The organism is Pseudomonas paracarnis (assembly GCF_904063055.1).
Taxonomy (GTDB): Bacteria; Pseudomonadota; Gammaproteobacteria; order Pseudomonadales; family Pseudomonadaceae; genus Aquipseudomonas; species Aquipseudomonas paracarnis.
This window is the reverse complement of sequence record NZ_CAJFCN010000011.1, coordinates 1-57,435: the sequence shown is the minus strand read 5'-3', so window position 1 is coordinate 57,435 and position 57,435 is coordinate 1. Positions and strand designations below refer to the sequence as shown.

Here is a 57,435-nt window from a genome sequence, read left to right as displayed (position 1 = left end):
CGCGCGGGCTGGTTTGGCTCGGCCAATGGCGGCACCTTGTACCTGGATGAAATTGGTGACTTGCCGCTGCCGATCCAGGTGAAATTGCTCGCGGCCCTGGAAAACCACGAAGTCACCCGCGTCGGTGCCCACCAGCCCAGCCCGGTGGATGTGCGCCTGGTGGCCGCGACCAGCATCGACCTGGCCCAGGCCGTGGCCGTGGGCAAGTTTCATGAGCGTCTGTTCCATTATTTGAGTGAGGGCCGGTTGGACCTGCCGGCGTTGCGCGAGCGGGTGGGGGATATCTTGTCTCTGGCCGAATATTTCCTCGGCATCTACAGCCAGCGCCTGGACCTTCCGGTGCCACTGATCAGCGACGCCGCCCAGCAGGTGCTGGAACACCACACGTGGCCGGGCAATACGCGAGAATTGGAAAACGTTATTCACTTTGCCTTGCTGGTGAGCAGCGGCGATGAAATCTTGCCCGAACATTTGAACCTACCGACGGCAGGCTCACCGCTGGAGCAAGTACGACGAATTTTGGCCAGCGCCAGCCCGGCCGAGACGGAATCGGTGCGTAAATTCCTGTATGAACAAAATGGAATATCAACGTGAATAAAAGATATTGTTCGGGAATAAAAAATCTAGGTATTGTCCCTTCCACGCCGCGATAGCACTTCGCTGGCACCTCACATAAAAACGGTCGTTAGAAGGACATTGCATGAAAAAGGTTCTGTTGTTTACCGCTCTGGCGGCTGCCCTGACTGCTGGCTTTGCCCAGGCCAACGAGAAACTGGTGGTGGCCGCTACGCCGATCCCGCACGCCGAAATCCTCGAGCTGATCAAGCCGACCCTGGCCAAGGAAGGTGTGGACCTGCAGATCAAAGTCTTTACCGACTACGTACAGCCGAACGTGCAGGTCGCTGAGAAACGCCTGGACGCTAACTATTTCCAGACCCTGCCGTACCTGGAAAACTTCAACAAGGGCAAGGGCACCAACCTGATTACCGTGGTGGGCGTGCACGTTGAACCCTTCGGCGGCTATTCGAAAAAGATCAAGAAAATCGAAGATCTGAAAGACGGCGCCACCGTGGCTATCCCGAACGAAGGCTCCAACAGCGGCCGCGCTTTGTTGTTGCTGCAAAAGGCTGGTGTGATCACCCTCAAAGACCCGACAAACGCCCTGGCCACGCCGAAAGACATCGCCAGCAACCCGAAGAACCTGAAGTTCAAAGAGCTGGAATCGGCCCTGCTGCCACGGGTGCTGGACCAGGTTGACCTCGACCTGATCAACACCAACTACGCCCTGGAAGCTGGCCTGAACCCGGCCAAAGACGCGCTGATCATCGAAGACGCCAAGTCGCCGTACGTGAACTTCCTGGTGGCGCGCCCGGACAACAAGGACAGCGATGCTATCCAGAAGTTGGCCAAGGCCCTGACCAGCCCGGAAGTCAAAGCTTTCATCGAGAAGAAGTACAACGGCGCGGTGGTGCCAGCGTTCTGATGTAAGCCAAAACCCCCTTCAAGGTTTCAACGCCGACGGCTACTCCAGCGTCGGCGTTTTTTTATCTGAAATACAGTCAAAACTGTGGGAGCTGGCTTGCTCGTTCCCACGCTCCGCGTGGGAACGTCTCCTGTGACGCTCTGCGTCACGACTTTAGAGCGGACGCAGAGCGTCCTGGGCTGCATTCCCACGCAGAGCGTGGGAACGATCGACAGCTCCCACAGAGGTTAGGTTTTTGGGTGATATCAATATGCTATTTCGGTATTTAAACTTTGATTTTTATACCTTTAAAGTTCGCGCTAGCTGACGTTATCCACGTCGGCACGGACTGCGCTCGCGGCATTACCCATGCGGCGATATGGACTGCACATGACCTTCGATTTCGCTTTTATCCTCAGCACCCTGCCGGCGTTTCTCAAGGCCGTGGGTGTGACGCTGCAAGTCGGCCTGATCGCCATTGCCACGTCCTTGCTGGTGGCGCTGATCAACGCTGCGCTGCTGGTGTTTCGTACGCCTTACCTGTCGCGCCTGGTGGCGCTCTATGTGGAGCTGGCGCGTAACACGCCGCTGTTGATCCAACTGTTCTTCGTCTACTTCGCGCTGCCGGCCCTGGGTTTCAATATTTCCGGGTTCTGGGCGGCGATCATCACCATGACCTTTCTGGGCGGCGCCTACCTCACCGAGGTGCTGCGCGCCGGCGTGGAAGCGGTGCCGCAAGCGCAAATCGAGTCGGGCAAGTCCATTGGCCTGTCCGACTGGCAACTGTTGCGCCATGTGATCCTGCCCCAGGCCGGCATCCTCAGCCTGCCGGCGCTGTTCGCCAACTTCATTTTTCTGCTCAAGGAAACCACCGTGGTGTCGGCGGTGGCGGTGCCGGAGATTCTCTATACCACCAAGAGCTATATCGCCCTCTACTATAAAACCTACGAAATGCTCGCCGTGCTGACGCTGATTTGCGTGCTGTTGTTCTTGCCGTTGTCGCTGTTGCTCAGCCGCCTGGAAAGGAGGCTCCAGCATGGCCAGTTCGGGTCTTGAGTTGCTCTGGGTGTCGTTGCCGCAACTGGGCAAGGGCGCTGCGCAAACCCTGTCAATTTCGTTTTTGAGCATCGGCTTCAGTACGGTTGGCGGCGTGCTCTACGGCGTGCTGCGCACTTTGAATAACAAGGCGATCAACGGCGTGTTGCGGGTCTACCTGGAACTGTTCCGCGCCATTCCGGTGCTGGTGTGGTTGTACCTGCTGTTTTTTGGCGTGCCGATCTTCTTCGGCCTGAGCATCCCGAGTTTCTGGTGCGCGGTGCTGGTGCTGTCGTTGTGGGGCGCCAGTGAGGTGGGCGAAGTGGTGCGTGGCGCGCTGCATTCGCTGCCCCGTGGCCAACGCGAAGCAGGCTTGTCGATTGGCCTGTCCGACCCGCAGTTGTACGGCTACGTACTGCTGCCCCAGGCCCTCAGGCGCATGACGCCGCCGACCATCAACGTGTACACGCGCATCATCAAGACCAGCTCCCTGGCGGTGCTGATCGGCGTGGTGGATGTGATCAAGGTCGGCCAGCAAATCATCGAGCGCACCTACGAGTCGGTATTGATCTACGGTGCGCTGTTCCTGTTTTTCTTCTTTATCTGCTACCCGTTGTCGGCCGCCTCCAAGCTGCTGGAACGGCGCTGGGCCCAAGCATGAGCGCATTGATCGAGTTCCAGGGTTTCAACAAATTCTTCGGCGAGGCGCAGGTGCTCAAGGGCATCGGCCTGAGCGTGCAGCGCGGCGAAGTGGTGGTGATCTTAGGCCCCAGCGGCTGTGGCAAAAGCACCTTGTTGCGCTGCCTCAATGGGCTGGAAGTCGCGCACAGCGGCAGCCTGCGCTTTGCCGGCAAAGAGCTGCTGGATAAAACCACCGACTGGCGCCAGGTACGCCAGGACATTGGCATGGTGTTCCAGAGCTACCACCTGTTCCCGCACATGAGCGTGCTCGACAACATCCTGCTCGGCCCGCTGAAAGTGCAAAAGCGCGACCCGCGTGAAGCCCGTGAGCAGGCGGAAAAATTGCTGGAGCGCGTGGGCCTTGCCGACAAGCGCGACGCCTTCCCACGCCAGCTTTCCGGTGGCCAGCAACAACGCATCGCCATCGTCCGCTCGTTGTGCATGAACCCTCAGGTCATGCTGTTTGACGAAGTCACCGCGGCCCTCGACCCGGAGATGGTCAAGGAAGTGCTGGAAGTGATCCAGGACTTGGCCCGCGATGGCATGACCCTGCTGATCGTCACCCACGAAATGGCCTTCGCCCGCGCCGTCGCCGACCGCGTGGTGTTCATGGAGGCCGGTCGCATCCTCGAACACAACACCCCCGAGGCATTCTTTACGAACCCGCAGACCGCACGCGCGCAGCAGTTCCTGGAGAAGTTCTCCTTTGTTTCAACACTGCCCAAAAAGATCAAGGAACTGGAGCTGATATGAAAAAGTTACTGCTGCCACTGTTTGCCGTCGCCTTGCTGGCCGGCTGCGATAAAAAGGCCGAAGAGCCGGTAAAACCTGCGGCTGTGAGCTACATCGACAAAATCAAAGCGCGGGACAAGCTGATTGTCGGCGTGTTTACCGATAAACCGCCATTCGGCTTTGTGGACGAAGCGGGTCGTTATGTCGGCTTCGATACCGACATCGGCCGGCAATTCGCCAAGGACCTGCTGGGCGATGAAAACAAGGTGGAGTTTGTCGCCGTGGAACCGGCCAGCCGCATTCCCTTCCTGCAAAGCGACAAGGTCGACCTGATTCTCGCCAACATGACCGTGACGCCTGAACGCAAGGAAGCAGTGGACTTCACCAACCCCAACCTGAAAGTGGCGGTGCAGGCTCTGGTGCCGAATGACAGCGCCGTCAAAAGCCTGGATGACCTGGCAACCCGCACGACCATCGTCACCACCGGCACCACGGCGGATATCTGGCTGACCAAGAACCATCCGGACTGGAAGCTGCTCAAGTTCGAGAAGAACTCCGAGTCGCTGCAGGCGCTGTCGGCTGGCCGTGGGGATGCCTATGCGCAAGACAACCTGGTGCTGTTCAGTTGGGCCAAGCAGAACCCTGGCTACCGCGTGCTGGAAGATAAGCTCGGTGATGAAGCACCCATTGCCCCGGCGGTGAAGAAGGGCAATATCGAGCTGCGTGACTGGGTGAACGCTGAGCTTGCGAAGCTGGGCGAGGAGAAATTCCTGCTCAAGCTTTATGACCAATATGTGCGTAAAGAGCTGAGCGATGACACCAAGCCTGAGAGTGTGATTGTTGAGGGCGGTAAGTGGCAGGGCTGAGATAGCTATCGCAGGCAAGCCAGCTCCCACCTTTGAATGTATTCACACATCAAAATGTGGGAGGGGGCTTGCCCCCGATGAGGCCAGTGCAGTCACCGCCTACTCCGGCCAGTGCCAGGCCGGCGCATCCAGCATCCCTTGCCCCACAATCCGTGTTTCCCCCAACACCTTCTCCAACACAATCGAGTTACACCCCTCATCCTGCTGCAACGCCGCAATCAAGCGGCTGGCATGGCTCACCACCCATACCTGGCACTGCTTCGACGCCTGGATAATCAAGCGGGCCAGTGCCGGCAACAGGTCCGGATGCAAGCTGGTCTCCGGCTCGTTCAGCACCATCATGGTCGGTGGCCGAGGGGTCAGCAGCGCGGCGATCAGCAGCAGGTAGCGCAGGGTGCCGTCCGACAGCTCCGCCGCCGACAACGGTCGCAGCAAGCCTTCCTGATAGAACTCGATGGCAAAGCGTCCGCCCTGCAACGGTTCAATGTGCAGACGCGCGCCCGGGAATGCATCGCTCACGGCGCGTTGCAGCGCCTCGGGATCGCCAATCTCGCGGATGGTCTGCAACGCGGCCGCCAGATCGCGGCCGTCGTGGTGCAACACCGGCGTGCGCGTGCCCAATTGTGGCTGGCGCACTGGCGCGTCCACGTCGCTGCGAAAGTGATCGTAAAAGCGCCAGCCACGAATGCTTTCACGCAACAGCAGCACTTCCGGCGAGCCACGCAGGCTGCCGACCTGATCGAACAGGCTGTGGTAGTTCGGTGTGTGATGCGCCAGCACATCCCACGCACGGCCTTCGCGGGCACGCACCATCGGCCCTGAGCGCTGCACCAGCAGGCTGGCCGGACGGTAGACGTGGCCGGCCCAGATGCACTCCTTTTTTACTTCGGGGTCCAGTTTGAAGGCCGAGAGGGTTTTTTCGGGTAAGCCCAAAGAGATCGCGTAGCTGAAATCCTCTGCGGCAAACCCCAGGCGCAGGCGTTTGACGCCCTGGCGCACAGTAGATTCGACCGGTACTTCGCCATTGCGCATGCGCCGGCTGATGGTTTCCGGCCCGGCCCAGAAGGTCGAATCCAGCCCGCCTTCGCGGGCCAGCGCATTGATCACCCCGCCCTGGGCGGTTTCGGCCAATAGGCGCAGGGCGCGATACAGGTTGGATTTGCCGCTGCCATTGGGCCCGGTCACCAGGTTCAGCCGGTCCAGGGGCACCACCAATTTGTTGATCGAGCGGTAATTGGCCACCGCGAGGGTTTTAAGCATGTGTAATTAGTCAGCATGGGAACCATTGGAGTATGGGATCCTCCATGCAGATAAGGAACCCTGATCTAAGCTCACAGTCGCATACACACTTGAACGTCGGCATCACGCAAAAGGAGCCTGCATGGGCGGTCGCACCTCGACATTTATTTTCAGCCTTGGCCTCCTGGCGCTGCTCAGCGGCTGTGGCCAGGGCAAAGCCGAGCCCAAGCAGCATTCGCGGGTGTTCGTGCAAACCGTGCAGTCAGCGGATTTTGCCGCGGCGGTCACGCTGACCGGCGATATCCAGGCGCGCGTGCAAACCGATCTGTCCTTTCGCGTGGGTGGCAAGATCATCCAGCGCATGGTCGACGTAGGCGACCGCGTCACGGCCAGGCAAGTCTTGGCCAAGCTCGACCCTAAGGACCTGCAAACCAACGTCGATTCGGCCCAGGCCCAGGTTGTGGCCGAGCAGGCGCGGGTCAAGCAGACCGCCGCCGCCTTCGTGCGCCAGGAAAAACTCTTGCCCAAAGGCTATACCAGCCGCAGCGAATACGACGCCGCCCAGGCCGCGCTGCGCAGCAGTCAAAGTGCCCTGGCCGCTGCCCAGGCGCAGTTGGCCAATGCACGCGAACAGTTGGGCTACACCGCGTTGATCGCCGATGCCCCGGGGATCATCACGGCGCGCCAGGCCGAAGTCGGCCAAGTGGTACAAGCCACCGTGCCGATCTTCAGCCTCGCCCGCGATGGCGAGCGTGACGCCGTGTTCAACGTGTATGAGTCCCTGCTGGTGGAGCCGCCCCCCGACGCGCCGATTACGGTGAGCCTGCTGGACAACCCGAGCATCAAGGCCGTGGGCAAAGTCCGCGAAGTCACGCCCGCCGTGGCCGCCAATACCGGCACCGTTCAAGTGAAGATCGCCCTGCAAAGCCTGCCCAAGGGTATGGAGCTGGGGTCGGTGGTGAGTGCCACCGCCAATGGCCCGGCCAAGGCGAGCATCGAGCTGCCTTGGTCAGCGCTGACCAAAGACCTCAACGAGCCAGCCGTGTGGCTGGTGGACGGCGAAGGCAAGGCGCAGTTGCACAAGGTCACCGTGGCGCGCTACCTCACCGGTAAAGTGATCATCGGCGAGGGCCTCAAAGGCGGTGAAAAAGTCGTGATAGCCGGTGGGCAATTGCTGCACCCCGGCATGGTCGTCGAGATCGCCCAACCCGGAGCGCAGCCATGAAGCAATTGACGCTGATTGTCGCCGCCAGCCTGTTGCTGATGGCCTGCTCCAAGGAAGAGGCGCCGCCCGAACCCATACGCCCGGTGCTGTCCATGGAAGTGAAGGCTGAAGACCAGGAAAACCTCGGTCGTTTCGCCGGCACCATCCAGGCCCGCTATGAAAGCAACCTGGGTTTCCGTGTGCCTGGCCGCATCGCCCGCCGCGCCGTGGATGTCGGCGCCGAGGTGGAGAAGGGCGCCTTGCTCGCCGTGCTTGACCCCACCGACCAGCAGAACCAATTACGCGCTGCCCAGGGCGACCTGGCGCGCGTACAGGCGCAGTTCATCAACGCCCAGGCCAACGCTCGGCGGCAACAGGAGCTGTTCAACCGTGGCGTCGGCGCCCAGGCTCAGTTGGATGTGGCCCAGACCGACCTCAAAACCACCCAGGCGACCCTTGACCAGGCCCGTGCCTCGGTCAACCAGGCCAAGGACCAACTCAACTACGCCGAACTGCGCACCGACCATGCCGGCATCGTCACTGCCTGGAACGCTGAGGCTGGCCAAGTGGTCAGCGCCGGCCAGCAGGTGGTGACCCTGGCCCGTCCGGACATCAAGGAAGCGGTGATCGACCTGCCCGCCGGCCTAGCTGAACGCTTGCCTGCCGATGTGGTGTTCCTGGTCGCCGGGCAACTGGACCCCAGCGTGCACACCACCGCCGTGGTGCGTGAGATCGAGCCTCAGGCCCAAAGCGCCACGCGCACCCGTCGCGCACGCCTGAGCCTGGCCGAAACCCCGCCCGCGTTCCGCCTGGGCACGGCAATCAGCGTGACGTTGAGCACCGCCATCGCCCCGCGTATCGAACTGCCCCTGAGCGCCTTGCAGGAAGTGGACGGCAAGACCCGTATCTGGCTGCTCGACACCCAGAGCCAGACCGTGCAACCCCGCGAGGTCACGGTTATCAGCCGTGATGCCCGCAGCGCCTTGCTCAATGGCAGCGTCAAACCCGGCGAGCGCATTGTCACCGCCGGCGTGAACAGCCTGAAACCTGGGCAAAAAGTCAAAATCGACGAGGACAGCCCGCGATGAAAGGGAGCTTCAACTTATCCGACTGGGCCCTCAAGCATCAGTCCTTCGTCTGGTACCTGATGTTCGTCGCGCTGCTGATGGGCGTGTTCTCGTACATGAACCTGGGCCGTGAAGAAGACCCGTCGTTCACCATCAAGACCATGGTGATCCAGACCCGCTGGCCGGGCGCGACCCAGGAAGAAACCCTCAAGCAGGTCACCGACCGTATCGAGAAAAAACTCGAGGAACTCGACTCTCTCGACTATGTGAAAAGCTACACCCGGCCCGGCGAGTCCACGGTGTTCGTGTTCCTCAAGGACACCACCAGTGCCAAGGCCATCCCTGAGATCTGGTACCAGGTCCGCAAAAAGATCGATGACATTCGTGGGACCTTCCCCCAGGGCTTGCAGGGGCCATCGTTCAACGATGAGTTCGGTGACGTGTTCGGCTCGGTGTATGCCTTTACCGGCGATGGCCTGTCGATGCGCCAGTTGCGTGACTACGTGGAACAGGTGCGCGCCGAAATCCGCTCGGTGCCAGGGCTGGGCAAGGTCGAGATGATCGGCCAGCAGGACGAAGTGATTTACCTGAATTTCTCCACGCGCAAACTCGCGGCCCTGGGGATTGATCAGCGCCAGGTCGTGCAAAGCCTGCAATCGCAAAACGCCGTGACCCCCGCCGGGGTGATCGAGGCCGGGCCGGAACGCATCTCCGTGCGCACCTCCGGGCAGTTCGCCTCGGAGAAAGACCTGGCCAACGTCAACCTGCGCCTCAATGACCGTTTCTACCGGCTGGCGGATATTGCCGACATCAGCCGTGGTTATGTGGACCCGGCGCGGCCGATGTTTCGCTTCAACGGCAAACCGGCGATTGGCTTGGCCATCGCCATGCAGAAGGGCGGCAATATCCAGTCGTTCGGTAAGGCCCTGCACGGGCGCATGGACGAGCTGACCGCCGACCTGCCGGTGGGCGTCGGCGTGCACAAGGTGTCCGACCAGGCCGAAGTGGTGGAAGAGGCGGTCGGCGGGTTTACCAGCGCGTTGTTTGAGGCGGTGATCATCGTGCTGGTGGTGAGCTTTATCAGCCTCGGCATGCGCGCCGGGTTGGTGGTGGCGTGCTCGATTCCGTTGGTGCTGGCGCTGGTATTCGTGTTCATGGAATACAGCGGCATCACCATGCAGCGCGTGTCGCTGGGCGCGTTGATCATCGCCCTCGGCCTGCTGGTGGATGACGCGATGATCACGGTGGAGATGATGATCACGCGCCTGGAAAAAGGCGAAACCAAGGAACAGGCGGCGACTTACGCCTATACCTCCACGGCGTTCCCGATGCTCACCGGCACGCTGGTGACCGTGGCCGGCTTCGTGCCGATTGGCCTCAACGCCAGTTCGGCGGGCGAGTACACCTTTACCCTGTTCGCGGTGATTGCCGTGGCGATGCTGGTGTCGTGGGTGGTGGCGGTGCTGTTTGCGCCGGTGATCGGCGTGCATATCCTCAGCGCCAATGTGAAACCGCACAACGCTGAGCCAGGGCGCATTGGCCGTGCCTTCAATGGCGGCATGCTGTGGGCCATGCGCAACCGCTGGTGGGCGATTGGCATCACCGTGGCGCTGTTCGTGGCCTCGGTATTTTCCATGCAATTTGTGCAGAACCAGTTCTTCCCGTCGTCGGACCGTCCGGAAATTCTCGTCGACCTGAACCTGCCGCAAAACGCCTCGATCAACGAGACGCGCAAGGCGGTAGACCGCCTCGAAGCGATCATCAAGGACGACCCGGATATCGCCCGTTGGAGCACCTACATCGGCCAGGGCGCGATTCGTTTCTACCTGCCGCTGGACCAGCAGTTGGAAAACCCCTACTACGCGCAGCTGGTGATTGTGAGCAAGGGCCTGGAAGAGCGTGGCGCCCTGATCGCTCGATTGCAGAAACGCTTGCGCGATGATTTTGTCGGTATCGGCAGCTACGTGCAGCCGCTGGAAATGGGCCCGCCGGTCGGGCGGCCGATCCAGTACCGCGTCTCTGGTAAAGACACCGATCAGGTGCGCAAGCACGCCATTGAACTGGCGACCTTGCTGGATCAGAACACCCACCTGGGCGAGATCATCTACGACTGGAACGAGCCGGGCAAAGTGCTGCGCGTCGACATCGCCCAGGACAAGGCGCGGCAACTGGGGCTTTCGTCGGAAGACGTGGCGCAGTTGATGAACAGCGTGGTCAGCGGCGCGGCGGTGACCCAGGTGCACGACGATATCTACCTGATCAACGTGGTCGGCCGCGCCGAGGACGCCGAGCGCGGTACGCCGGAAACCTTGCAGAACCTGCAGATCGTTACGCCCAATGGCACCTCGATTCCATTGCTGGCCTTTGCCACGGTGCGTTACGAACTGGAGCAGCCGCTGGTGTGGCGTCGTGACCGCAAGCCGACGATTACCATCAAGGCCGCGGTGCGCGATGAGATGCAGCCGACCGACCTGGTCAAGCAGTTGGCGCCGACCATCGAGAAATTCAACGAAGGCTTGCCGGTGGGCTACAAAGTCGCCACCGGCGGTACCGTGGAAGAAAGTGGCAAGGCCCAGGGCCCGATTGCCAGCGTGGTGCCGTTGATGTTGTTCCTGATGGCCACGTTCCTGATGATTCAGTTGCACAGCGTGCAGAAGATGTTCCTGGTGGCCAGCGTTGCGCCACTGGGGCTGATCGGCGTGGTGCTGGCGTTGATCCCCACGGGCACGCCCATGGGCTTTGTGGCGATCCTGGGGATCCTGGCGCTGATCGGCATCATCATCCGCAACTCGGTGATTCTGGTCACACAGATCCACGAGTACGAAGAGGCCGGCTACACGCCGTGGGACGCGGTGGTGGAAGCGACCGAACACCGGCGTCGGCCGATTCTGCTGACGGCCGCCGCCGCGAGCCTGGGCATGATCCCGATTGCGCGGGAAGTGTTCTGGGGGCCGATGGCCTACGCGATGATTGGCGGGATCATCATTGCGACGTTGCTGACGTTGCTGTTTCTGCCGGCGCTGTATGTGGCCTGGTACAAGATCCGCGAGCCGAAACACGAACGTCAGCCACAACAGGATTAACACTGAGAGAGGGGGCTGCCAGTTAAGCGCAGACCCCCTGTGGGGGCGGGCTTGCCCGCGAAGGCGGTGTATCAGTCGCTGCATCTGTGACTCAACTGTCGCTTTCGCAGGCAAGCCAGCTCCCACATTTGGATCTTCATTCTGGTTGAGACTGTGTGAAGTTTCTGAAAAATCCCCATGTCGTCCTGGCTCGCTACTGCATGTTGTACCCTCTGGTCCTCATTCCAAACCCAGGTCGATCCTCATGCAGTGCCTGCGTTTCACCTTGCTGTTTTGCACGTTGCTCCTTGCACCGTCTGCCTTCGCCGCCACCGTACTGGAAAATGCCTTGTGGCGCGTCGAACTCGACCCCGCCACCCTGGCGCTGCGCGTGACACCCGCAGGCCAGGCTTCAGTGCAGGCATCCAGTGGTGTGGCCTCGCATGCCGTCAGCCAATTGCAGAACACGCCTGATCAAGCCACTTGGCAATGGGACAACGGCGCCTATCGCCTGACCGCCCGCCTGCAACAGCGCGACCTGGCCTTGACCATCAACGCCCGCGAGCCCGGTGAGCTGGCCCTGCTGCGTCAGCCTGCCGAGGCCATGGGGCGCGGGTTGATCTGGCCCTTGGCCGAGGGGCATTACGTGCCTGCCGGCAATGCCATCTGGAAGACGTTTCTGCTGGAGCGGGGCGAGTTCAATACCACCCAGGACCTGAGCCTGCCGCTGTGGGGCGTGGATCACGGTGGCTTCACCTTGAGCTGGCTGTTGACCAACCCCTACAACAACCGCCTGCAATGGCAAGCCGACGGCAACGGCCTGGCGCTCTGCGCGGCCCATGAATTCACCTCGCTGGCGCCTGATGCGCCGATGACGCTGCGGCTGTACCTGGGCGATGCCGACCCATTGGCTGGTGCCAAGCGCTACCGCCAGTGGCTGGTGGAGCAGGGCCGCTATGAGCCGTTGGCGGACAAACTGCGGCAAACACCCGAAGCCCAGAAACTGCTGGGCGCCAGCCATGTGTACCTCTGGGACAACGGCCTGCTGGCTTTGGGCGATGTGCGTGATTGGCCAAGACTGATCCAACGGCTGCGCAGCCATGAACTCAAGAGCCTGATGGACAAAGAGAGCGCACAGCTGCTGGCGCAGTCCGCTGCACTGAATCGCTATGAACAAACCGTGCTCCTGCGCGGCCTCAACGCGGCGATCAACACCAAGGCCCGGCAGGCCTGGCAAGTGCAAGAGCCAGACATGACCCGCCTTGCCGCCCGTTATGGTGAGCTGCGCAGTGAACTGGCCGTGGACTTTGCGGGAGCCTTGAGTGACAGCCCGCAGACCTGGGGCAGTAGCACCATTCAAACCCTGCGCGACGCCGGGCTGCAGCGTCTGCTGCTGACCTTGGGCGAAGGTTGGGAGGGTGGCCTCTGGCATCCCGAAGCGATTCGCGCGGGGGTGGAAGCCGGTTTTCTGATGGCGCCTTACGACTCCTACGAAACGGCCCTGTCCGCCACGGAAAACCCCGATTGGACCACTGCCCACCTGGGCGCCAAGGCCTACCGCGACTGCGCGATCGTGTTGAAAGACGGCAAGCTGAAAACCGGTTTCCAGAAATCCGGCCACTACACGGATCCACGTTGTGTGCGGCCGCTGCTGGAGGCACGGGTGAAGGCAGTACACGCCAAGGCTGGCTTCAATGCCTGGTTTCTCGATGCCTACGCCACCAGCATGTTGTTCGACAGCTATCGCAGCAACGCCAGCATGACTCAGGCACAAAACGCCGAAGGCAATATCGATGCTTCCCGCTGGATCAACACCGTGCCGAAGCTGGTCACAGGCTCCGAAGACGGCAACGCGATCACTGCCCAAGGCATCCTGTTTGCCCACGGCATGCAGACCCCGGTGATCGGCTGGGGTGACCGCGAGATGACCCAGGACCCGCAGTCGCCGTACTTCGTAGGCAACTGGTATCCCACGGAGCAACCGGCGGTGTTCTTCAAATCGGTGCCGTTGAAGGAGCCGTTTCGCACGCTGTATTTCGAACCGACGATGCGCGTGCCGTTGTATCAGGCGGTGTTCCACGGCTCGGTGATCACCACCCATCATTGGCTGTTCGACAGCCTCAAACTGAGCAATGTGCAGGGCGACAATGAGCTGACCCAACTGCTCTACAACGTGCCGCCGCTGTACCACCTCAGTGCGGCGACGCTCAAGGCGCGGCTGCCGATTATTCAGCGCCAGGACCGCTTTTTCCGGCCGTTGCACCAGCGCCTGGCAACCCAGGAAATGACGGATTTCCGCTGGCTGACGGTGGACAAGCAGCTGCAGCAAACCACCTTCGCAGACGGGACGCGGTTGGTGGCGAATTTCTCGGCGGTGGATAAACAGGGGTATGCCGGGCGCAGTGTGACGGTGCTTGTGGAGGGGGAGGAGCCGGTGGTGTATCAGGTGAAATAACGCTGCCCGTTACGGCGCCATCGCGGGCAAGCCCGGCTCCCACAAGGGAATGCATTCCAAAGGTGGGAGCCGGTGGTGTATCAGGTGAAATAACGCTGCCCGTTACGGCGCCATCGCGGGCAAGCCCGGCTCCCACAAGGGAATGCATTCCAAAGGTGGGAGCCGGTGGTGTATCAGGTGAAATAACGCTGCCCGTTACGGCGCCATCGCGGGCAAGCCCGGCTCCCACAAGGGAATGCATTCCAAAGGTGGGAGCCGGTGGTGTATCAGGTGAAATAACGCTGCCCGTTACGGCGTCATCGCGGGCAAGCCCGGCTCCCACAAGGGAATGCATTCCAAAGGTGGGAGCTGGCTTGCCTGCGATGAGGCAGGTACAGGCGATGCAGCACTAAATCTTACGCCATACACTCGCCAACCAAGGCTGCTGTTCCCGCGGCAACCCGGCCGGCCGGTAGTAGTGCTCCAACTCTTCAAACCCGGCTGCGGTCAGCAAGGCCCGCCAGGCCTGCAGATCGTGATAAGAGCCATACCGCGGCCCATTCCAGCCCTCCTGGTTCTCGCCCCGAGGGTTCGAGCTGAACAGCACGCCCCCAGGCTTCAACGCGCCGTGCAGCTCTTTGAGCACTCGGGGCAACTCCTGCTTGGGAATATGAAACAGCACCGCATTGGCAAACACGCCATCGAAGCGGTCGGCGGGCAGGTCCAGCTTGAGAAAGTCCTGCTGCAGCACCTCACAGCCGCTGTCTTCGCGGGCCATCTGCGCAAAACGTTCGGAGCCATCCAGGCCCACGGCGATATGCCCCATGCGCGTAAACGTCTGCAAATCCCGCCCTGGCCCACAGCCGAAATCCAGCACAGTGAACGGCGGCGTGCCCTGGATATGCCGCAGCAGCGCGTCGACGTTCTGGCTCACATCGTGATCGCGGGTGCCTTCACGGAAGTCTTCGGCCACCTTGTTGTAATGGCCCAGGGTGGTGGAGGTGATCTGGTTGAGGTCGTCGGGAGCAAGTTTCATGGCATGGCGCACGGCTGCGGCTGAGGTGGTTGGACTATACCCCGGCCCACTCTTGAGTTGAAAACCGTGTATCCGCTGTAGGGCACTTCATGGCGCTCGCAGTGTGCGCATCCGACAGACCGCCACGGGAAATTATGGGTAAGATTTGGCCCTCATTTGCAGAGGGTTATACATCCATGGAAGAGGAAAAACGTCCCACCGTTGGCAACCACACCGCGCCGAACAAGGTCGACCAATACGCCACGAGATTGAGCAATGGGCTGTTCTGGCTCAATGAGCGTGCCTGGCCGCTGACGGTGGGGATTCTCTCGGTGGCAGGCCTGTACCTGTACCAGTACATCCAGATGGAAAAGGTGCCGCTGAGTATCTTGTCGGCGTCGGCGTTCACCGCATTGCCAGCGATGTTCGCCATGTTGGTATTTGTGATCGGCATGATGGGTGCATCGATCCTGGTGCCCACGTTCATCTTGTTCACACGCCTGAACGGCACAGGTGTGCGTCTGAGTGATCAACTCAATCTCAGCCCGCAGTCGCCGCAAGAGACGGCCCAGCACAGGAGATTACTGGGACATTGGGCGGCCAGCCTGTTGGTGATGTTTGTGTTCTGGATGTCCGCCGTATACCTGTCCGTGAACACCGAAAGTGGGTTTTTGCTGACGTTCAGTTGGATCGTAGCGATCATGGCGGCGGTAGTGGCCTATGTCGGCATCATCATTCGTTCGCGCCCCGCCCATGTTGCCCTGCGTGAGTTGTCCGGCGAGTTCTGGCTGGCCAGTGCTGGCGCCGGGGTGGTTCAAATGGTGGTCATTCTGATGGTGACGGTGCCGGTCTCCCGCGCCTTCAGCGAGTACTCCGACAGCGCCGTGTTCTTTGCGCCGTTCATGGCCGCCGAAATGGCCGTGTTGTTCCTGATCCAGGGAAGCGCCGCCTGCCTGGTGGTGCGTATGCGCGTCCAGAAAAACCCGGTGGCGTTCGCCTCATTGGTGGCCTTTGCGCTCATCGTTTTACTCGGGCTGATCCCGGCGAGTGGGGCCAAGTTGGGCGGCCTGCCGCTGCAAGGATCCGCCTCGGGAGGGCGCGTTTGTACGTTGATGACCTGGACGGCGCAGGCCCAGGTTCCCGGCGCGCTGGTAGACGCCGAAAACCCCAAGCGCAGCGTAAAACTGCGAGTGATGGCCGACTCGGATGGCAGCTATATCGTGCGGCCCTGGCAGGCCAAGGAAAAAACCATCACCTTCGTGCCCCGTGCCAGTGTTGCCCAACTGGATGAGTGCCCGTGACGTCAGCGCTTGTTCAACACCCGCGCCAACCTATCCCCACTCAGTTGGATCACCGCCACCAGCACCACCAGCAACACAATCACAGTGAGCATGATCTGCGTATCGAAGCGCTGGTAGCCATAGCGGTAGGCAATATCGCCCAGGCCACCGGCGCCGATTGCTCCGGCCATGGCCGATGAATTGATCATGGTCACCAGGGTGATCGTGAAGCCGCCGACGATGCCGGGCAACGCCTCTGGCAACAGCACATGCCAGATGATGTGCCAACGGCGGCAACCCATGGCCTGCGCGGCTTCGATCAGGCCATGGTCGACCTCGCGCAGGCTCACTTCAGCGATGCGTGCAAAGAACGGCGTGGCGGCGATGGTCAGCGGTACCACTGCCGCCCAGACGCCATAGGTGGTGCCGACGATCAGGCGCGTGAACGGGATGAGCGCCACCATCAGGATCAGAAACGGAATGGAGCGGAACAGATTCACGAACGCTCCCAGCACGCGGTTTAGCGCCGGTGCCTGGTAGATGCCGCCCTTGTCACTGGTGACCAGGAATACCGCCAGCGGAATGCCCACCAGCAGCGCGATCAGCGATGACACCCCCACCATCAACAAGGTGTCGATGGCGCCCTGCACTAAACGATCAAACCACATAGCCCAGCACCTCCACCTGTTGTGCCCAGTTGGCCGCGCGTTTGCGCAGTTCTTCGGCGTTGTGCGGCGATCCATTCACCGCCAGCAGCAGTTGCCCCAAGGCATGCCCCTGGATGCGTTCCACGCCCCCTTGTAGTAAACGCACACGGCCGCCGAGGGCACTGAACAGTGCCGCGAGGTCTGGCTCCAGGGTGTCGCTGCCGGTGAACTGCAGGCGCAGCACCAGTGCGGCGTCGGCCGAGGCGGGCGTGGGTTGCAGGCGGCGTTGCAACTCTGGCGGCAAGCCGTGTTGCAGCGGTGCGAGCAGGGTCTTGCTGACCTCATGTTGCGGATCGCCAAACACCTGCCACACCGGGCCTTGCTCGACGATACGCCCGTGCTCCAGCACCACTACGCGGTGGCAGATGTCGCGGATCACCGCCATCTCATGGGTGATCAGCACGATGGTCAGGCCCAGGCGCTGGTTGATCTCGCGCAGCAGGCCGAGGATCGACTGGGTAGTTTCCGGGTCGAGGGCCGAGGTGGCTTCGTCGCACAGCAGAATCTCGGGGTCGTGCACCAGCGCGCGGGCGATGCCGACGCGCTGCTTCTGCCCGCCGGACAGCTGCGCCGGGTACGCCTTGTGTTTGTCTTGCAGGCCTACCAGCTCCAGCAGTTCATGCACCTTTCGCGCGCGTTGTGCCTGGGGCACACCGGCGACCTTGAGCGGCAACTCGACGTTCTGCCACACGGTCTTGGCCGACATCAGGTTGAAGTGCTGGAAGATCATGCCGATGCGTCGCCGCAGCGCCACCAGGTGGTCTTCATCGAAGCTGCCGATGTCCACCTGGTCGATCAGCACCCGTCCGCTGCTGGGTTGTTCCAGGCGGTTGATGGTGCGGATCAGCGATGACTTGCCGGCGCCGCTGCGGCCGATGATGCCGAACACTTCGCCCCGCTGGATCGCCAGGTCAATGCCTTGCAGCGCATGCACCGTGCCGTCATAGGTTTTGCCCAGGTTGATGAACCGCACATGGGCGCGGTTCAAGTCCGGGTGCAGTTCAGTCTGTTCCGCGTGGCTGGGCGCAGGGGCCAGATCGTGCAATCGGGCGTTGGCGGCACTCATGGTTTAGCTTCCCAGCCAACCTGATAGAGCTTGCCGAGGGACTTGTCCAAGGCCGCACGCACCACCGGCGAGTGCTGGTAGATATCGACGAACTTGATCACCCGTGGGTCGGTTTTGCTCTTGGGCTGGATGACGAACTGAATCACGTATTCCGGATGATCGAGGCCGTCGAACAGCAGTGCCGACTCGGCATCGAAGGTCTTGGACAGGCGGATGTACGCCGGGTAGCCCTGCACCAGATCGGCGTCGTCATAGGCGCGCACCAGTTGCACCGCTTCCACTTGCAGGATCTTGATGTTTTTCGGGTTGGCGATGATGTCTTCTTCGGTGGCCTTGTAGCCCACGCCCGGTTTGAGGGTGATCAGCCCGGCCTTGGCCAGCAGTTGCAGGCCGCGCCCGCTGTTGATCGGGTCGTTGGCAATCGCCACGCTGGCGCCTGCGGGCAGCTCGTTGAAGCTTTTGTATTTTTTCGAATACAGCCCGACGTTGTTGATGATGCCCGGCGCGTACGGCACCAGGTCAAACCCGGCGGCGGCCTTGGCGTTCTCCAGGAAGGGAATGTGCTGAAAGTAGTTCACGTCGATATCGCCGGCGGCGAGGCTGACGTTGGGCGCGATCCAGTCGGTGAACTCCACCAGTTCGACCTTCAGGCCCTGCTTGCCGGCCTCTTCTACGGCGGCTTCCAGCGGAATGGCGAAGGCAGCGGTGGTGCCGATTTTCAGCGGGGCGTCGGCGGCAAATACCGCCGAGCTGAATAAGCCGAAGGCCAGGGCCAGTGCTTTGACTGGGTTGTTTAAGAATGTCTTTTTCATAGTGGTTTCCAGTCATAAGGTCTTAGGTAGCGAGATCGTTCCCACGCTCCGCGTGGTAATGCAGCCAGGGACGCTCCGCGTCCCCAAAGCGAACGCAGAGCGTCCAAGAGGCATTCCCCCGCGGAGCGTGGGAACGATCAAACAACGTGGCGGTAGGTAGAGCCGGTGTGTTGGTTGGGTAAGCGAGCCGTGTCGTGAAAGACTTTTTCCCGCAGCGTTCCCTGCGCATATTCCGTCTTGTACGAGCCCCGTCGTTGTAGTTCCGGTATCACCAGCTCAATGAAATCCACATAGCTCTCCGGCGTCACAATGCGCGTCAGGTTGAAACCATCCAGCCCGGTTTCGCTGATCCAGGATTCCAGCTCATCGGCCACCTGTTCAGGCGAGCCCACCAGGGTGATATAGCGCCCGCCCAAGGCGTGCTGGTCGAGCAATTTGCGCCGGGTCCAGTCGTTGTTCTGCAGGTTCTGGGTGGCCGACTGGATCGCGTTGCTCTTGACGTACTGGATCGGTTCGTCCAACGCGTACTGGGCAAAATCAATCCCGGTCGAGGCCGAGAAGTGCGCCACGCCGGCTTCCGCGCTGGCGTAGCTGAGGTACTCGGCGTGCTTGTTCCAGGCCAACGCTTCAGTGGCGCCCACAATGACGTTCAGGCCCATGAACACCTTGATGTCGTCCGGGTTGCGCCCAGCCTCCACTGCGCTGGCGCGCACCTTGTCCACCTGGCGCTTGGTCGCGGCCTTGTTCTGCCCGCTGATAAACACGCACTCGGCATGCCGCCCGGCGAACAGCAAGCCGCGCTCGGAACTGCCGGCCTGGAACAGCACCGGCGTGCGCTGGGGCGAGGGCTCGCACAGGTGGTAACCCTCCACCTGATAGAACTCGCCGTGGTGCTCTACCTTGTGCACCTTGCCCGGTTGCGCATACACCCGCGCTTGGCGATCGTTGCGCACCGCGTCGTCCTCCCAACTGCCTTCCCAGAGCTTGTACAACACCTGCAGGTATTCATCGGCCTGGTCGTAGCGCCGGTCATGCTCGACCTGTTCGGTAAGGCCCATGGCCTTGGCGGCGCTGTCGAGGTAGCCGGTGACAATGTTCCAACCCACCCGGCCACGGCTCAGGTGATCCAGCGTCGACAGGCGCCGGGCGAACAGGTACGGCGGCTCATAGGTGAGGTTGGCGGTAAGGCCGAAGCCAAGGTGCTGGGTAACGGCGGCCATGGCCGACACCAGCAGCAACGGGTCGTTGACCGGTAACTGGATCGACTCCTGGAGCGGCACGTCGATGGAGTCCTGATACACGTCATACACGCCGACGATATCAGCGATGAACAAACCGTCGAACAACCCGCGCTCCAGGATCTTCGCCAGTTCAGTCCAGTATTCGAGGGTCTTGTACTCGGTCGAGTTGTCCCGTGGATGAGTCCACAAACCGTGATTGATGTGCCCGATGCAGTTCATGTTGAAAGCATTGAGCAGGATCTTTTTTTTGCTCATCAGATGGTCCCCCGCAGCGGCGGGTTTTCATCGTTGAGGTAGTAGTTGCCAACCGCATGGTATTTCCAGCGCACCGGGTCGTGCAGGGTGTGCACCCGGGCGTTGCGCCAGTGGCGGTCCAGGCCGTGTTCGGCCAGGGTCGCCTGGCTGCCGGCCAGTTCGAACAGGGTGCTGCCGGCCGCCAGGGAAATCTCGGTGCTCAGGGCGCGTATTTCGGCAACGGCGATGGAGGCTGCGGCGACGGTCTGGGCATTGCTGTCGGCCTGGGCGCGGTCGAGGAATTCACCCGAGCGTTCCAGCAAGGCTTCGGCGGCGTGCAGGCGGCTGCTCAGGTGGCCGAAGCTCTTGAGTGTCAGCGGGTCTTCGGTGGCCTTGTCGTTGCCGGCGTCGATCCACGGGCGGGTCTTGGTGCGCACAAAATGCAAGGCATCCTCAAAGGCTGCGCGGGCGATGCCGGTGTCGATGGCTGCGTGAAGGATCTGCGCCAGCGGGCCGACAGTAGTCGGGCGTTCGAAGGCGCTCTGGAACGGCACCACGTCTTGCGCCGCGACCCACACGTTGTCGAACACTACCGAGCCGCTGCCGGTGGTGCGCTGGCCGAAGCCGCTCCAGTCATCGATCACCGTCAGCCCCTCGCTGTCACGCGGTACGAAGGCCAGGTGCTGGACGCCGTTTTCATCCACCACCGAGGTGGGGATGCGCTGGGCGTAGATCGCGCCGGTGGCGTAGAACTTGCGCCCGTTGATGCGAAAACCATCGCCGTCGCGGGTGAGGCTGGTAATGCGGTCGTGTGCGGTCTTGGTGCCCAGCTCCGCCAAGGCGTTGCCAAAGCGTTGGCCAGCCAATACCTCGGCGTACAGGCGTTGCTGCTGTTCGGGGCTGCCGTTCACCCGCAGTACTTCGAGGGCATAGAAATGGTTTTGCGGAATCTGGCCCAACGAGCCATCGGCCTGGGCGATCAGTGCGATGACCTTGGCCAGGGTGACGTTGGACACGCCCGCGCCACCGTAGGCCTTGGGCACGCTGATGCCCCACAGGCCAGAGCGGGAAAACCCGTCCAGCTCGGGCAGCGGCAGGCGGCGTTCGCGGTCGCGTTGGGCGCTGTCGCGGCGCAAGTCTTCAGCAAGATCGCTGGCGACAATAAGCGCTTGTTCGTCGCTGGTAATGACCGCGACGGGGTGAGAAAGGGTCATGAGTTTCTCCAGAAGCTCGTGGAAAAAGTGTTCTGGTTGGTTAAATCCACGAATGCCGAGCCGGCAAGGTGCCGTTGAGCCGATAGGCGCCGATGGCGTGGTACTTCCAGCGCACCGGGTCGTGCAGGGTGTGAACCCGGGCGTTGCGCCAGTGACGGTCAAGGTTGAATTCGGCCAGGGTGGCGCGGCTGCCCGCCAGTTCGAAGAGCTTCTCGGTGACTTGTAACGCCACTTCGGTGGTCAGCACCTTGGCTTCGGCCACGGCAATCGAGGCGTGGGCGGCGGATTGCGCGGTGATCGGCGCGGCGCTGACCTGGTCAAGCACCTGGCCTGCCTTGCGCAGCAGGGCTTCGGCGGCGTGCAGTTCGATCTTCAGCTTGCCGATATCGGCGATCACATACAGGTCGTCGCTGGCTCGCTCGACCTTGGCGTCGATCCACGGGCGCGAACGCTCACGCACGAAGGCGATGGCATCGTCGAGGGCGCCCCGGGCGATGCCGGCGTCGATGGCGGCCTGGATCAGTTGCGACACGGCCCCTTGGATATTCGGGCTTTCGCCCAGGCGCCAGTTGTCGATGACCAGGTCCGGGTCCACCGCTACGCGATCAAGCAGCACGGTGCCGCTGGCGGTGGTACGTTGGCCAAAGCCGGACCAGTCATCAACGATGCGCAGCCCTTCGCTGCCGCGACGTACAAAAGCCATGACCTGCTTGCCGTCATCGTTCAGGGCCTTGATTGCCACCCAGTGAGCGAACAGGGCGCCTGTGGAGTAGAACTTCTGGCCGCTGAGCACGTAACCGTCGCCTTCGGCCGTGAGGCGCGCCTTGAGCTCCAGAGTATTTTTGGTGCCGCGTTCCGGGCCGCCGTTGCCGATGCGCCAGCCGTCGAGCACGCTCTGGAACAGCTGCTTTTTCTGACGCTCGGTGGCGGTGCCCTGCAATACGTGCAAGATGCCGAAATGGTTCTGCGGGATCTGCCCGAGTGCCGGGTCGGCCGCGCTGATGATCGCGAAGACTTCGGCCAGGGTCACAAACGACACCTGGGGGCCGCCGTATTCGCGGGGAATGGAAATACTGCCCAAGCCGCTGCGGGTGAACTGTTCGAGCTGCGCCCAGGGCAGTTTGCGTTGCTGGTCGCGCTGGGCGGCCTGCGCACGCGCAGCCTGGGCCAGCTCGTGGGCGGCGCTCAGCGCCTGGGCGTCGTTGCGCAGCACCGTGGCGGGCAACAGCAGGGGAGCTACGTCCACATCACTCTGGGGGGATGTTAGAGCCAAGTTAGACATCAGCGCCGCTCCTTGGCTGCACGCAATGCCCTGGCGTTGCGCACCGGGGTAATTCTGACCATACCGACCTCGCATTCAATGAAATAAACAGAAAAATCAGGAATGTCCGGTGGTCCGGTGCATATACCCTAAGCGTGTTAATTATTTAAATAAACTAACTTTTAGGAATATGCATAGAAGGGCTGTCACCCCGGTTCACAGGGTGAACCGAAGCGACGCGGTTGATAGCCTGGCGCGGGCGAGGCTGGGCGGGGCGGTGTGCAGGCGGCGATGCGCAGCGTGCGGGCGGGCGCCCAGCGGGAGTTGTTACCCACGCGATCGAGAATGCAGTAGGTGACCTCCAACCGGCAGTCGTCGCCGGCTTCGACAATCACGTGGGGCGGCACCCACACCTGCACCGCCAGGCCGACGCTTTGAGCCTGAATGCGGGGCAGGTCCAGGCGTACATCGCCCCAGCGCAAGGTGATGGCATCGCCCGTGCTCATGTTCAGGTAAGGCTCGATGGTCAGCGGAATACCGCGCCTTACCTGGCTGCTGTTGACGCCATGGCGGCGGATCGTCTCGGGCAGGTTCACGGGCGCCAGGTTCTGGTTTTCATCGCCGCCTTCAGGGTTCAGGCGCGGCGAAGGCTGACCGCCGGGGTAGTTGGTCTTGACCCGCACCAGGGTCACCGCCGAGCGCATCGGGCCATGGCCGATCTGCAAGACCTGGTAGTGGACGCGTGCCGGTCCGTCCTGCACAAAACTCTGCGGTACGCACAGGTGGGTGCACGTGCCGATCTTGCACGCCGTCACCTTGCGCGAGGCGGCGAAGCAGTTGTTCCAGAACAGTTCGATCAGGTCGCCTTCTTCCATGCTCGGGTAGGGTGAAATGTCGACCTGCAAGTGGGCGGAGGCCAGGGCGCTGATGCCGTTTCCAATAGCCTGGGGCAGCCTTGGGGCACGGAGCGTGGCCGAGGTTTGAGCGTGTGTCATAAGTAATCTCCTTGGTGCAGCCAGCAGCAATCGTTCCGAAACCTCGACGAACAGGCGCAAGGGGGGTCGAAAGGCACGATTCAGTCAGTAGCCGGGATAGGATCCAATCCTCAAGGCGCTAGATAAGAGGGTTGGCCAAGGAGCGTCAATGGAGGCAAAGGGCTAAACGGTGGGTTTGGCGAGATTCAGACGGGTCTGACGGGGAGGGGGATTTCAAGAGGCAGGCGGCGGGGTCTTTTACGGGGTGGAATGGCGACTCCCTGTAGGGCCTCGCTTATGTGGGAGCTGGCGTGCCTGCGATAGGATCACCCCGGTTGGACTGCTACACCGAGGCGCTTGCATCGCAGGCAAGCCAGCTCCCACACAGAACATCAGTGGGCGAGGAATTTGCTCAGGAACTGCTTGGTACGTTCTTCCCTGGGGTTGGCAAACAGCGCCTTGGCTTCGCCCTGTTCGACGATCACGCCCTTGTCGAAAAAGATCACCCGGTTGGCCACATCACGGGCAAAGCTCATCTCGTGTGTGACGATGACCATGGTGCGGTTTTCTTCGGCCAGGCTGCGAATGGTCGCTAATACTTCACCCACCAGTTCCGGGTCGAGGGCCGAGGTGGGTTCGTCGAACAGGATCACCTCCGGCTCCATGGCCAATGCGCGGGCAATCGCCACACGCTGTTGCTGGCCGCCGGACAGCCGCCTTGGGTAGGACGCTTCCTTGCCTGCCAGGCCGACCCTGGCCAACAGCTTGCGCCCCAGTTCGGCCGCCGCTTCCCGTGGCATCTTCTTGACCACGATGGGGCCTTCGATGACGTTTTCCAGTGCGGTGCGGTGGGGGAACAGGTTGAAGTTTTGGAACACAAAGCCCACATGCTGGCGCAGGCGTCGCACCAGGCCCTGTTGCTGGTTGAGCGGCCTGCTGCTGTCGATCTCGATGACACCCACCTTGATACGGCCGCTGGTGGGTTCTTCGAGGAAGTTCAGGCAGCGCAGGAAGGTGGTCTTGCCGGAACCACTGGGGCCGATGATGGCGACCACTTCGCCTTCCTTGACCTCCAGGTCGATGCCGTTGAGCACCACCTGACCATTGAATTGTTTGGTCAGTTTTTCAACCACGATCATGCTTCAAGACTCCAGGTCATGCCGGTTGACCCGGTCTTCCAGACGATTTTGCAGATGCGCCAGGATGCTCGCCAGGATCCAGTAGATCAGGGCCGCGGACAGATACATGGTGAAAATTTCGAAGGTACGCGCCGACACCAGTTGGGCCTGGCGGAACAGCTCGGGCACTTGGATGGTGGCGGCCAGCGCCGTGTCCTTGACCAGTGAAATAAAGCTGTTGCCCAAAGGCGGCAACGCCGTGCGCATCGCCTGGGGCAGGATGGCCCGGCGCAACGTCTGCGCACGGGTCATGCCGATACTGGCAGCAGCTTCCCACTGGCCACGCTCGATGGAGGCGATGGCGGCCCGCAGGATTTCACACGCATAGGCAGCCATGTTCAGCGAAAAGCCGATCATGGCAGCAGGGATAGGGTCCAGCTCGATGCCCACTTGCGGCAAGCCGTAGTAGATCAGGAACAGCTGCACCAGCAACGGCGTGCCACGAAAGAACGACACGTAGACCCGGGCCGTCCAACTCAGCAACTTGAAGCGCGAGAGGCGCATCAAGGCCAGGCCGAAGCCCAGCAACAGGCCGAAAAACATCCCGCCGAGGCTGAGGATTACCGTGTAGTACGCGCCCTTGAGCAGAAAGGGCGCGGAGTCCAGCGCGAGTTGGAAACCTGCTTCCATTATTGAGTGACGTCAGCGTTGAAGTACTTCTCGGACAGCGTCTTCAAGGTGCCGTCGGCGCGCAGTTTGTCCAGAGCCTTGTTGACTGCGTCGAGCAATTCAGGCTCACCTTTGCGCAGGGCGATACCGGATTCCTGGCGGGAGAAGGCGTCGCCGGCAGCGGCGGTGTCGGGGGCTTTCTTGGCGTATTCCAGGGCGGCGAGGCGGTCGATCAGGATGGCGTCGATGCGGCCGATGCGCAGGTCCTGGAACTTGGTCGGGTCGTCGTTGTAGGTCTTGATAATAGCTTTAGGCTGGTTGTCCTTGAGCCATTGTTCGTAGTTGGTGCCCAGGCCCACACCCACTTTCTTGCCGGCCAGGTCGTCGGCTTTCTTGATCGAGTCGACGTTCTTTTTCAGCACCAGCGCCTGGATGCCGGACACGGTGTAAGGCTTGGAGAAATCGTATTTTTTCTTACGCTCTTCGGAGATGGTCACCTGGTTGACCACGGCGTCCAGGCGCTTGGATTCCAGCGCGGCAAGGATGCCGTCCCATGGCGTGGCTTGCAGCTTGACCTTGACGCCCAGCTCCTTGGCCAGTGCCTCGGACAATTCCACTTCGAAACCGCTGAGCTTGCCGCTTTCATCGACAAAGCTGAACGGTGGGTAGGTGCCTTCCAGGCCGATCTTGATCTCGCCGGCCTTTTTGATGGTGTTCAACTGCTCGCCGGCAACCGCCTGGCCCAGCCAGCCAGCGCCAAGCGCCAGGCCCAAAGTGCCAACCAACAGCGTGCGACGAAATGCGGAAATAGTCATGGAGAGCCCCTGTGTTTTTATGGTGAGCGAAGCAGGTGACGCGGTAGTCGTATCCTGCCCTAAAGTGCGAAGCGCGTCTTCGCCTTCGGCGCGATGATAAAGCGGGTTTTTAAGTCTTGAAAATAATAAAAATACAATTTCATATTCTTTTTGGAAATATGTGCAGCTTGTGTGGGAGCTGGCTTGCCTGCGATTGCAGTGTGTCAGTGCCAAGTTTCTGGCTGACCCACCGCAATCGCAGGCAAGCCAGCTCCCGCATCGACCGTATTCAATCAGTTGAAAACTGAGTCATAAGCAAACAATGCCGGCGCGCCACCGGTATGCAGGAAAATGATCGGCCCCTCTTCAAAGCGCTGGCGCCCGATGCCGTCCAGCAAACCGGCCATGGCCTTGCCGGTATACACCGGGTCCAGCAACAGACCTTCCTGGCTGGCCAAAAGTTTGATCGCCGAGAGGGTGCCAGCGTTTGGCTCGCCATAACGCGGCCCGAAATACTCGTCCCACAGGGTGACCTTGAAGGCTTGCGGAATAGCCACGCCGAGCAACTCGGCAGTGCGCTCGGCCAAGCCCTGCACCTTGGGCAATTGCGCTTGCTCGGTACGCGACACCGTGATGCCGATCACCGGCAATTGCGGCAGTGCTTCGCTCAAGGCCAGGGCCAGGCCGCTATGGGTGCCGGCACTGCCAGAGGCAAGCACCACGGCGGCAAATTCAATGCCGCTGTCTTCAATCTGCGCGGCCAACTCCAGCCCGGCGCGCACGTAGCCCAGCGCGCCGAGTGCATTGGAACCGCCTATAGGCACCAAGTACGGCTTCTTGCCGTTACTGCGCAGGCGGTCGGCGAGGGCGTTGAGTTGGTCGTCGGCGTTGTCGAGGTTTTCCACCAGCTCCACTTTGGCGTCGAACAACTCCAGCAGCAGGCGATTGCCGTTGCCCAGGTAGTTGGGGTCGTCGGTGCCGGTAGGATTCTCCAGCAGGGCAACACAGCCGAGGCCGAGCTTGGCAGCCAGCGCGGCGGTCTGGCGAACATGGTTGGACTGGATCGCGCCGGCGGTGACCAGGGTATCGGCGCCCTGGGCGATGGCGTCGGCGGCCAGGTATTCGAGTTTGCGCAGCTTGTTGCCGCCCATGGCCAGCGGCGTGGTGTCATCGCGTTTGACGTAGATGTCCCTGCCCAGCCAAGCCGACAGCCGCTCGAGTTTTTCCAGGGCCGTGGCACTGCCCAGTAGTTCCAGACGGTTAAAACGGTCGAGCTGTTGTTTGATCATGGGTACGCACGGTGGCTGAGTGATGGGGGGACTATAGGCAGGCACTTTTCATCGGGCAACCGTCAATCGCTTATGACGAAAGGTTCTTATGCTCACACCATTGGTTCTTAAGAGCTGCCTGGGTGCATACCGTAAAGTGATGGCCATTTCGTCAGGAGTGAATACCGTGAGTGAGCGTTCCAGTCATTGGCAATTGCAGACCATCGTCAGCCAGCTGCGCGGCGCCCGCGACCAGTGGCGAACGCGCAATGGGCGCTTGAGTGGCGAGCATGGTGGCCGCGAGTTGCCGTCCCGCGAGGCGGTGGCACAGATTCTTGAGGCCTTGTGCGGCGCCCTGTTTCCGATGCGCCTGGGCCCGGCGGACCTGCGCGAAGAAAGCGAAGACTTCTACGTGGGCCACACCCTCGACGTCGCGCTCAACGCCTTGCTCGCCCAGGCGCGCCTGGAGTTACGCTATGCCGCGCGCCAGAGCGGTGAGGACGACAGCGAAGTCAACGCCCACGCCATTCGCCTGATCCAGGATTTCGCCCTGGCCTTGCCATCCTTGCGCAGCCTGCTGGACACCGACGTACTGGCCGCCTACCACGGCGACCCGGCCGCACGCAGTGTGGATGAGGTGCTGTTGTGCTATCCGGGCATCCTGGCGGTGATCCACCATCGCCTGGCCCATCACCTGTACCGTGCCGGCCTGCCGCTGTTGGCGCGGATCAGTGCAGAAATCGCCCACTCGGCCACCGGCATTGATATCCACCCCGGCGCACAGATCGGCCCGAGTTTCTTTATCGACCACGGCACAGGCGTGGTGATTGGCGAGACCGCGATCATCGGCGAGCGCGTGCGCATCTACCAGGCCGTGACATTGGGCGCCAAACGCTTTCCGGCGGATGAAGATGGGCAATTGCAGAAAGGCCACCCGCGTCACCCTATTGTTGAAGATGATGTGGTGATTTACGCCGGGGCGACGATCCTGGGGCGGATCACCATTGGCCAGGGCTCGACCATCGGCGGCAATGTGTGGCTGACCCGCAGCGTGCCGGCCGGGGCGAATATCACCCAGGCGAACTTGCAGCATGATGATGGGGCGCAGAAGTAATACCTGAGCCAAACGCCGGTCAGTGTGGGAGCTGGCTTGCCTGCGATAGCGGTGTATCAGTCAACAGATGGGTGGCTGACCCAGCGCTATCGCAGGCAAGCCAGCTCCCACATTTCGTATGTATTTCACCGTCGGGTTGCTGAACGATTCGTCTCCTCCACGCGTCATACCAATCCCTGAGCTAGTGTAGGAAACACCTACCACTCAGCCCCGAGATTAGTCCCAGACCGCCTATTCATGTTTAACTTGAACGTTCGTTCAAGTTAAACCGGTGGTTCGCTGCCCGCTCACAACAGGAGGCTTACCTTTGCTGAGTCCGTTTTTTACAGCCATATCCCGCAACCTTGAGGTGCATCGTTCATGAGTGCATCGTCCACCCCTTCCAGCGGCATGGTGCGCATGAATGCGCCCGTTTTCTATTTTGCCGCCACCGTCATCCTGCTGTTTGGCATCACGGTCATCGCTATCCCGCAACAGGCCGGTGCCTGGCTGCTGGCGGCGCAAAACTGGGCGGCCAACACGGTCGGCTGGTACTACATGCTGGCGATGACCCTGTATCTGGTCTTCGTGGTGGTCACCGCGCTATCGGGCTACGGCAAGATAAAACTCGGTGCCGACCACGACGAGCCCGAATTCAGTTACCTGTCCTGGGCCGGCATGTTGTTCGCCGCCGGGATCAGCATCACGCTGTTTTTCTTCTGTGTCTCGGAGCCGCTGACGCACCTGGTGCAGCCGCCCCAGGGCGAAGCAATGAACGCCGATGCGGCGCGCCAGGCCATGCAGGTGTTGTTCCTGCACTGGGGCCTGCATGGCTGGGGCGTGTTCGCGTTTGTCGGCATGGCCCTGGCCTATTTCGCCTACCGGCATAACCTGCCGCTGGCATTGCGCTCGGCGCTGTACCCGCTGATCGGCAAGCGCATCAATGGCCCTATCGGTTATGCGGTGGATGGCTTTGGCATCATTGCCACGGTGTTCGGCCTGGGAGCCGACATGGGCTTTGGCGTACTGCACCTCAACTCTGGCCTGGACTACCTGTTTGGCATTGCCCATACCCAGTGGATCCAGGTGGGCCTGATCACCCTGATGATGGGCGCGGCGATCATCGTGGCCGTGGCCGGCGTCGACAAGGGCGTGCGGGTGATGTCCGACATCAACATGCTGCTGGCCTGTGCGCTGCTGCTGTTCGTGTTGTTCGCCGGGCCTACCCAGCACCTGCTCAACACCCTGATCCAGAACATCGGTGACTATTTGGGCGCGTTGCCCACCAAGAGTTTTGATGTGTACGCCTACAACGAGCCGAGCGACTGGCTGGGCGGCTGGACGGTGTTCTACTGGGCCTGGTGGATCGCATGGTCGCCGTTCGTGGGCCTGTTTATCGCGCGCATTTCCCGTGGCCGTACCATCCGCGAATTCGTGTTTGGCGTGCTGCTGATTCCGCTGGGCTTCACCCTGGCGTGGATGTCGATTTTCGGTAACAGCGCCATCGACCAGGTGCTCAACCATGGCATGGCTGCACTGGGCCAGTCGGCTATCGATGACCCATCGATGAGCCTCTACCTGCTGCTGGAAACCTACCCGTGGAGCAAGACCGTGATCGCGGTCACGGTGTTCATCAGCTTTGTATTCTTCGTGACCTCGGCTGACTCCGGCACTGTGGTGCTCTCCACCCTCTCGTCCAAAGGCGGCAACGCGGATGAAGACGGGCCGAAGTGGCTGCGTGTGTTCTGGGGCGCGATGACCGCCCTGGTCACCAGTGCGTTGCTGTTCGCTGGCAGTATCGACTCGCTCAAGTCTGCGGTGGTACTGACCTCGCTGCCGTTCTCGCTGATCCTGCTGCTGATGATGTGGGGGCTGCACAAGGCGTTCTACCTGGAGTCGCAAAAGCAGATCGCGCAGTTGCATTCCCTGGCGCCGATATCGGCTTCACGCAAAGGTCGAGGCGGCTGGCGCCAGCGCTTGAGCCAGGCCGTGCATTTTCCGTCGCGTGACGAGGTGTACCGTTTCCTCGACACCACGGTGCGCCCCGCGATTGAAGAAGTGACCGCCGTGTTTGTCGAGAAGGGCCTTACGGTGGTGACCCAGCCCGACCCGTCCAACGACAGTGTCAGCCTCGAAATCGGCCATGGCGAAGAACGTCCGTTCATCTACCAGGTGCAGATGCGTGGCTACTTCACGCCGTCGTTCGCCTTGGGCGGCATCGGCAAGAAAGAGATCAACAACCGCCGCTACTATCGGGCCGAAGTGCACTTGAGTGAGGGCAGCCAGGACTATGACCTGGTGGGCTACACCAAGGAGCAGATCATCAATGACATCCTCGACCAGTACGAGCGCCATCTGCAGTTCTTGCACATGGTGCGCTGATAGCGTTCCTCTCAAGTAGGTCTTTGCTGTAAAAGGAAGAGGCAGACTTAAGCGATTCAGCTGCTTAAAAGGCCCGGGAATATGCTTATTCCCGGGCCTTATTTGCCCTAGATCAAGAGAGGATTCGATGACGTACATTGCTGCCGAAAACCGCTATGAATCTATTCCCTATCGCCGCGTAGGCCGCAGTGGATTGGTGCTACCAGCCCTGTCCCTGGGGTTGTGGCACAACTTTGGCGACAGCACCCCGATCGACACCCAGCGCGCGTTGCTGCGCACGGCGTTCGACCTGGGCATCAACCACTTCGACCTGGCTAACAACTACGGCCCGCCCTATGGCAGCGCCGAGATCAACTTCGGCCGTTTGCTGCGCGAAGACTTCAAGCATTACCGCGACGAATTAATCATTTCCAGCAAAGCCGGTTGGGACATGTGGCCCGGTCCTTACGGCCAGGGTGGTGGTTCGCGCAAATACGTGTTGGCCAGCCTGGACCAGAGCCTGCAACGCCTGGGCGTCGATTATGTGGATATCTTCTATTCGCACCGTTTCGACCCCGATACGCCGCTGGAAGAGACCGCCAGCGCCCTTGCCACCGCCGTGCAGCAAGGCAAGGCGTTGTACATCGGTATCTCGTCTTACTCCGGGGTAAAAACCCGCGAAATGGCGGCGCTGCTCAAAGAGTGGAAAGTGCCGCTGTTGATCCACCAGCCGGCCTATAACCTGCTCAACCGTTGGGTGGAAAAAGACCTGCTGGAGACCACTGAAGAACTCGGCGCCGGGGTGATCGCTTTCACGCCGCTGGCCCAGGGTTTGTTGACCGATAAATACCTCAATGGCGTACCGGCCGATGCTCGGGTGAACCGTCCGGGTGGTGGCTCGTTGCAGGCCCAGCACCTGTCCGAAGCCAACATCGCCCATGTACGCGGCCTGAATGAAATCGCCAAGCGCCGTGGCCAGAGCCTGGCCCAGTTGGCGTTGGCGTGGACATTACGTGATCCACGGGTAACCAGTGCGCTGATCGGCGCAAGCCGGCCGGAACAGATTATCGAGAACGTCGGGGCGTTGAAGAACTTGAGCTTCAGTGCGCAAGAACTGGCGGAGATTGATCGGTTTGCGCAGGAAGGTGGGATCAACCTGTGGGAAAAACCGTCCACTGCTGAATAACCTTACACCACTGGTTGATCGTTCCCACGCTCTGCGTGGGAATGCAGCCCCGGACGCTCGGCGTCCGCTTTAAAGTCGTGACGCAGAGCGTCACAGGAGGCGTTCCCACGCAGAGCGTGGGAACGATCTGTCGCCAAGCGTTAGAACGGCACATCCCCAAGAATCGTCGCCCGGTGCATCACCCGCCGCTGCGGCCGGTAGTCATCCACGGCGTAATGCTGGGTGACGCGGTTATCCCAGAACGCAACGTCATTTTCCTGCCAGCGCCAGCGGATGGTGAATTCCGGGCGGGTGGCGTGGGCGAACAGCAGCTTGAGAATGGCCTCGCTTTCGGCCGGTTCCAGTTCATTGATTCGGGTGGTGAATCCGTCGCTGACGAACAGCGATTTACGCCCACTCACCGGATGTGTGCGCACGACTGGGTGCGATAGCGGCGGGTTTTTCTTGCGGGTTGCTTCCCAGCGCGCAAGGTCTTCGGCGGTGTTGCCAAAGCGCTCCAGCGGGAACGACTTGGTGAAATCGTGTGTGGCGGTGAGGCCATCGAGCATGCGCTTTAACGGCTCGGACAGTGCCTCATACGCCGCAATGCCACTGGCCCACAAGGTATCGCCGCCAAACGCCGGCAGCAGCTTGGCACTGAGCACCGCGCCCAGGGCCGGCGTGGGCAGGAAGGTCACGTCGGTATGCCAAACGGCGTTGTCACGCACGTCGGTGACCGCGGTGTCGAGGATCAGCACTTGCGGCTGTTCCGGCACGTTGGGATAGATCGGATGGATGTGCAGGTCGCCAAAATTGGCCGCGAAGCGTGCCTGTTGCTGCGGGGTGATCGGCTGGTCGCGGAAGAACAGCACCGAATAGTCGAGCAACGCCTGTTCAATGGCGTCGCGCTGTTCAGGGTTCAGCGGCTGGGTGATGTCGACGCCACTGATCTGGGCGCCCAGGGCGGTGCTTAATGGGGTAACGGTCAGGCTGCTCATTGTGGATTCTTCACTCAGTGTGCCTGGCCATGCCAGGGCACTAATTTACGCTGCAGGGCGCGCAGGCCCATTTCCATGGCGAAGGCGATCAGGGCGATGACCAGGATGCCCAGAACCACCACATCGGTGACCAGAAACTGCGCCGCCGACTGCACCATGAAGCCCAGGCCGCTGGTGGCGGCAATCAGCTCGGCGGCGACCAGGGTCGACCAGCCCACACCCAGGCCGATACGCACACCGGTGAGGATGTCGGGCAGGGCGCTGGGCAGGATCACATGGCGAATCAGTTGTGCGCGGGTTGCGCCCAGCGACTGCGCGGCCCTCAGCTTGGCAGGGTCGACGGTGCGCACCCCGGTTGCGGTCGCGATGGCAATCGGGGCGAAAATCGCCAGGTAAATCAGCAGCACCTTGGACAGCTCGCCAATGCCGCACCAGATTACGATCAGCGGCAGGTAGGCCAGCGGCGGAATTGGCCGGTAGAACTCGATCAACGGATCGAAAATGCCTCGGGCAATGCGGTTGGCTCCGATGGCAATCCCCACCGGCACGGCGGTCAGCACCGCAAAGCCCAGGCCCAGGCCGATGCGGCTCAAGCTCGCGCCCAGGTGCTGCCACAAGGTGGAATCCATGTAGCCGGTGGTCGCCAGCAGCCAGCCTTTTTGCAACACTGCCGATGGTGGCGGCAGGAACAGAGGTTCGATCAAACCGGTGGCGGTGACGGCCCACCAGAGGGCGAGCAAGGCCACCAGGGTCAGCACGCTGATCCAACGCGTGCTCAGGCTGCGGCGTACCGGAATAACGACAGGTGCCACCGCCTTGCTGGCCGTGGCGGGAAGTTCGTAGCTGCTCATGCGTACACCTGCCGTTGGGAGAACACTTTGCCCAGCACATGTTCACGGGTTTCGATAAAGCGCGGGTCGGACTTGATTGCGCGGGCTGATTCACCGGCGGCGTAACGTTGGCCGAAATCCAGCTGCAGGCGTTCGACGATCTGGCCGGGGTTGGGCGCCAGCAGGATCAGGTCCGTGGCCAGAAACACCGCCTCTTCAATGTCATGGGTAATCAGGAATACCGGCTTGGCCGTGCGCCGCCACACTTGCAGCAGCAACTCCTGCATTTGTTCGCGGGTAAAGGCATCCAGCGCGCCGAAGGGTTCGTCCATCAGCAATACGCGAGGGTCGGCCGCCAAGGCGCGGGCCAGGCCGACGCGCTGTTTCTGGCCGCCCGAGAGCTGCCAGATGCGCCGGCTGTCGAAACCGGCCAGGTCCACCAGCGCGAGCATTTCGCGGGCGCGCACTTCGCGCTGCGCCTTGGGCACGCCGGCCAGTTCCAGGCCAAAGGCGACGTTGGCCAGCACGTCCTGCCAGGGCAGCAGGGCGTCGTCCTGGAACACCACGCCGCGCTCGGCGCTGGGACCCTTGACCGGCACGCCATCGAGGGTGATACGCCCGGCAGACGGTTCGACAAAGCCGGCAATCAGGTTCAACAACGACGTCTTGCCACTGCCGGACGGGCCCAGGGCAACCAGCAGTTGCTGGGGCCCAAGCTCCAGTGAAATATCGGACAGTACCGGTTCCGGGGCGCCTGGGTACTGTGCGCTGATGCGCTCCAGTTGTAGCAAGGCCATCGCAGTGAACTCCTGGGTCAGTTGGTAATGAACTTGGCGCTGACGTAAGGGGCGTAGTCGGGCAGCACGGCCTCGACCTTGCCTTGTTCCTTGAGGAACGCAGCGGTGTCGGTGACGGCCTTGGTGGTTGGCGCTCCCAACAGGGTTACCTGGTCGGCGGCCAACGGGTAGACGTTGCCTTGCAGCAGCAACGGGATATCGCTGGCCTTGGCGCCGGAGAGTTTCACCAGTTTGTCGACGTTGCCGGTATCGGCAAGCCAGGCTTGTGGGTCTTTGCGGTAGGCGGCGTAGGCATCCAGAGTGACCTTGGCAAAGGCGGTGACGATCTCTGGGTGCTTCTCGGCAAAATCCTTGCGCACGATCCAGGCATCGAACGTCGGCGCGCCGAACTTGGCCAGTTCGCCGGAGGTGATCAGCACCTTGCCGGTTTCTTTGGCCACGCCCAGGGCCGGGTCCCACACGTAGGTGGCGTCGATATCACCGCGCTTCCAGGCGGCGATGATGGCGGGCGGGGCCAGGTTGAGGATGGTGACTTTGGCCGGGTCGATGTTCCAGTGCTTCAGGGCAGCGAGCAGGCTGTAGTGGCCGGTGGAAACGAAGGGCACAGCGATTTTTTTGCCGACCAGGTCCTGCGGGCTGTTGATCCCCGAGCCGTTACGCGCCACCAAGGCTTCGGCGCCGCCGATCTGGGTGGCGACGAGGAAGGTTTGCACCGGGACTTTGCGGGTTATTGCGGCGGTCAGCGGGCTGGAACCGAGGTAGCCGATTTGCACGTCGCCCGAAGCGATGGCGGCGATGATGTCGGCGCCATTGTCGAATTTGCGCCAGTCGATCTTGGCGTTGGTGGCTTTTTCATAGGCGCCGTCGGCTTGGGCGACTTTGGCCGGGTCCACGGTGGTCTGGTACGCAATGGTCACATCCGCCGCCTGGGCAAACAGGCTGGCACCGGCCAGGGACAATGCGGCCAACAGGCGCAGAGGGGTCAACAGTTTCAAGGGGAAGCTCCTCAATCAGGCGGCCGAGGGTCGGCGTGAGAGGAGACTAAATGATCTAAGAATTCGAAAATAAATAACTTTTTCGAATTAGCTTATGAGGGGAAATGGCGAAGCCTGTTTTCAGGCTGGCAAAAATAATGTGGGCGCTGGCTTGCCTGCGATAGCGGTGTATCTGTCAACAGGTGGGTTGCTGACCCACCGATATCCCAGGCAAGCCAGCTCCCACACAAGCCAGCTCCCACAGGGGAGCGAGCCTGAGGTTAGTTGCTGATGGCCAGGATGCTTGCCTGGTACGAGCCGACAAACACATCGAAATCGCCCACTTCGTTCTGTTCCAGCTCCGCCTGCTGCGCCAGCGAGGCACGGGCCAGTTCTTCAAAGTGCGCTTGTTCCTCAGGCGCCAAAGGCTCCTTGCGGAAGTACTCGGCATGCACTTCGCTTTGATGCAGAGAGAACTGCGCAAAGCTTTCCTTGCGCTCAGCCATGGCTGCCAACACCTGAGCCGACGGTGTCAGGGACGGGTCCTTGACCTTGGCCAACTGGGCGTCCAGTGCCTCGCTGTGTTCGGTGATGCCGTGGCTCTGATCGAGCAGGGCGGCCAGCGGGCTAATCTTCTCCAGCAACTCGGCCGCCCACTCCTTCATGTCCACCGGCTGGCCGTCACGCTGCAATTGCAGGCCAGGACGGCGACCTTCCTTGACCACGCTGAGGAAGTTGGAGGTGGCGTTGCCGCACTCGTTGTTGGCGAACAGTGGGCTGTCGTTCAGTGCGCAGTACAGCAGGAATGCGTCGAGGAACCGTGATTCCGGCAGATCGATACCCATCGGCAAGAACGGGTTGATGTCCAGGCAGCGTACTTCGATGTACTGGATGCCGCGGGCCATCAACGCCTGGATCGGCCGCTCGCCGGTGTAGGTCACGCGCTTGGGACGGATGTTGGAGTAGTACTCGTTTTCGATCTGCAGGATGTTGGTATTGAGCTGCACCCACTCGCCATCCTTGTGCGTGCCGACTTCAACGTACGGCGCGTAGGGTGTTGCCACCGCTTCGCGCAGGCTGTCGGTGTAGCTGGCCAAGTCGTTGTAGCACGGCGTCAGACCGGCCTGGGCGTTGCTCTGGTAACCCAGGTCGCTCATGCGCAGGCTGGTGGCGTAGGGCAGGTACAGGGTGTCGGCATCCAGGACTTCAAGCTGATGCGAGCGCCCCCGCAGGAAGCCGGCGTCCAGAGCTGGCGAGGCGCCGAACAGGTACATCAACAGCCAGCTGTAGCGACGGAAATTACGGATCAGCGCGATGTAGGCCGTGGACTGATAGTCACGGTCGGTGCCGACAAATCCTTCTGTTTCCTTGAGCAATGGCCACAACTGTTCCGGCAGGGAAAAGTTGTAGTGGATGCCCGCGATGCACTGCATGGTTTTGCCGTAACGCAGGGCCAGGCCCTTGCGGTACACGTACTTGAGCTGGCCGATATTGGAGGTGCCGTAGTAGGCAATCGGAATATCTTCCTCGGCCGGCAACGGGCACGGCATCGAGGGGCTCCACAGGTATTCGCTGCCCAGCTTGGTGTAGGCAAAGCGATGGATCTTGTCCAGGCTGCTCAGGGTATCGGCCGGGTTCGGCAGGGCTGGGGTGATGAACTCCAGCAGCGATTCCGAGTAGTCGGTGGTGATCTGTTCGTTGGTCAACGCGGCGCCCAATGCTTCGGGGTGTGGCGTTTGCGCCAGGCGACCCTCACTGGTGACGCGCAGGCATTCGCGCTCGATGCCGTGCAAGCATTGCTCTAGCAGGGAGAGGTGTTCGCGCTTGCCGAGCAGGGCCAGGCGGCGGTTGAGAAGTTCGCTCAAGTTGGATTCCTTCACGCGTCAGTCGCCCCAATATGGGGGTGGGCAGGACGGTCTACAAGGGTGAAGTGGAAACTGGCGTGATCGCCTGGTTTTGAGTCGATTTGACCCGCTCTGAATTTGCCGACTTCACTCCATGAATTGGGCTACAGCGCAGCGAGAAAATTCCGACGCTGTTATCGCAGCGCCGAAATTAACTCAAATCGGGGGTGGGGAGCTATAGGACAGCGAACGTGCCCTGTGCTTTTGCGACAAGTCTTTCGCCTTGGTACACGTCGGCCTCGACCACCAGGGTGCGGCGACCGGTGTGGATCACCCGGCTGGTGCACAGCACATCACCGTCTTCCACGGCGCGAATATAGTTGATCTTGCATTCGATGGTGGCGCTCTGCTGGTCGAAACCGTGGGCGCTGGAACACGCCAGGCCCATGGTTATATCCACCAGGCTGAAAATCGCCCCGCCATGGAGCTTGCCCGCGCGGTTGCGCAGGTGCGGCTCCAGGGTCAGGGCCACCTCGGCAACGCCCTCTTCCAGGCGTTGCAGGCGGCAGCCGATCAGTTCGCTGAATGCGCTCTGGGTCAAACCGGCCGGAATCTCCATCAACGCTTCTTCAGCTGTTTAGCGTTGGCAAACAGCGACGCCATGGCGTTGTTGCTTGGCGCGGCAGTCGCGGTTTCCTTGCGCGGCGCGTTGTTCTGCGACTGGCGCGGCGTCGAACCGGGGCGAGCACCACGTGCACCGTCGATTTTTTCGCCGGGGGTGTCGCTCATGCGCATCGACAGGCCGACGCGTTTGCGCGGGATGTCGACTTCCATGACCTTGACCTTGACCACGTCACCGGCTTTGACAGCCTCACGTGGGTCCTTGATGAACTTCTCCGAAAGCGCGGAGATGTGTACCAAACCGTCCTGATGCACGCCGATGTCCACGAATGCGCCGAAGTTGGTCACGTTAGTCACCACGCCTTCGAGGATCATGCCCGGTTGCAGGTCCTTGAGGTCTTCGACGCCGTCCTGGAACTCGGCGGTCTTGAACTCCGGGCGCGGGTCGCGACCCGGTTTCTCCAGTTCTTGCAGGATATCGGTGATGGTCGGCACACCGAAGGTCTCGTCGGTGTACTTCTTGGGGTCCAGGCGCTTGAGGAACGCGGCATCACCGATCAACGAACGGATATCGCGGTCGGTCTCGGCGGCAATGCGTTGCACCAATGGGTAGGCTTCCGGGTGAACCGCAGAGGCGTCCAGCGGGTTGTCACCGTTCATTACGCGTAAGAAACCAGCAGCCTGTTCAAAAGTTTTTTCACCCAGGCGTGCGACTTTTTTCAGTGCAGCACGGGTTTTGAACGCGCCATTTTCGTCGCGATGGCTGACGATGTTCTGCGCCAGGGTGGCGTTGAGGCCGGAGATTCGCGCCAGCAGGGCCACGGACGCGGTGTTCACATCCACGCCCACGGCGTTTACGCAGTCTTCCACCACCGCATCCAGGCCGCGTGCCAGTTTCAGCTGCGACACGTCGTGCTGGTACTGGCCGACGCCGATGGATTTAGGGTCGATCTTCACCAGTTCGGCCAACGGGTCTTGCAGGCGACGGGCGATGGACACCGCGCCACGGATCGACACATCGAGGTCCGGGAATTCCTTGGAGGCCAGCTCCGACGCCGAGTACACCGAAGCGCCTGCTTCGGAGACCATGACCTTGGTCATCTTCATGGCTGGGTATTTTTTGATCAGCTCGGCGGCCAGCTTGTCGGTTTCGCGGCTGGCGGTGCCGTTGCCGATGGCGATCAGGTCCACCGCATGCTTGGCGCACAGGGCGGCCAGGATCGCGAGGGTCTGGTCCCACTTGTTGTGCGGTACGTGTGGGTACACGGTGGCGTGGTCCAGCAGCTTGCCGGTGGCGTCGACCACCGCGACCTTGCAACCAGTGCGCAGGCCCGGGTCGAGGCCCAGGGTGGCACGCGGGCCGGCCGGTGCGGCCAACAGCAGATCGTGCAGGTTGTGGGCGAACACGTTGATCGCCTCGGTTTCGGCGCCGTCGCGCAGCTCGCCCAGCAGGTCGGTTTCCAGATGGGTGTAAAGCTTGACCTTCCAGGTCCAGCGCACCACTTCGCCGAGCCACTTGTCCGCCGGGCGGTTCTGGTTCTGGATGCCGAATTGTTGACCGATCATGCCTTCGCACGGGTGCATGGTGCCCGGCAACTCGTCACCGACTTTCAACGCGGAGCTGAGAATGCCTTCGTTGCGGCCGCGGAAAATCGCCAGGGCGCGGTGGGACGGCATGCTTTTGAGCGGCTCGTCATGTTCGAAATAGTCGCGGAACTTGGCGCCTTCTTCCTCTTTGCCGGCGATAACGCGGGCGCTGAGGATGGCTTCTTGCTTGAGGTAGGTACGCAGTTTTTCCAGGAGGCTGGCGTTTTCGGCAAAGCGCTCCATCAGGATGTACTTGGCGCCCTCGAGGGCGGCCTTGACCTCGGCGACGCCTTTTTCCGCGTCGATGAAGCGCGCGGCTTCGGTTTCCGGGGTCAGCGATGGGTCGTTGAACAGGCCGTCGGCCAAATCACCCAGGCCGGCTTCCAGGGCGATCTGGCCCTTTGTACGACGTTTCTGTTTGTATGGCAGGTAAAGGTCTTCGAGGCGGGTCTTGGTATCCGCGAGTTTGATGTCGCGTTCCAGTTGAGGAGTCAACTTGCCCTGTTCCTCGATGCTGGCGAGGATGCTGATACGCCGTTCGTCGAGTTCTCGCAGGTAGCGCAGGCGCTCTTCCAGGTGACGCAGTTGGGTGTCGTCGAGGCTGCCGGTTACTTCTTTTCGGTAACGGGCGATGAAGGGCACGGTGGAGCCTTCATCCAGTAGAGCGACGGCCGCTTCGACCTGTTGTGGGCGTACACCGAGTTCCTCGGCGATGCGGCTGTTGATGCTGTCCATAAAACCACCTGAAATTCTTAAAATCAGCGCGCCGGCCCGTAAAAACAAGGCTCGGCGAGGCTGGTTGAGCGGCCCGACTGGCGCCGCTGCCTGGGTCAAGAGGCTGGCTATTGACCCTCGAAATCGAAAAAGTCACGACAAGCGGGTAAAAAAAGCCCGGCAGCAAACGGTAACGATCTGACGTTGCCCTGCACGGAGGCGCCGCATTATAACCAGCGTTCCGCCCTTGGGGGCTACTGCGCCGCAGCTTGTAGGGCGCGGGTTCGCTGGCAGTAGATGAAAAATCTGCTAACAATGCACACGGTGCGTATAACGGCAGCTACGCCATAATGCGCGCCGAGATAAGAGGAGCATCCAATGAGCAGCACCGCACAAACTGCTGAAGGCGAAAAAATTCTCATCGTTGATGACGATCCGGGGCTGAGCAGCCTGCTGGAGCGTTTTTTCAACTCCAAGGGCTATCGTGCCCGGGCGGTGCCGAACACCGAGCAGATGGATCGTCTGTTAGGGCGTGAAGTCTTCAACCTGGTCGTACTCGACCTGATGCTGCCCGGCGAAGACGGCCTTACTGCCTGTAAACGCCTGCGCGGTGCTAACAACCAGATCCCGATCATCATGCTCACCGCCAAGGGCGATGAACTGAGCCGTATCAAGGGCCTGGAACTGGGGGCTGATGACTACCTGGCCAAGCCTTTCAACCCCGATGAGCTGATGGCGCGGGTCAAGGCCGTATTGCGTCGCCAGGCACCGGCGGTACCGGGCGCACCGGGCAGCGAAGACGAAAGCGTCACCTTTGGCGACTACGAACTGTCGCTGGCCACCCGTGAGCTCAAGCGCGGTGAAGAAGTGCACATGCTCACCACGGGTGAATTCGCAGTGCTCAAGGCCTTGGTCATGAACGCTCGCCAGCCGCTGACCCGTGACAAACTGATGAACCTGGCCCGTGGCCGGGAATGGGACGCACTGGAGCGCTCCATCGACGTGCAGATTTCCCGACTGCGCCGGATGATCGAGCCAGACCCGTCCAAGCCGCGGTATATCCAGACGGTGTGGGGTGTGGGTTATGTGTTTGTGCCGGATGGCACCGCAACCAAGTGACCGATGATTTGCAGGGGCGGGTATCCTGGCGTTTGACCCCATGAGGGTCGACGGGATGCCCGGCGTCTGCAATTCTGCGAGCACCGCTCGTTCCTGCAAGGTGTGCAGCTTTCATCTATGAAAACCCCGCTGTGGTTCCCGCAAAGTTTCTTCTCCCGCACCCTCTGGCTGGTGCTTATTGTCGTTCTGTTTTCCAAGGCACTCACGTTGGTTTATCTGCTGATGAACGAAGACGTGCTGGTGGATCGGCAGTACAGCCATGGCGTCGCCCTGACATTGCGTGGTTATTGGGCGGTAGACCCTGAGAACCGCGAAAAGGTAGCCAAGGCATCGACCCTCACTCGAGTTGACGGCGCCGGTGTGCCTGAAGGCGAGCAACATTGGCCCTACAGCGAGATTTACCAGCGCCAGATGCAGGCCGAATTGGGCGCCGATACCGAGGTGCGGCTTCGTATGCATGTTTCGCCTGCGTTGTGGGTGCGAGCGCCAAGCCTGGGGGATGCGTGGATCAAGGTTCCGCTTTATCCGCACCCGCTGCGTGGGCAAAAAATCTGGAACGTGTTGGGTTGGTTCCTGGCCATTGGCTTGCTCTCAACGGCGTCGGCGTGGATCTTCGTCCGCCAGCTCAACCAACCCCTCAAGCGCCTGGTGTTTGCCGCTCGCCAACTGGGCCAGGGGCGTAGTGTGCGCTTGCCGGTCAGCGACACGCCCAGTGAGATGACCGAGGTGTACGGCGCCTTCAACCAGATGGCAGAAGATGTCGAACAGGCCGGGCGCGAACGCGAGTTGATGCTGGCGGGGGTGTCCCATGACTTGCGCACGCCGCTGACGCGATTGCGTTTGTCCCTGGAATTGATGGGTGACCATACCGACCTCACCGATGACATGGTGCGCGACATCGAAGACATGGACGCCATCCTGGACCAGTTCCTGGCGTTCATCCGCGACGGGCGGGATGAGGTGGTCGAGGAGGTCGACCTCACGGAGCTCGTCCGTGAGGTGGTTGCGCCCTATAACCAGAACGGTGAGCAGGTGCGCACGCGCCTGGAGCCGATCCAGCCGTTCGCATTACGCCGGGTGTCGATGAAGCGCCTGCTGAACAACTTGATTGGCAACGCCTTGCACCATGCTGGTTCCGATGTGGAAGTGGCGGCGTACGTTTCTGGCGACAGTGCCGCACCTTACGTGGTGCTGAGCGTGATGGACCGTGGCACAGGAATCGACCCGGCGGAACTGGAAGGTATCTTCAACCCCTTCACCCGTGGCGACCGAGCCCGAGGAGGCAAGGGCACCGGGTTGGGGTTGGCGATTGTGCGGCGGATTGCGTCGATGCATGGCGGCAATGTTGAGTTGCGCAACCGGGAAGGCGGCGGGTTGGAGGCGCGGGTGCGGCTGCCGTTGGGGTTGATGCTGCCTAGAGACGCCGTCTAACAAGCAATATGAATGCAAATGTGGGAGCTGGCTTGCCTGCGATGAGGGCGGCACATTCAACATTATTGTTGACTGAGCTATCGCTATCGCAGGCAAGCCAGCTCCCACAGGTGGTTGGCGGCGTGTGACCAATGAGGGCTGTCAGCCCTTTCCCTTGGTCCGAGTCATATTCGGCCCGCCATTCTTTTCCAGATGCTGAATGATGATCCCTGCCACATCCTTACCGGTGGTGGTCTCGATTCCTTCCAGGCCCGGCGATGAGTTTACTTCCATCACCAAGGGGCCATGGTTGGAGCGCAGGATGTCCACACCCGCCACGCTCAGCCCCATCACCTTGGCTGCCCGTAGCGCGGTCATGCGTTCTTCCGGGGTGATCTTGATCAGGCTGGCGCTGCCACCACGGTGAAGGTTGGAGCGGAACTCACCGGGCTTCGCCTGGCGCTTCATCGCCGCAATCACCTTGTCGCCTACCACGAAGCAGCGAATGTCCGCGCCGCCAGCTTCCTTGATGTATTCCTGCACCATGATGTTCTGCTTGAGGCCCATGAACGCCTCAATCACCGACTCCGCTGCCGTTGCTGTTTCACACAGCACCACGCCGATGCCCTGGGTGCCTTCCAGCACCTTGATCACCAGCGGTGCGCCATTGACCATCTCGATCAGGTCGGGAATGTCATCCGGGGAGTGGGCAAAACCGGTGACCGGCAGGCCGATGCCCCGGCGCGACAGCAGTTGCAGGGAGCGCAGCTTGTCCCGCGAGCGTGCAATGGCCACGGATTCATTCAGCGGAAACACCCCCATCATTTCAAACTGGCGCAATACCGCGCAGCCATAGAACGTCACAGAAGCGCCGATACGCGGGATCACCGCATCAAAGCCTTCCAGGGGCTTGCCCCGGTAGTGGATCTGCGGCTTGTGGCTGGCAATGTTCATGTAGGCACGCAACGTGTCGATCACCACCATTTCATGGCCACGTTCAGTGCCGGCCTCGACCAGGCGGCGGGTAGAATACAGACGCGGGTTTCGCGACAGCACAGCAATCTTCATGCAGCACCTGGGGCAGAAATAGTGGAGACCGGGAACACCGGCTTGTCTTGAACGTACTTGAGGCCCGGATTGACCACCAGCTGGCCGTCAATCAGCGCCTTGGAGCCCAGCAGCAGGCGGTAACGCATGGCTTTGCGACAGGCGAGGGTGAACTCCACCCGCCATACCCGATCACCCAGGGCCAGGGTGGTGCTGATCACGTAGCGCACCTGCGCATGGCCGTTGGAGCTCTTGATGGTTTTCATCGTCACCAGGGGCGCTTCACAGCGCCGGTGACGCAGTTGCACCACGCTGCCCAGGTGCGCGGTAAAACGCACCCACTTTTCACCGTCGCGCTCAAAGGGCTCGATATCGGTGGCGTGCAGGCTTGAGGTACTGGCACCGGTGTCGATCTTCGCGCGCAGGCCTGCGACTCCCAAGTCGGGAAGTGCCACCCACTCACGCAGACCCACAACGGTCAAATGGTCAAATGTCTTCAATATGGTTAACCGGTCAATTCGCGCAGGCTTGAGGAGATACCTCAGCCAACGCTTTGAATGCAGGCTTGGCGAACCAGAAGCCCTGCATCAGAAATATTCCGCAGTCGGACAGGAAGTCGCGCTCGCCGGCACTTTCGATGCCTTCGGCGATGACAGTAACCCCCAACTGCTCACAGATTGTGACAATCCCTCGGACGATGACCTGGCGGACACGATCCTGGTCGACATCGCGAATCAGCGCCATGTCGAGCTTGATCAAGTCAGGTTGGAAATCGGCCAGCAGGTTCAGCCCCGAATAGCCCGCGCCGAAATCGTCGATGGCGGTCTTGAAGCCGAATTCGCGGTATTCACGCAGAATATTCGTCAAATGGCGATAGTTATCTACGTGCTCGCTTTCCAGAGTCTCGAAAATCAGCCGGTCCAGCGGGAAATTGTGCGCTCGGGCGGCCTCCAGAGTGCTGCGGATACACAGTTCCGGGCGATATACCGCATTGGGCATGAAGTTGATGGAAAGGTGAGTCTGCATGCCCAGGGCCGCGGCACCGGCGATGGCCTTGGTCCGGCAACGCTGGTCGAAGCGGTAGCGATTGGTTTCGTTGACCTGAGCCAACACCGACAGCGCGCCTTCTCCCAGGGGACCGCGCACCAAGGCTTCGTTGGCGAAGATCGAATGGTCACGCAGGTCTACGATAGGCTGGTAGGCGAACGCAAAATCGAACCCCAGAGGCTCGCTTTGCTGGCAACCCACGCACCCCTGGTTGGGCGAGGTGAGGGAAAGGGGAAAGTCGGTCACGGCGTATCCTCGCGAAAACAGGGTGCTACCTGGCGTATCTTAGGTGAGCCTTGGGGTTTATGCGTCGAAGGGTTTCAACGGTAAAGTTGCGACATTTTTCAGAGCGAGGAATTCAAGTGGCTCAAAAGCAGGAAGAGGAAGAGAAGGTCCGGCTGGACAAGTGGTTGTGGGCAGCGCGGTTCTATAAGACCCGCGCTCTGGCCAAGGCCGCTATCGAGAGCGGCAAGGTGCATCATCGCGGCGAGCGCTGCAAACCGGGCAAGGAGCCGCGCGTCGGCGACGAGTTTCAGATTCGTACAGGGTTTGATGAAAAAACCATCGTGGTGCAGGCACTTTCCATCGTACGCCGCGGCGCGCCTGAAGCGCAGGCACTGTATGCCGAGACCGAAGCCAGCATCGCCAAGCGCGAAAACGCTGCAGCCATGCGCAAAGCAGGTGCTTCAGGCCTGACCACTGACGGCAAACCGAGCAAGAAGCAGCGCCGCGATCTATTCAAATTTCGCGGCAGCGGCAATGACGATTGATTGCACGAGTCGCCCATGCACACTCGATCAAATGTGGGAGCGGGCTTGCCCGCGAATACGGTGGGTCAGGCACAGATGCATTGATTGACACCCCGCATTCCCGAGCAAGCCCGCTCCCACTTTTAGCCCTGGGGGGTTACGGAGTTGTGCGCATGACACTCAACCGCCCAATAACGGGCAACTTGCTCAGTAGCCCGAAAAGCGGCGCCGTCATCCGCAACAAAGCGCCCGACACCTTCGCCGCGAACGGCGTGTAATACCCCCAGCCCAACGCCAACAGCGCCAGCAGTACGCCACCGATGTAGTCGTCCTGTCCCCAGTGCGCGCCCGCGACCAGCCGCGGCATCATGAACAGCAGCGCCAGGCCCCAGATCACCAGCACCTGGCCGATGCGCCGGGCGAACACGTTCATGAACATCGCCCAGATCAATAGCACCGAAGCATGGTCGCCGGGGAAGCTCTGGCTCGAGCGGTCCTTCAATTCCCAGGTTTTCTCCAGCCCTGGGAAAAAGTCGCTCATTTGAATCGCGCCGCTGATGACCATCGACGGGCTACTGTGCTGCCAGCCCATGTGCGCCGCGAGTTTGGAGAACAGCATGCGGACAAACAGCAACAGCAGCAGAATGCCGAGGAAGCCAAAAAACGCCTGGCGCACCTGCACGGCCTTGAACACCCAGTCGCCGCGAATCAGCAGTGCCAGCAAAATCACGCCGACCACTGCATCAAACGGCCGCAGGCTGGCCACGGCCCATATATGCAACCAGGTCGAGTTCGTGGCCAATGGGCCATTGAGCAGATGAAACAGCCACTCGTCGAAAATCACACAGAGCATCTGGCCCGTGGGCCACAGCCAAAAACACAGCAGCCCGATAGCGAGTAGATTGCAAAGAGCCCATCGCCGGAGGTTCCAGTTGGCTTGGAACAAACCCGGATTGTTCATAAACTGTCCCTCATCGCTCTATTCAGCTCCTTGAATTCAGGAGAAGTCGCACCAAGATGGTGCTAAAGCGTTTAATTTTATAAACCTTGTAATCATTTTGTCATCACTTCAGATACCCAGACCTATGACTGATCTACCGGATACCGACTTAACCCAACGCTTCATCTTCGATGAGAGCGATGCCCGCGGCGAGATGGTTTCGTTGGAGCTCAGCTATGCCGAAGTCCTTGCCAAACACGCCTATCCGGAGCCGGTCGCGCAATTGCTCGGCGAGTTGATGGCAGCCGCGGCGCTGCTGGTGGGCACCATGAAGTTCGACGGTTTGCTGATCTTGCAGGCTCGTTCCGAAGGGCCAGTGCCCATGTTGATGATCGAGTGCTCGAGCGAGCGCGAGATCCGTGGTCTGGCCCGTTACGAGCCTGACCAGATTGCCGCAGATGCCACCTTGGCCGACCTGATGCCCAATGGCGTCCTGGCACTGACTGTCGACCCGACCGAGGGCCAGCGGTACCAGGGTATTGTCGACCTCGACGGTCAGACCCTGTCGGAATGCTTCACCAACTACTTCGTTATGTCCCAGCAAGTGGGCACCAAGTTCTGGCTTAACGCCGACGGCAAGCGCGCCCGTGGTTTGCTGGTGCAACAACTGCCGGCCGATCGCATCAAGGATGAGGATGATCGTGCCGAAAGCTGGCGGCATATCATCGCCTTGGCCGACACCTTGAAGGCCGAAGAACTGCTGGGCCTGGACAACGAAACCATCCTGCACCGCCTCTACCACGAAGAGGCCGTGCGCCTGTTCGACGCACAGGGCCTGCATTTTCGCTGCAGTTGCTCGCGCGAGCGTTCCGGTAACGCGCTGGTCAGCCTGGGCCTGGAAGATGCGCAAAACCTGGTGGTGGAACATGGCGGCCATATCGAGATCGACTGCCAGTTCTGCAACCAGCGCTACCTGTTCGATGCGGCTGATGTAGCGCAATTGTTCGCTGGAGCAGGCATCGACACCCCTTCCGACACCCGCCACTAAAACGTTTAAGCACAGGTAAATCACCTGACAAACGCCGGATTAGAGGTGTTCTGACGGGAGGGCCCTACTCTTTTTGGGCTTTTCTGGCATAATCCGGCCCACTTTTTTCGCGGTAGTAGTGCGCAACTTTCTACTACAAAACGTTTGGAGCACTCGGCCATAGGCCGACGGGGAACCTCATGACGCAAGCCAATAACGCCGTATACACCGATCTGAGTGTTGACGATCTGGTCAAAGAAGCCCTGCAGCGCGGTGAAGGCGTGCTTGCCGATACTGGCGCGCTGGTCGTAGAAACCGGTCACCGCACCGGTCGTTCGCCGGTTGACCGTTTCATCGTTGAAGAGCCTTCCACCCAGGACGCCATCGCCTGGGGCCCGATCAACCGCAAGTTCCCGGCCGACAAGTTCGATGCCTTGTGGGCTCGCGTCGAGGCCTTCAACAACGCGCAAGAGCATTTCGTTTCCCATGTTCACGTAGGGGCTGCAGAAGACCACTACCTGGCCGTGAAAATGACTACCCAGACTGCCTGGCAGAACCTGTTCGGTCGTTGCCTGTTCATCAACCCGGCCCAGTACAACCCGGCCGGTCGTGAAGAGTGGCAAGTGCTCAACGTGGCTAACTTCGAGTGCGTGCCAGAGCGTGACGGCACTAACTCCGACGGTTGCGTGATCCTCAACTTCGCCCAGAAAAAAGTACTGATTGCCGGCATGCGTTACGCCGGTGAAATGAAAAAAGCCATGTTCTCGGTGCAGAACTTCCTGCTGCCGGCTGCCGACGTGCTGCCGATGCACTGCGCCGCCAACATTGGCGAAGCAGGCGATGTGACCCTGTTCTTCGGCCTGTCCGGCACTGGCAAGACCACCCTGTCTGCCGACGAAAGCCGTTACCTGATCGGTGACGACGAGCACGGCTGGGGCGAAGGCGTGGTGTTCAACATCGAAGGCGGTTGCTATGCCAAGTGCATCGACTTGTCCGAGAAGAACGAGCCGGTTATCTGGAAAGCCATCAAGCATGGCGCGGTGCTGGAAAACGTCGTGATCGACGAGGCCAAGCACGCCGACTACGCCGATGTCAGCCTGACCCAGAACAGCCGTGCCGCCTACCCGCTGGAGCACGTTGCCAAGCGTTCCGAGAAGAACCTGGGCGGCGAGCCAAACGCGGTGATCTTCCTGACTTGCGACCTGACTGGCGTACTGCCGCCTGTGTCGATCCTCAGCGAAGAACAGGCGGCCTACCACTTCCTGTCCGGCTACACCGCTCTGGTGGGCTCGACCGAAATGGGTTCGGGCAGCGGCATCAAGTCGACCTTCTCCACCTGCTTCGGCGCGCCGTTCTTCCCACGTCCGGCTGGCGAATACGCAGAGCTTCTGATCAAGCGCATCCGTGGTTTCGGCTCCAAGGTCTACCTGGTCAACACCGGTTGGACCGGCGGCGGCTACGGCGTCGGCAAACGCTTCAACATCCCGACCACTCGCGGCGTGATTGCAGCGATCCAGAGCGGCGCGTTGATCGGTGCGCAAACCGAACACCTGGACACCATCAACCTCGACGTGCCATTGGCCGTACCGGGCGTTGAAACCGGCCTGTTGAACCCGCGCAACACCTGGGCTGACAAGGCTGCCTACGACGAAGCCGCGAAAGCGCTGGCTGGCCTGTTCATCGAAAACTTCAAGAAGTTTGAAGTCAGCGATGCGATCAAGGCGGCGGGTCCTAAGTTGTAAGACTCGCCGGTTGTAAAAAAGCCGCCTTTTAAGTAGGCGGCTTTTTTATGTGCGAACGATTAGTCGGCCATGTGCAGTACCACTGCACCGACCAGCACCAGGACGACACCTGCCACCTGCACCGCTGACAACCGCTCCTTGAAAAATACAAACCCCAGGATCGCCGCGATCCCTCCAGAGAGCGTACTGATCACCGTCACCACCGACACCGAGCCGGCCATTGCGCCCCACGAAAACGCCGAGAAACCGCCGAGGTTCATCAAGCTCGCCCCGGTCAACGCCGCGCAGTTTTTCAGTGGCGGGATCTTCAGGCCATCCTTGATCTTCAGCACCATTACCACCAGCACGCACAGGCCTACCAGGTAACCCAGCCACAACATGGTGATTGGCCCCAGCGCTGGCAGTGTGTAGCGGCCTTGCAGCCAGAAACTGGTGCCGTACAAGGTTGCGGCGAACATGGCGTAGGCAATGGACAGGCGCGGGTTGTTGTGAGGCGTACCGTTGTCCTTGTGAACGCTGGACAGCACAACGCCGATCACGCACAGGGCGATGCAGCCCAGTTGTATCAGGCTGATGTGTTCACCGCTGGCCCAGGAGAGCAGGGTGGTCACCACTCCATAGGACGTCACCAGCGGCGCGACGATGGCTGCTTTGCCCAAGGCAAAGGCTTTGGACAGCGCAAGGGCGCCGGACACCGTCAGCAGAGCGGCGGCGACGCCCAGGAGCCAAACGCTTAACGGTGCATCAAGGGATTTGAAAAGGAAGGCCGGGAAAATGACCAGCAGGAAGGTCATGATCAAAAAACCGAGAGCTTGGCCGAAATACACCGCGCGTTTAACGCCAACGGCGCGGGCGTTGAGGCCCACCAGAAAGTCCGTGCCGCCCCAGAGCAGAGCGGCCAGCAGGCCCATTGTTACGTCCATGTAAGGTCCTTGTTATTTATACGGCTCGTCAGATGAGCGCAGATCCACTGTGGGAGCGGGCTTGCCCGCGAATGCAATGTATCAGTAACGCAAATATTGGCTGACACGCCGTATTCGCGAGCAAGCCCGCTCCCCCATTTTGTGCTCAGTGTTGCTCAGGTCAGCTCAGGTTTTCCAGCGCCTGCGTGTCCCAGCGGTGGGTCTTGATCGCCAGGTAGAGCATACCGATGGTCAGCGGGATTTTGTCGCCACGGCCTTTGGCGCGACGCTTCAGGAACACGTCGAACACCGGCGGCTGGAAGTAACGATAAGCGTCGTAGTCGCCCAGGTCGACACCAAAATCCTGCTCCAGCGCCTCCATGAATTGCTTGGCCTCAGCACCATCGCACCCGAGGTCGAAGTTCAGTGAGGTGTGCAAGCCAATGGTCTTGTGTTTTGGCAAGCCGATTTCTTCATGCAGCAATTGCAGGAGCTGCTGCATGACGGGACCTTCGGGGAAGTTGGGAGACAGGTTCATGGTGGGACCAATCATCAAAGGGTGAGTGTTGTTTACCCTGCAATAGATATTCGGGGTGCTCATCAACCCGATGCCTGTCACAAAGGCGACTATCGGCAGACTTTCAAGCTGTGCCCCTATGATCCAAGACGTGACATACAACAGAAGTATTGGACCGGTTATCAATAGGCAGAGCCCGAGCCATTTTCTGAGTAGGGGTAACCTTATTGTTCTATCAATTACAGCGGCCAGTATTAAGAAGAGCAGCAAATTGATCCACTGAATGTAATCGTTCATCGCTCCAGCCACGCTGGCAATTTCGGTTTGCCAGTACCAAGGCGAATCATCGTGAAGGTGATGCCATAGTGGCTGAAGTGTTGAATCCTTTCGATGTTCACAAAGTTATGCCGAGAACGTTGGGAGAGGGGGCTAGTTTCGGCCAGGAAAAGGGCGGTTCTGTAGAGGGGCGAGACACTGTTTGAGGCAGTTTGGGAAACGGACGACGCGCCGTTTTTTGGTTTCTTACAATGCCTTCCTGCATTTATGACGTGATACCGATTTTGCTGGCTGAACCGAGCAAATGTGGGCGCCGGGTTTGCCCTAAGGCTTTTTGTAGGAGCGAGCTTGCTCCTACAGGTTTAGCTGCGGGGTGGCTGTTCGGTCGCTGAATTGGCAGCGACGAGCCGAACCTTAAAAGTGAGTTTTTTTTCGAGCCATAAACAGATGGTTTAGGCGTTCGAAGTTCGATCAGGCACTGAGAGGCCTACCGATACACCGCTCAAAAATCGCTTCCAATCCCCGATAGTCACACGCCACCGCATCAATATTCGCGGGTATCCAGGCCGCATGTTTTACCAACCACCAATTCACCGAAAACCCCGCATTCACGATGATCTGTTCAAACAGGATCCGCTGCGCCCGTCCATTTCCCTCGCGGAAGGGATGAATGACGTTCAGGTCGCCATAAGCTTCAGCGATTTGACGCACAAGGTCAGCCTGAGTCGCACCGACATACCAATTGGCGTCTTGCATATGCCGGACAATCTTTGCCGCTTCCGGTGGAATACGCTCCGGGGTGCAAAACAGCGTGTCGCCTTTCTGGATGTTGACGCTGCGCAGTTCGCCGGCCCAGTCATAAATGTCCCCGAACAGGATGCGGTGAATGTGTTGCAGGCGATCAAGGTCGTAGGGCGGCGGAAAGAGTGGAAGGTTGCCTACGGCGATTTCGGATAATTCCCGCTCGGCCTGGTGCAGGCGTGCTTCATCGAGCAAATCGAGGCGGTTGCGCAGAGTGCTGCTACCGGGGTAGCAGTATGGGTCCTGGCCCACCCCGTATTTGTCGAGCATCAGCTAGAGGTGTTGCGGTACTTGGCAAGGACGGCTTCGCGTGTCGGCAGGGGTTTGTCGACGTCGGTCGGTTGGGTATCGAACCCTTCCAGGCGCAGGCTGGCCAAGTAATTGGAACGGCGGATCTTGTGATAGTGATCCTGTTTTTGCTCAAACGTCAGTTCGCTCATCGCAGCGTCCTCTTGGAAAGCAAGGCTTGATTGTAGCGCAATGCGTAGCTCGGTAGGCGGGATAAAATCCCTGTCACAATCTGTATAAAAAATCTGCCAGCGAGCTCAATTCAGCGTATGTTTCACCGCAAAATCTTGTAGGGCGATTCCGCCCACTACTTAAAGGGAGTTAAGCATGGGTTTGCTTCGTGTCGCCTCGGCGATGTCTTTGTGTGCGGTGGCGTTTTCCGTCCAAGCCGAGCAATTGCCAATTGAGGTGCTCAGCGCGGTGGTCAAGGACCAGAAAATCGCCGATGCCGAAGTGTTGCTGCAACGTAATGGCGCGCAGAACGTGGTGGGCCGTACCAACGCACAAGGCCAGGTAACGCTGACCAGCGAGGCGGCTGATGATGCCAGCAACCTGCTGATCATCAAGAAGCCTGGCTATTCCAACCTGGTGGTGAAGTGCCCGTGCAAAGGCATGACCTATGCCGTCAGCCCGGTGATGGAAAATCTCGACGGCCTGCGTGTGGTGTTGACCTGGGGCAAGGCTCCACGTGACCTCGACTCCCATATGATCTTCCCTGGCAATAACATCTTCTTCAACAATAAAAAGGGCACCGACGCCGAACTGGACGTGGATGACACCGATAGCTTTGGCCCGGAGACCATCACCCTGCAGAAAAAGCATTACGGCGAAAGCTACGTCTATGCCGTGCACGACTATTCCAACAGCGGCTCTCCCACCTCCAGCGAGTTGTCCGACAGTGAGGCGAAGGTGTTCGTGTACATGGGGCAATCCCTGGTGCGCACTTACTATGTGCCGCAGAACCGCACGGGCAACCTGTGGACAGTGTTCCGCATGACCGGCAGTGGCGACTTCCAGGACATCAACACCTTCACCGGCGTGAGAGTTGGCGCCGAAGATGTACTCAACGAGGTCAAGCCTTTGCTGGACGACAGCGTGGCCGTCACCGCCGTGACAGTGAGCTCGTCGGTACAGGCCGATGCGAAGAAGCTGAACCTCAAGGGCGAAGCGGCCTACCAGGCCGGTAACCTGGACCAGGCCATCGACTTCTTCCGTCAAGCCATCGAGCTGGATAACAGCTTCGGCAAGGCTTACGGCAACCTTGGCCTGGCGTATCAGAAAGCCGGCAATACTGCGGAGTCGATCTGGGCCAACCGCAAGGCTATCGCCCTGGCGACCGGTACCAATGCCGCGACCGTGCGTGCCGGTGCCTACTACAACATTGCACGCATCTACGAAGCGGCTGGGCAGTTCCCGGATGCGTTGCGTCATTACCAGTTGGCCAAGGAGCAAAAGGCCAACCCGGTGTATGACACGGCGATCGAGCGGGTGCAGAACCGCTGATTCAGCTGTAGCTCGGTTGTGAAATGTGGGAGAGGGCTTGCCAGCTCCCACATTTGTATCTGCTGCTTCCTGTTACGTTCTCAGAAAAGTCCCACTTCGGCCCTGAGCCCTCCCTCTGTGTATCATCCTGTCTCTTTTTTCCTCGCGACCTTTCTCGATTCGCTGAGATTCCCGGGCTATGTTTTTGAGCCAACTCAGCGGTCAATGGAGTGACAGCCTTATGCACGACACCCTCCAGCAGGTCTTTGGTTACCCACACTTTCGCTTGGGCCAGGAAGAGACGGTCAGCGCCGTGCTGGCTGGGCGATCTGCCGCCGCCATTTTCCCTACGGGCTCGGGCAAATCCTTGTGTTACCAGTTGTCGGCCGTGTTGCTGCCGCACCTGACGTTGGTGGTGTCGCCTTTGCTGGCGTTGATGCAGGACCAATTGGGTTTCCTGCAGCGCCATGGCATTTCGGCGGGCAGTATCGACTCGGCCCAGAGCCGTGATGAGGCCAATGATGTAATAGCCCGTGCGCGGTCGGGCGAGCTCAAGATTCTGATGATTTCCGTGGAGCGTTTGAAGAACGAGCGTTTCCGTAATTTCCTGAACAGCGTGCAGATCTCGTTGCTGGTGGTAGACGAGGCGCACTGTATCTCCGAATGGGGCCACAACTTCCGTCCGGATTATTTGAAGCTGCCGGACTACCAGCGCCAGTTCAACATCCCTCAGGCGCTGTTGCTGACGGCCACGGCCACGCCCAAGGTGATCGCTGACATGCAGGCCAAGTTCGCCATTGCTGCCGAAGATGTAGTGACCACGGGCTTCTATCGGCCCAACCTCAACCTGCTGGTGGAACCCGTCAGCGGCCATGACAAACGCCGCAGGCTGGTGGAGTGGATGAAAGCGCGGGCCAACCAGCCGAGTATCGTCTACGTCACCTTGCAGAAAACCGCCGAGCAGATTGCCGAGCATCTGAACCGCCACGGTATTCAGGCCGAGGCTTATCACGCGGGGCTGCCCCATGAAAAACGCGAAGGTATCCAGCAGCGTTTCATGGGCGGGCGTTCCAATTGCATTGTCGCAACTATCGCGTTTGGCATGGGCATCGACAAGAGTGACATCCGCAATGTCGTGCACTTCGACCTGCCCAAGTCCATCGAGAACTACAGCCAGGAAATCGGCCGCGCAGGGCGTGACGGGCAGCCGTCGGATTGCCTGGTGTTGGCCAACCGCGACAGCCTCAATGTGCTGGAAAACTTCGTGTACGGTGATACGCCGGAGCAGGACGGCATTTTTCGCGTATTGGAGGAGTTGCAGTCCGCGCGTAGTGAAGGGCAGTGGGAGTTCCTGCTCAGGTCGCTGTCGGACCACAGCAATATTCGCGAGCTGCCGCTCAAGACGCTCTTGGTGCAGTTGGAGCTCAAGGGCGTGATCGCGCCGCGCTATGCGTTTTATGCGGAATACCGTTTCAAATACCTGATCGAACCCGAAGCCTTGCTGGCGCGTTTTTCCGGCGAGCGGCAGCAGTTTGTCGCGGCGATCATCCAGGTGTGCAAGCGCGCTAAAACCTGGGCGACGGTCGATTTCGATGCGCTTTATCAACAGCACAATGCCGAGCGTAGCCGGGTGGTGAAGGCACTGGATTATTTTCAGGAGCAGGGCCTGATCGAGCTCGAAAGCAAGCAGATGACTGAGGTCTACAGTTTGCTCGACACCCATTTCGACCCGCACGCGTTAAGCGCCGAGTTATACACAGGCTTCAAGCAGCATGAGGTGACGGAGGTCGCGCGGATTCACGCCATGCTCGACCTGTTCGCCACCGACCACTGCCTGGGGCAGCGTCTGGCGCACTACTTTGGTGATGATAATGCACCCCAGCGTTGCGGGCATTGTTCGGTATGCCACGGCCAGGTCGCCCATCTGCCGGCGCCGCCGAGCCTGCCGCCGCTTGTGGATAAAAACTTCATGGGGCTGTGCGGTGATTTTATCCACAGGCATCATGAGCACACGGGGCACTTGCCGAATGCGGAGCGTTTGACGCGTTTCCTTGGCGGTATCAGCGTACCGTTGTTTACCAAGTTGAAGGCGCGGGGCATTCCCGGTTTTGCGGCGCTGGAAGACTACCCCTACGCCGAGGTGCGCGACTGGGCCCATGCTCAATTGGATCAACTTTGATGAGACTTGCCGATGCCTGACTCAACGCCTGTGCGCGACGACTACCGCCACTTCCAACCGATCACCACGCGTTGGCACGACAACGATGCCTACGGCCATGTGAATAACGTCACCTACTACAGCTTCTTCGACACAGCCGTTAATACCTACCTGATCGAACAGGGCGGGCTGGATATTCATGACGGTGAGGTGGTGGGGTTTGTGGTGAGTTCGGCCTGCGATTACTTCGCCTCGATTGCTTTTCCCGAGCGCATTGAAATCGGCCTGCGGGTAGGCAAGCTGGGCAATAGTTCGGTGCAGTATGAGCTGGCAGTATTCAAGGCGGGCGAGCAGGAGGCGTGTGCGGCGGGGCGCTTTGTCCATGTGTTTGTGGACCGAGCCTCGAACCAGCCAGTGCCGATTCCGGGAATGTTGCGCGAAGCGATGCAGCGGCTGCTGGTTTGACGCACCTATAAGCAAAGCATCCCAAATGTAGGAGCCGGGCTTGCCCGCGATGGCGCAGTATCAGGCAGTACGTCTAAAACCTGATTCACTGCTATCGCGGGCAAGCCCGGCTCCCACATCGGATGTGTTCGTCAGAGCGCGGGTTTATCAGTCGCGATAACGGTGCTTGTTCTTGCGATGCCCATAGGCATGGCCGCGACCTGGGTGGCCATCGCGGTAGTAGCGACGATCGTCACGGTCGCGATCGCGGTAATGGCGGTTGTCGCGATCACTTTCGTTACCCATGTAGTTGCCTAGCGCGCCGCCCGCGCCACCGCCGGCCGCGGAGCCGATCAGTGCGCCGGTGCTGCCGCCGACGCTGCGGCCCACGACGTTACCGCCGGCTGCGCCCAATGCGCCACCAATGGCGGCTTCGCCACGGCTGCGTTTGTCGGCGCCGACTGCACTACCGCCTGCGCCGCCGAGGGCCGCGCCGATGGTCGAACCGGTGTTGCCGCCCAGCTGCTGGCCGACAACGGAACCTAGAACCCCACCCAATGCGCCGCCTACACCGGCTTCGGTGGTGCCGCCTGCCATGGCTGCGCCACTGACCAGGCCAAGGGACAACAAGAGAATCGAGGAGAACTTCATTCAGGGAAACCTCAAGGGATGACGGCGCGATCCTGAGGTTGTATCGAGGCGCTGACAATCGAAATCCAACCGGCGGCAGAGGTTGTATACAATTTGCTAAGTTACTGTTTTGTATGGGGAACTTAAGTCGTTTTTACGGGTCTTTAGCTACTTCGGAACGGCCGCTTTTATGCAAAAGCGGCCTTTTTTGTGCCTGTCGAATGTGTGGTGCTTGTGCTGGCCTCTTCGCGGGCAAGCCCGCTCCCACATCAGATCGGTCCACACAGTCTCAATGGTGAACCCATCCCAGTGTGGGAGATTCTATGGTTGAGGGGCAACCCTCAACCAACTTTTGGCTGATATTCGCTTTGCCCTTTCAGCAGAGCGAACACCACCCTAGCAAGCTTGCGGGCCAGTATTACCAGCGCCTGTGTGGT

51 protein-coding genes (1 of these 51 only partly in view) are annotated in these 57,435 nt (G+C 60.5%); 22 read left to right on the top strand and 29 right to left on the bottom strand.

The features are described from left to right. The 6 genes from JMV15_RS21390 to JMV15_RS21365 all read left to right on the top strand — a co-directional run. On the top strand, positions 1-594 hold the 3' portion of the coding sequence (locus tag JMV15_RS21390; protein ID WP_014716443.1) for a sigma 54-interacting transcriptional regulator. It extends 333 nt beyond the left edge of the window; only the last 594 of its 927 coding nucleotides appear in the window; its start codon lies beyond the left edge, outside the window; the stop codon is at positions 592-594. Positions 595-700: 106 nt separating this feature from the next. Beyond that, on the top strand, positions 701-1,483 hold the full coding sequence (locus tag JMV15_RS21385) for a MetQ/NlpA family ABC transporter substrate-binding protein (protein ID WP_003187613.1): 783 nt from the start codon (positions 701-703) through the stop codon (positions 1,481-1,483). Between the two features lie 369 nt (positions 1,484-1,852). Beyond that, complete coding sequence (locus tag JMV15_RS21380; protein WP_014716444.1) at positions 1,853-2,518, top strand: amino acid ABC transporter permease; 666 nt, start codon at positions 1,853-1,855, stop codon at positions 2,516-2,518. Continuing rightward, complete coding sequence (locus JMV15_RS21375; RefSeq protein WP_020302224.1) at positions 2,499-3,158, top strand: amino acid ABC transporter permease; 660 nt, start codon at positions 2,499-2,501, stop codon at positions 3,156-3,158. The genes JMV15_RS21380 and JMV15_RS21375 overlap by 20 nt, the downstream gene beginning before the upstream one ends. Further along, a complete protein-coding gene (locus JMV15_RS21370; protein ID WP_130175330.1) occupies positions 3,155-3,931 on the top strand; it encodes an amino acid ABC transporter ATP-binding protein in 777 nt (258 codons plus the stop codon). Before JMV15_RS21375 ends, JMV15_RS21370 begins: the two co-directional genes overlap by 4 nt. Then, entirely contained in the window at positions 3,928-4,776 is an 849-nt protein-coding gene (locus tag JMV15_RS21365) for a transporter substrate-binding domain-containing protein (protein ID WP_130175331.1), read from the top strand. Before JMV15_RS21370 ends, JMV15_RS21365 begins: the two co-directional genes overlap by 4 nt. 99 nt (positions 4,777-4,875) lie before the next feature. On the opposite strand, the gene JMV15_RS21360 is transcribed toward JMV15_RS21365, so the two are convergent. Beyond that, positions 4,876-6,036, bottom strand: a complete 1,161-nt coding sequence (locus JMV15_RS21360; RefSeq protein WP_020302226.1) for an AAA family ATPase — start codon at positions 6,034-6,036, stop codon at positions 4,876-4,878. A 121-nt stretch (positions 6,037-6,157) separates the two neighbouring features. Between JMV15_RS21360 and JMV15_RS21355 the strand changes: the two genes are divergently transcribed. From JMV15_RS21355 to JMV15_RS21340, 4 genes are all read left to right on the top strand, one after another. After that, positions 6,158-7,240 carry an efflux RND transporter periplasmic adaptor subunit gene (locus JMV15_RS21355; RefSeq protein WP_201491912.1) on the top strand — a complete coding sequence of 361 codons (1,083 nt, stop codon included), beginning with the start codon at positions 6,158-6,160 and terminating at the stop codon, positions 7,238-7,240. Beyond that, positions 7,237-8,307: an efflux RND transporter periplasmic adaptor subunit gene (locus tag JMV15_RS21350; RefSeq protein ID WP_032901770.1), complete on the top strand. Its 1,071-nt coding sequence runs from the start codon at positions 7,237-7,239 to the stop codon at positions 8,305-8,307. The genes JMV15_RS21355 and JMV15_RS21350 overlap by 4 nt, the downstream gene beginning before the upstream one ends. Continuing rightward, on the top strand, positions 8,304-11,369 hold the full coding sequence (locus JMV15_RS21345; protein WP_201491911.1) for an efflux RND transporter permease subunit: 3,066 nt from the start codon (positions 8,304-8,306) through the stop codon (positions 11,367-11,369). The genes JMV15_RS21350 and JMV15_RS21345 overlap by 4 nt, the downstream gene beginning before the upstream one ends. 244 nt (positions 11,370-11,613) lie before the next feature. Next, a complete protein-coding gene (locus JMV15_RS21340) occupies positions 11,614-13,803 on the top strand; it encodes a glycoside hydrolase (protein ID WP_201491910.1) in 2,190 nt (729 codons plus the stop codon). 388 nt (positions 13,804-14,191) lie between these two features. On the opposite strand, the gene JMV15_RS21335 is transcribed toward JMV15_RS21340, so the two are convergent. After that, positions 14,192-14,818: a class I SAM-dependent methyltransferase gene (locus tag JMV15_RS21335; RefSeq protein WP_019819876.1), complete on the bottom strand. Its 627-nt coding sequence runs from the start codon at positions 14,816-14,818 to the stop codon at positions 14,192-14,194. 176 nt (positions 14,819-14,994) lie between these two features. Here JMV15_RS21335 and JMV15_RS21330 point away from each other — a divergent pair, with 176 nt between their 5' ends. Then, entirely contained in the window at positions 14,995-16,098 is a 1,104-nt protein-coding gene (locus tag JMV15_RS21330; RefSeq protein WP_201491909.1) for a hypothetical protein, read from the top strand. 2 nt (positions 16,099-16,100) lie between these two features. Here the strand turns inward: JMV15_RS21330 and JMV15_RS21325 are convergent, their stop codons facing one another. The 11 genes from JMV15_RS21325 to JMV15_RS21275 form a co-directional block, all read right to left on the bottom strand. Further along, positions 16,101-16,745 carry a methionine ABC transporter permease gene (locus tag JMV15_RS21325; RefSeq protein WP_003187635.1) on the bottom strand — a complete coding sequence of 215 codons (645 nt, stop codon included), beginning with the start codon at positions 16,743-16,745 and terminating at the stop codon, positions 16,101-16,103. Next, a complete protein-coding gene (locus tag JMV15_RS21320) occupies positions 16,735-17,850 on the bottom strand; it encodes a methionine ABC transporter ATP-binding protein (RefSeq protein WP_103452440.1) in 1,116 nt (371 codons plus the stop codon). Before JMV15_RS21320 ends, JMV15_RS21325 begins: the two co-directional genes overlap by 11 nt. Then, the gene (locus JMV15_RS21315) at positions 17,847-18,662 is read right to left on the bottom strand and encodes a MetQ/NlpA family ABC transporter substrate-binding protein (RefSeq protein WP_019819873.1); all 816 of its coding nucleotides are present in this window, start codon (positions 18,660-18,662) and stop codon (positions 17,847-17,849) included. Before JMV15_RS21315 ends, JMV15_RS21320 begins: the two co-directional genes overlap by 4 nt. A gap of 137 nt (positions 18,663-18,799) precedes the next feature. Further along, entirely contained in the window at positions 18,800-20,158 is a 1,359-nt protein-coding gene (locus JMV15_RS21310; RefSeq protein WP_201491907.1) for an LLM class flavin-dependent oxidoreductase, read from the bottom strand. Beyond that, positions 20,158-21,351: an SfnB family sulfur acquisition oxidoreductase gene (locus tag JMV15_RS21305; RefSeq protein ID WP_166405689.1), complete on the bottom strand. Its 1,194-nt coding sequence runs from the start codon at positions 21,349-21,351 to the stop codon at positions 20,158-20,160. The genes JMV15_RS21310 and JMV15_RS21305 overlap by 1 nt, the downstream gene beginning before the upstream one ends. Positions 21,352-21,391: 40 nt before the next feature. Further along, positions 21,392-22,633: an SfnB family sulfur acquisition oxidoreductase gene (locus JMV15_RS21300; protein WP_019819871.1), complete on the bottom strand. Its 1,242-nt coding sequence runs from the start codon at positions 22,631-22,633 to the stop codon at positions 21,392-21,394. Between the two features lie 185 nt (positions 22,634-22,818). Further along, positions 22,819-23,607, bottom strand: a complete 789-nt coding sequence (locus JMV15_RS21295; protein ID WP_060767880.1) for a hypothetical protein — start codon at positions 23,605-23,607, stop codon at positions 22,819-22,821. 371 nt (positions 23,608-23,978) lie between these two features. Next, entirely contained in the window at positions 23,979-24,725 is a 747-nt protein-coding gene (gene tcyN, locus JMV15_RS21290) for an L-cystine ABC transporter ATP-binding protein TcyN (RefSeq protein WP_201491905.1), read from the bottom strand. A gap of 3 nt (positions 24,726-24,728) precedes the next feature. After that, on the bottom strand, positions 24,729-25,394 hold the full coding sequence (tcyL, locus tag JMV15_RS21285; protein ID WP_003187646.1) for a cystine ABC transporter permease: 666 nt from the start codon (positions 25,392-25,394) through the stop codon (positions 24,729-24,731). Next, positions 25,394-26,188 (bottom strand): cystine ABC transporter substrate-binding protein, encoded by a 795-nt coding sequence (tcyJ, locus tag JMV15_RS21280; RefSeq protein WP_014716462.1) that lies wholly within the window; start codon positions 26,186-26,188, stop codon positions 25,394-25,396. The genes tcyL and tcyJ overlap by 1 nt, the downstream gene beginning before the upstream one ends. Positions 26,189-26,460: 272 nt before the next feature. Continuing rightward, positions 26,461-27,456 (bottom strand): D-cysteine desulfhydrase, encoded by a 996-nt coding sequence (locus tag JMV15_RS21275; RefSeq protein ID WP_014716463.1) that lies wholly within the window; start codon positions 27,454-27,456, stop codon positions 26,461-26,463. Positions 27,457-27,622: 166 nt separating this feature from the next. On the opposite strand from JMV15_RS21275, the gene epsC reads away from it, so the two are divergent. The 3 genes from epsC (at position 27,623) to mgrA (ending at position 32,075) form a co-directional block, all read left to right on the top strand. After that, the gene (gene epsC, locus JMV15_RS21270; RefSeq protein ID WP_014716464.1) at positions 27,623-28,549 is read left to right on the top strand and encodes a serine O-acetyltransferase EpsC; all 927 of its coding nucleotides are present in this window, start codon (positions 27,623-27,625) and stop codon (positions 28,547-28,549) included. Positions 28,550-28,948: 399 nt separating this feature from the next. Continuing rightward, positions 28,949-30,910 carry a choline transporter BetT gene (gene betT / locus JMV15_RS21265; protein WP_169856569.1) on the top strand — a complete coding sequence of 654 codons (1,962 nt, stop codon included), beginning with the start codon at positions 28,949-28,951 and terminating at the stop codon, positions 30,908-30,910. Positions 30,911-31,037: 127 nt separating this feature from the next. Then, positions 31,038-32,075 (top strand): L-glyceraldehyde 3-phosphate reductase, encoded by a 1,038-nt coding sequence (gene mgrA / locus JMV15_RS21260; protein ID WP_014716465.1) that lies wholly within the window; start codon positions 31,038-31,040, stop codon positions 32,073-32,075. Positions 32,076-32,215: 140 nt separating this feature from the next. Here mgrA and tauD read toward each other — a convergent pair whose 3' ends face one another. From tauD to JMV15_RS21225, 7 genes are all read right to left on the bottom strand, one after another. After that, the gene (tauD, locus tag JMV15_RS21255) at positions 32,216-33,052 is read right to left on the bottom strand and encodes a taurine dioxygenase (protein WP_020302426.1); all 837 of its coding nucleotides are present in this window, start codon (positions 33,050-33,052) and stop codon (positions 32,216-32,218) included. Between the two features lie 14 nt (positions 33,053-33,066). After that, positions 33,067-33,903, bottom strand: coding sequence for a taurine ABC transporter permease TauC (gene tauC / locus JMV15_RS21250; RefSeq protein ID WP_014716467.1), 837 nt, complete (start codon positions 33,901-33,903; stop codon positions 33,067-33,069). Beyond that, complete coding sequence (gene tauB / locus JMV15_RS21245; RefSeq protein WP_014716468.1) at positions 33,900-34,679, bottom strand: taurine ABC transporter ATP-binding subunit; 780 nt, start codon at positions 34,677-34,679, stop codon at positions 33,900-33,902. Before tauB ends, tauC begins: the two co-directional genes overlap by 4 nt. A 17-nt stretch (positions 34,680-34,696) precedes the next feature. After that, on the bottom strand, positions 34,697-35,674 hold the full coding sequence (gene tauA, locus JMV15_RS21240) for a taurine ABC transporter substrate-binding protein (RefSeq protein ID WP_014716469.1): 978 nt from the start codon (positions 35,672-35,674) through the stop codon (positions 34,697-34,699). 260 nt (positions 35,675-35,934) lie between these two features. Then, the gene (gshA, locus tag JMV15_RS21235; protein ID WP_201491903.1) at positions 35,935-37,518 is read right to left on the bottom strand and encodes a glutamate--cysteine ligase; all 1,584 of its coding nucleotides are present in this window, start codon (positions 37,516-37,518) and stop codon (positions 35,935-35,937) included. A 214-nt stretch (positions 37,519-37,732) separates the two neighbouring features. Next, positions 37,733-38,116, bottom strand: a complete 384-nt coding sequence (locus JMV15_RS21230) for a PaaI family thioesterase (RefSeq protein ID WP_014716471.1) — start codon at positions 38,114-38,116, stop codon at positions 37,733-37,735. Beyond that, positions 38,116-40,440, bottom strand: coding sequence for a Tex family protein (locus tag JMV15_RS21225; protein WP_201491902.1), 2,325 nt, complete (start codon positions 40,438-40,440; stop codon positions 38,116-38,118). Before JMV15_RS21225 ends, JMV15_RS21230 begins: the two co-directional genes overlap by 1 nt. Before the next feature lie 357 nt (positions 40,441-40,797). Between JMV15_RS21225 and ompR the strand changes: the two genes are divergently transcribed. Next, entirely contained in the window at positions 40,798-41,538 is a 741-nt protein-coding gene (gene ompR / locus JMV15_RS21220) for an osmolarity response regulator transcription factor OmpR (protein ID WP_003187669.1), read from the top strand. Between the two features lie 117 nt (positions 41,539-41,655). Then, complete coding sequence (locus JMV15_RS21215) at positions 41,656-42,969, top strand: ATP-binding protein (protein WP_014716473.1); 1,314 nt, start codon at positions 41,656-41,658, stop codon at positions 42,967-42,969. Positions 42,970-43,110: 141 nt separating this feature from the next. On the opposite strand, the gene rimK is transcribed toward JMV15_RS21215, so the two are convergent. Genes rimK through rimA form a run of 3 tightly spaced genes read right to left on the bottom strand, consistent with a single transcriptional unit; the run spans position 43,111 to position 45,288 of the window. Continuing rightward, complete coding sequence (gene rimK / locus JMV15_RS21210; RefSeq protein WP_003187674.1) at positions 43,111-44,016, bottom strand: 30S ribosomal protein S6--L-glutamate ligase; 906 nt, start codon at positions 44,014-44,016, stop codon at positions 43,111-43,113. Further along, positions 44,013-44,495 carry a retropepsin-like aspartic endopeptidase RimB gene (rimB, locus tag JMV15_RS21205; RefSeq protein ID WP_003187676.1) on the bottom strand — a complete coding sequence of 161 codons (483 nt, stop codon included), beginning with the start codon at positions 44,493-44,495 and terminating at the stop codon, positions 44,013-44,015. The genes rimK and rimB overlap by 4 nt, the downstream gene beginning before the upstream one ends. A 13-nt stretch (positions 44,496-44,508) precedes the next feature. Continuing rightward, positions 44,509-45,288, bottom strand: a complete 780-nt coding sequence (gene rimA, locus JMV15_RS21200; protein ID WP_201491901.1) for a S6 modification regulatory phosphodiesterase RimA — start codon at positions 45,286-45,288, stop codon at positions 44,509-44,511. Between the two features lie 116 nt (positions 45,289-45,404). Between rimA and JMV15_RS21195 the strand changes: the two genes are divergently transcribed. Next, a complete protein-coding gene (locus JMV15_RS21195; RefSeq protein WP_003236026.1) occupies positions 45,405-45,812 on the top strand; it encodes an RNA-binding S4 domain-containing protein in 408 nt (135 codons plus the stop codon). A gap of 136 nt (positions 45,813-45,948) precedes the next feature. Here the strand turns inward: JMV15_RS21195 and JMV15_RS21190 are convergent, their stop codons facing one another. Next, positions 45,949-46,752, bottom strand: coding sequence for a phosphatase PAP2 family protein (locus JMV15_RS21190; RefSeq protein WP_014716475.1), 804 nt, complete (start codon positions 46,750-46,752; stop codon positions 45,949-45,951). 124 nt (positions 46,753-46,876) lie between these two features. Between JMV15_RS21190 and hslO the strand changes: the two genes are divergently transcribed. Then, positions 46,877-47,779: an Hsp33 family molecular chaperone HslO gene (gene hslO / locus JMV15_RS21185; RefSeq protein ID WP_201491899.1), complete on the top strand. Its 903-nt coding sequence runs from the start codon at positions 46,877-46,879 to the stop codon at positions 47,777-47,779. 179 nt (positions 47,780-47,958) lie between these two features. After that, positions 47,959-49,500, top strand: coding sequence for a phosphoenolpyruvate carboxykinase (locus JMV15_RS21180; protein ID WP_005783824.1), 1,542 nt, complete (start codon positions 47,959-47,961; stop codon positions 49,498-49,500). Positions 49,501-49,559: 59 nt separating this feature from the next. On the opposite strand, the gene JMV15_RS21175 is transcribed toward JMV15_RS21180, so the two are convergent. From JMV15_RS21175 to JMV15_RS21160, 4 genes are all read right to left on the bottom strand, one after another. Next, positions 49,560-50,423: an EamA family transporter gene (locus JMV15_RS21175; protein WP_235991963.1), complete on the bottom strand. Its 864-nt coding sequence runs from the start codon at positions 50,421-50,423 to the stop codon at positions 49,560-49,562. Between the two features lie 160 nt (positions 50,424-50,583). Then, on the bottom strand, positions 50,584-50,940 hold the full coding sequence (locus JMV15_RS28645) for a DUF1493 family protein (RefSeq protein WP_038448497.1): 357 nt from the start codon (positions 50,938-50,940) through the stop codon (positions 50,584-50,586). 726 nt (positions 50,941-51,666) lie between these two features. Then, a complete protein-coding gene (locus JMV15_RS21165) occupies positions 51,667-52,266 on the bottom strand; it encodes a Fic/DOC family protein (protein ID WP_105225411.1) in 600 nt (199 codons plus the stop codon). Further along, positions 52,266-52,436, bottom strand: a complete 171-nt coding sequence (locus JMV15_RS21160; RefSeq protein WP_087149535.1) for a YhfG family protein — start codon at positions 52,434-52,436, stop codon at positions 52,266-52,268. Before JMV15_RS21160 ends, JMV15_RS21165 begins: the two co-directional genes overlap by 1 nt. A gap of 175 nt (positions 52,437-52,611) precedes the next feature. Between JMV15_RS21160 and JMV15_RS21155 the strand changes: the two genes are divergently transcribed. The 3 genes from JMV15_RS21155 (at position 52,612) to JMV15_RS21145 (ending at position 56,389) form a co-directional block, all read left to right on the top strand. Further along, the gene (locus tag JMV15_RS21155; protein ID WP_038448501.1) at positions 52,612-53,787 is read left to right on the top strand and encodes a tetratricopeptide repeat protein; all 1,176 of its coding nucleotides are present in this window, start codon (positions 52,612-52,614) and stop codon (positions 53,785-53,787) included. 220 nt (positions 53,788-54,007) lie between these two features. Continuing rightward, positions 54,008-55,945, top strand: coding sequence for a RecQ family ATP-dependent DNA helicase (locus JMV15_RS21150; protein ID WP_038448503.1), 1,938 nt, complete (start codon positions 54,008-54,010; stop codon positions 55,943-55,945). A 12-nt stretch (positions 55,946-55,957) separates the two neighbouring features. After that, positions 55,958-56,389, top strand: a complete 432-nt coding sequence (locus tag JMV15_RS21145; RefSeq protein WP_003187697.1) for an acyl-CoA thioesterase — start codon at positions 55,958-55,960, stop codon at positions 56,387-56,389. Between the two features lie 147 nt (positions 56,390-56,536). Here the strand turns inward: JMV15_RS21145 and JMV15_RS21140 are convergent, their stop codons facing one another. Next, complete coding sequence (locus tag JMV15_RS21140) at positions 56,537-57,019, bottom strand: glycine zipper domain-containing protein (protein WP_014716482.1); 483 nt, start codon at positions 57,017-57,019, stop codon at positions 56,537-56,539. Positions 57,020-57,435: the final 416 nt, after the last annotated feature.

Excerpts from the sequence above, each read along its gene's own strand:
- JMV15_RS21385 (WP_003187613.1), top strand. The coding sequence starts at position 701 with ATGAAAAAGGTTCTGTTGTTTACCGCTCTGGCGGCTGCCCTGACTGCT.
- JMV15_RS21380 (WP_014716444.1), top strand. The coding sequence starts at position 1,853 with ATGACCTTCGATTTCGCTTTTATCCTCAGCACCCTGCCGGCGTTTCTC.
- JMV15_RS21375 (WP_020302224.1), top strand. The coding sequence starts at position 2,499 with ATGGCCAGTTCGGGTCTTGAGTTGCTCTGGGTGTCGTTGCCGCAACTG.
- JMV15_RS21370 (WP_130175330.1), top strand. The coding sequence starts at position 3,155 with ATGAGCGCATTGATCGAGTTCCAGGGTTTCAACAAATTCTTCGGCGAG.
- JMV15_RS21365 (WP_130175331.1), top strand. The coding sequence starts at position 3,928 with ATGAAAAAGTTACTGCTGCCACTGTTTGCCGTCGCCTTGCTGGCCGGC.
- JMV15_RS21360 (WP_020302226.1), bottom strand. The coding sequence starts at position 6,036 with ATGCTTAAAACCCTCGCGGTGGCCAATTACCGCTCGATCAACAAATTG.
- JMV15_RS21355 (WP_201491912.1), top strand. The coding sequence starts at position 6,158 with ATGGGCGGTCGCACCTCGACATTTATTTTCAGCCTTGGCCTCCTGGCG.
- JMV15_RS21350 (WP_032901770.1), top strand. The coding sequence starts at position 7,237 with ATGAAGCAATTGACGCTGATTGTCGCCGCCAGCCTGTTGCTGATGGCC.
- JMV15_RS21345 (WP_201491911.1), top strand. The coding sequence starts at position 8,304 with ATGAAAGGGAGCTTCAACTTATCCGACTGGGCCCTCAAGCATCAGTCC.
- JMV15_RS21340 (WP_201491910.1), top strand. The coding sequence starts at position 11,614 with ATGCAGTGCCTGCGTTTCACCTTGCTGTTTTGCACGTTGCTCCTTGCA.
- JMV15_RS21335 (WP_019819876.1), bottom strand. The coding sequence starts at position 14,818 with ATGAAACTTGCTCCCGACGACCTCAACCAGATCACCTCCACCACCCTG.
- JMV15_RS21330 (WP_201491909.1), top strand. The coding sequence starts at position 14,995 with ATGGAAGAGGAAAAACGTCCCACCGTTGGCAACCACACCGCGCCGAAC.
- JMV15_RS21325 (WP_003187635.1), bottom strand. The coding sequence starts at position 16,745 with ATGTGGTTTGATCGTTTAGTGCAGGGCGCCATCGACACCTTGTTGATG.
- JMV15_RS21320 (WP_103452440.1), bottom strand. The coding sequence starts at position 17,850 with ATGAGTGCCGCCAACGCCCGATTGCACGATCTGGCCCCTGCGCCCAGC.
- JMV15_RS21315 (WP_019819873.1), bottom strand. The coding sequence starts at position 18,662 with ATGAAAAAGACATTCTTAAACAACCCAGTCAAAGCACTGGCCCTGGCC.
- JMV15_RS21310 (WP_201491907.1), bottom strand. The coding sequence starts at position 20,158 with ATGAGCAAAAAAAAGATCCTGCTCAATGCTTTCAACATGAACTGCATC.
- JMV15_RS21305 (WP_166405689.1), bottom strand. The coding sequence starts at position 21,351 with ATGACCCTTTCTCACCCCGTCGCGGTCATTACCAGCGACGAACAAGCG.
- JMV15_RS21300 (WP_019819871.1), bottom strand. The coding sequence starts at position 22,633 with ATGTCTAACTTGGCTCTAACATCCCCCCAGAGTGATGTGGACGTAGCT.
- JMV15_RS21295 (WP_060767880.1), bottom strand. The coding sequence starts at position 23,607 with ATGACACACGCTCAAACCTCGGCCACGCTCCGTGCCCCAAGGCTGCCC.
- tcyN (WP_201491905.1), bottom strand. The coding sequence starts at position 24,725 with ATGATCGTGGTTGAAAAACTGACCAAACAATTCAATGGTCAGGTGGTG.
- tcyL (WP_003187646.1), bottom strand. The coding sequence starts at position 25,394 with ATGGAAGCAGGTTTCCAACTCGCGCTGGACTCCGCGCCCTTTCTGCTC.
- tcyJ (WP_014716462.1), bottom strand. The coding sequence starts at position 26,188 with ATGACTATTTCCGCATTTCGTCGCACGCTGTTGGTTGGCACTTTGGGC.
- JMV15_RS21275 (WP_014716463.1), bottom strand. The coding sequence starts at position 27,456 with ATGATCAAACAACAGCTCGACCGTTTTAACCGTCTGGAACTACTGGGC.
- betT (WP_169856569.1), top strand. The coding sequence starts at position 28,949 with ATGAATGCGCCCGTTTTCTATTTTGCCGCCACCGTCATCCTGCTGTTT.
- mgrA (WP_014716465.1), top strand. The coding sequence starts at position 31,038 with ATGACGTACATTGCTGCCGAAAACCGCTATGAATCTATTCCCTATCGC.
- tauD (WP_020302426.1), bottom strand. The coding sequence starts at position 33,052 with ATGAGCAGCCTGACCGTTACCCCATTAAGCACCGCCCTGGGCGCCCAG.
- tauC (WP_014716467.1), bottom strand. The coding sequence starts at position 33,903 with ATGAGCAGCTACGAACTTCCCGCCACGGCCAGCAAGGCGGTGGCACCT.
- tauB (WP_014716468.1), bottom strand. The coding sequence starts at position 34,679 with ATGGCCTTGCTACAACTGGAGCGCATCAGCGCACAGTACCCAGGCGCC.
- JMV15_RS21230 (WP_014716471.1), bottom strand. The coding sequence starts at position 38,116 with ATGGAGATTCCGGCCGGTTTGACCCAGAGCGCATTCAGCGAACTGATC.
- JMV15_RS21225 (WP_201491902.1), bottom strand. The coding sequence starts at position 40,440 with ATGGACAGCATCAACAGCCGCATCGCCGAGGAACTCGGTGTACGCCCA.
- ompR (WP_003187669.1), top strand. The coding sequence starts at position 40,798 with ATGAGCAGCACCGCACAAACTGCTGAAGGCGAAAAAATTCTCATCGTT.
- JMV15_RS21215 (WP_014716473.1), top strand. The coding sequence starts at position 41,656 with ATGAAAACCCCGCTGTGGTTCCCGCAAAGTTTCTTCTCCCGCACCCTC.
- rimK (WP_003187674.1), bottom strand. The coding sequence starts at position 44,016 with ATGAAGATTGCTGTGCTGTCGCGAAACCCGCGTCTGTATTCTACCCGC.
- JMV15_RS21190 (WP_014716475.1), bottom strand. The coding sequence starts at position 46,752 with ATGAACAATCCGGGTTTGTTCCAAGCCAACTGGAACCTCCGGCGATGG.
- hslO (WP_201491899.1), top strand. The coding sequence starts at position 46,877 with ATGACTGATCTACCGGATACCGACTTAACCCAACGCTTCATCTTCGAT.
- JMV15_RS21180 (WP_005783824.1), top strand. The coding sequence starts at position 47,959 with ATGACGCAAGCCAATAACGCCGTATACACCGATCTGAGTGTTGACGAT.
- JMV15_RS21175 (WP_235991963.1), bottom strand. The coding sequence starts at position 50,423 with ATGGACGTAACAATGGGCCTGCTGGCCGCTCTGCTCTGGGGCGGCACG.
- JMV15_RS28645 (WP_038448497.1), bottom strand. The coding sequence starts at position 50,940 with ATGAACCTGTCTCCCAACTTCCCCGAAGGTCCCGTCATGCAGCAGCTC.
- JMV15_RS21165 (WP_105225411.1), bottom strand. The coding sequence starts at position 52,266 with ATGCTCGACAAATACGGGGTGGGCCAGGACCCATACTGCTACCCCGGT.
- JMV15_RS21160 (WP_087149535.1), bottom strand. The coding sequence starts at position 52,436 with ATGAGCGAACTGACGTTTGAGCAAAAACAGGATCACTATCACAAGATC.
- JMV15_RS21155 (WP_038448501.1), top strand. The coding sequence starts at position 52,612 with ATGGGTTTGCTTCGTGTCGCCTCGGCGATGTCTTTGTGTGCGGTGGCG.
- JMV15_RS21150 (WP_038448503.1), top strand. The coding sequence starts at position 54,008 with ATGCACGACACCCTCCAGCAGGTCTTTGGTTACCCACACTTTCGCTTG.
- JMV15_RS21145 (WP_003187697.1), top strand. The coding sequence starts at position 55,958 with ATGCCTGACTCAACGCCTGTGCGCGACGACTACCGCCACTTCCAACCG.
- JMV15_RS21140 (WP_014716482.1), bottom strand. The coding sequence starts at position 57,019 with ATGAAGTTCTCCTCGATTCTCTTGTTGTCCCTTGGCCTGGTCAGTGGC.